Consider the following 57,671-nt stretch of genomic DNA (forward strand, 5'->3'; position numbering starts at 1 on the left):
TCTTTACAATACAGGAACACGAATTGTTGCGTACGACCGATGCAGCTCTGTGAATCCGCAACAAGCCTGCGCTGTAAATATTGATAACCCTACCTTAACAGCAACCGATCCATGCAGTGGTGCAAAGTTTTCTTTAAATGACGGCACACCCGTAAAAGCTCCTGCAAAACGGCCACTAAAACAATACCTGGTAAGCATTATAAACAATTTTGAAATTGCGGTAACTAATTAGAATGGAAGTAGATAAGATCAAAGAAAGTATTAAGAAAGCAGCTAAAGAGCTGTTCCGAAAATACGGTTACCATAAAACAAGCGTCAATGAAATAGCTAAAAAAGCCAAGATTGCAAAAGCTACTATCTATAAATATTTCGAATCCAAAGAATTGGTATTACATGCAATTTTAATGGATTATATTCGCCACAGTGTTCAGGATATTATTCATAACCCCACAGAAGATCTGGACCAGGAAGCATATCTCACCAGTATTATCCTAAAAACAAGCCGTCTTTCGTATACGGTTTGCAATGAATTTATCGGCTGGGAGTTTATTCGTGAATCGACAAATGCACAAGAATTTTTAAAAACTCTTTCAGATGAACTGGAAGAACTACTTGTCCAGTCATTTAATGAAACCCAACTATTTCAGGCAGATCATTATCCAGACCGCCTGCGGTTTTTAATTAAAGCCAGTAAAAGTATTGTGTTTTCATTTGCTTTCACTTCAGTAACCGATTCAGACGTTCGAAAAAATTTCATTTCTTTTCAAAAAGAAATTCTTCCCTATCTGGTAAAAGCAGCTATCAAGTAAAGAGAATGTTAATTGTTTGTTAATTTTTATACCAATTTGGTTTTTGGTATAAATTCGGTTATATTTAACGAAATGACAGACAAAACAACACTCATGAGCAGAGAAATTCTCTTTTTTTCGGATTTAATTGATGAACGTTTTGATTGTACAGAAGAAGCTAAAACCGGTTTCTTTTCTTACATTCTGAGCTTCTTTTATTAATTCAATTCCATCCCCAGGCAGTATCCGCAATTTGCGGAAACCCATCCCCGCATTCGCAACTCTTTCTTTTTCCCGCTAAAAAGAATATTCAATTTAGACTAATTTCTTATTTAAGTGTAATTTTGGCGCTTATTAAAATTAGTTGCAGTAAAGCCAGTCTAAGCTGAACCTACTAACGAATTATAAAATCTTAATGAAGAAGCTAACTGCTGATAAAAAGTTTTTGCAAAACATCAGGGTAATCGATATTGCCGAAGAAGGAAAAGGAATTGGAAAATCTGAAGAACTGGTCATTTTCATTGACAAGGCAATTCCGGGTGATATTGTAGATATTGAACTGATGCGCAAGAAAAAGAAATTTTTCGAGGCACGCATTCAGAACATGGTTCAACCCTCAGAACACCGCATAGAACCTTTTTGCCAGCATTTTGGAGATTGCGGCGGCTGTAAATGGCAGCACATGACCTATGATTCGCAACTTTATTACAAACAAAAAAGCGTTACCGATGCATTAGAGCGTATTGGCAAGGTGAATACAAGTGGAATTGAGCCCATTTTGCCATCTCAGGCTTCAAGATATTATCGCAACAAGCTGGAATATACTTTTTCTGATAAGCGCTGGCTTACCGATGAAGATATGCGGAACAATGAAGAAATGGAAATGAATGCGCTTGGATACCATATTCCCGGCCGGTTCGATAAAATTCTGGATATTCAGCATTGCCATTTACAAGCCGATCCCTCTAATGAGATCCGTAATGAAATTCGCCGCTTTGCATTGGAGCAGCAAATTTCTTTTTATAATCTTCGCAATCACGAAGGAGCTCTTAGAAACCTCATCATCCGCAATACAACTATTGGCGAACTGATGGTGATTGTAGTTTTCGCTTACGCGGATGAAGACCAGGTAAAGTTAATGATGACGTTTGTTCAGGAGCGTTTTCCCGGAATTACATCCTTATTATACATTCTTAATGAGAAGAAGAATGACACCATTTTCGATCAGGAAATTCATGTGTTTGCAGGCCGCGATCATATCTTTGAGAACATGCCTGCCGGCAAATCGGAGAATGGCGATCTGAAATTCAAAATAGGTCCGAAATCATTTTACCAGACCAATTCTGATCAGGCTCATGAATTGTATAAAATTACCCGTGAATTTGCTGATTTTAAAGGCGATGAACTGGTTTATGACTTGTATACCGGAGCCGGAACCATTGCCAATTTTGTGGCTTCGGATGTAAAACATGTAATTGGCGTTGAATATGTGCCAACAGCCATTGAAGATGCTAAACTAAATTCAGAAATTAACAACATTAGCAATACCAGCTTTTTTGCCGGCGATATGAAAGATATTTTAAACGCCGAATTTGTTCTGGAACATGGTAAACCCGATGTGGTAATTTCAGATCCTCCGCGTGCGGGAATGCATGCAGACGTGGTAAAAAGATTACTGGAAATAGAAGCGCCTAAAATTGTGTATGTAAGTTGCAATGCCGCAACTCAGGCCAGAGATATTACTTTATTAACTGAAAAATATGAAGTAAGCCGCATTCGTCCGGTAGACATGTTTCCGCATACACAACATGTTGAAAATGTTGTTCTTTTAACCTTAAAACAAGCTTAAACAGTATGGAAATTAAAGATCTGTTAGACCAGGAGAACAGTAATAAGGAAAATCCAAAACAGGAAAATCCTCTACAAAGCTTAGAGGCTGATCTGAAAATGTACAGCGATTCTATTAAAGAGGTTTCATTAGAAATTATGGTGGAGGGATTATCGTCTTATCCGCTATTTGTAGCTCACCAGCATGAGGTTAAACTTGGAGAACCCATTCTGGATAGAAATGAATTAAATACCGGATGGAGTATTCACGCTTCAACCATTGAAGAATTTGTTGAGAAAGGAATTATACATCCTGATAAGAAAGAAAAGTTTATCAAGCAATACAAAAACGCCCGTGATTTTATGTGCCTTTTTGTAATAGTTCCCGAAGGTGCGAATTTTGTATTTTATCCCTACCAATAGCCTATAGCTTTTTATTATCCCGTAATCCTGATTTTAGATCAGGATTACGGGATAATAAAATCTGCTAATTATTTCGCTTGCGGATATTCGCCATTTTTGAAACTTCCTTCGATTTTATCACCGCATTACCGTCGTAAGTAATATTCGATAATCCGCTGGCATCCACTTCCAGTGTTTTTTCGGCAGAAATAAAGATATTGGAAACGCCGCTGGTTTTTGCTCTGAGATTCTGGGTTATTAATTCATACGCTTTTAAATTTGAAGCTCCGCTGCTTTCAATATCCACCAAATCAGCTTTACCCGATAAATTAAGATTTACTGCTCCGCTGATTTCAATATTCAGGTCTTTAACATCCAGCGACAGTTTGCTGTTATTGGCTCCTGAAAGCTTGATTTGAAATTTATCTGAAACTATAGGCTGCTCTGAATTAACCTTTGTTGCGCCACTTCCGCTTACGCTGATCAGTTGTTTATAAGTTATATACACTTTAAGCTTTACATTATTAAAATCATCATATCTCTTTTCATTATTATTTTCTGTCCGGATAATGAGCACATTATTAACAACCTCAACCTTTAAGCGTTCATTGTATCTCTTATTATTCACTTCGATATCTACCTTTTCCTGATCACCTTTTGTAATGTATACATCTGCAATACCGGAAACCTTTAAAGATTTAAAGCCCGAGACCGGTCTGCTTTCCTTAATTAATTCCTCCTGTGCCATTGCCAGGTTTGTACCCAGTAATAAGAAAAGCACTAAATTTAATTTCATCAAATTTTTCATATCCAAAATGTTGTTTTCAGAATATATGACGTGGGCAGGCGGAGGTTAGTTGCATTGGCAGCATAAATATATTTATGCAAGCTTCTGCATTAAATATAAAGTTTACAGAAAGCAATTTTTAAAACGTTTGAAATATGTAATTTCAGGCGAAAATTTACCTGATCTATGGCCAACAGAAAACTGCTCATTCTTAATCAAATACAAATTCAGCAAAAGATAGACCGGATGGCTTACCAAATCCTTGAAGATAATTTGCAGGAAAAAGAACTGATCATGGCCGGAATTGTAAATCGCGGGTATACCATTGCTCTACGTCTGAAAAAAATCCTTGAAAAAATTTCAGATATCAAAATCACGTTAATGAAAATTGAGCTGGATAAAGACAGCACTCATTTAAAAGCTGAAACCGATCTGGAAATTTCAGAGACAGAAAACAAAGTGATTATTTTGGTTGATGATGTTTTAAACAGCGGGCGCACACTGGCATATGGCTTGGGAATTTTTCTGGATGTTCCTTTAAAAAAGTTACGTACGCTGGTTTTGATCGACCGAAACCACCGTATCTTTCCGGTTTCCCCGGATTTTACCGGACTTGAATTGGCTACAGTTTTAAAAGAACATGTAGAAGTAGTTTTGGATGAAAAGGGAGAAGAAGATGCTGTTTATCTCTCCTGATTTTCATTAACATGGCTCAGATAACCGGCAAGCTTTTCGGCGGTAAGATCTATCCCGCTTATAATAAATGCGGCTTTATTATAATAAATTTCACGTTCTGATAATTTACCAGAAATAAAATCTATCAGCTCCTGCCCTTTTAAATCTTTAATTAGCGGACGTTCAGTTTTTGAATTTTCCAGTCTGTCTGCAAGCGTTTTTGCTGATAATGACAAATAAATCACTTTGCCGTTTTGATTCATCCATTCCATATTATCGAAATAACATGGAGCACCGCCCCCGGTGGCAATAACACAATTATCAGGATACCAGCTTTTCTGCAAAATATCCCGCTCTATTTCACGGAAAGATTCCTCTCCATAAAGTTGAAAATAATCCGCTACTTTCAATCCTGTTTTTTGCTCCACAAGTTTGTCACTGTCAAAAAACTCCAGGCCCAGTTGCCGGGCTAATTTTCTACCCAAACTGCTTTTGCCGCTACCCATAAATCCTACTAAAAAAATCTTCATATAAGTCCCTCTCTTTTCATCATTATATAATCTGTTTCAGGCGGATTAATCCCTTCTGCTCTAAAAATGCTTGAAATTTGTGCCCGGTGATATGTAGAATGATTCAACATATGAAAAAATATATCGGCAACCCTGTTTGAGAACCTCTCACCTTTTGAATTTGTGTAATGAATGTTAAGCTGCTGATCTGCTTCTTTAAATACTGCGCAAATCAAAATGAAATTTTTCAAATGTATTTTCTCAAACAAACGGCGTTCGTGAATTTGCCAGGTTCCATACTCCTCGGGCTGAGCAATAATGCGTTTCATCCAAATATGCTGCGCATTTAAAACATGACTGAACAATTTCTCTGCCTGAGGCATAGAGCGAGCCGATTGATTAAACACCTCTATCACTTTATAATCAGCAAGCTGCGTATACCTGATAATATCTGCCAACATATTTACTAAGCTAATTTTACCCGGGGATCAATAAATGCATATAAAATATCAACCAGGATATTTATAATGACAAAAATGAAGGCTACAAATAATATGGAGCCCATTACTACCGGGAAGTCTGATAATTCCAAAGCATCTACGGTAGCTTTCCCCAATCCATTATAGCCGAATATGTATTCTACAAAAAAAGAACCTGCCAGCAATGATGCAAACCAACCGCTAATGGCCGTAATCACCGGATTTAAAGCATTTTTCAGCGCATGCTTGTAAATTATCCGCCGGTTGCTTAAGCCTTTAGCCCTGGCTGTGCGAATGTAATCCTGACTAAGTACATCCAGCATAGCGCTTCGAGTGAGCTGTACAATAATTGCCAAAGGTCTTAATCCGAGGGTAATCATAGGCAAAATCAAATTTTTCCAGGTAATCACTTCTCCACGAAAAGGATCATAATTATACAAACTGCCTGACATATTCAGGCCGGTAAAATCTCCTAATACAAAACCAAATAACCAGGCTATTATTATACCGGCAAAAAAAGAAGGAGCCGAAATTCCTAAAATAGCGAATGCATTTGCCGAACGATCTATCCAGGTATCCTTATTTACAGCTGAAATAACTCCCAGAAATATACCAAGCAGGGTAGCAAAAATCATAGAAGTGATAGCCAGAATAAAGGTATTCGGAACCGTCTCTGCTAAAATATTGCTCACATCTCTTTTGGTTTGATATGATCTTCTCAAATATGGTTTTTTAAGTACGATTACCTTATTTTTTCCTGCAGGAATAATTTTTAAAAAATTATATTTTGCCTGTGAAACCGAATCATTATCGTGAATAGAAATTACCGAAAGGTCGTTTATATAATAGGCGAACTGAACCGGGATAGGTTTGTCCAACCCAAATTCTTTTCTAACGGCTTCTAAAGATTGTACATCTGAACGCTGACCCTGGGTCATCCGGGCAGGATCTCCGGGCAGGATATTGAAAAGAAAGAAAACTACCACCACAATACCTGCCAGCACGGCTAAACCATAAAGAATTTTCCGGAATGTATATCTCAGCATTATTGATTCTTATTGAAATATTGGCCTGCCAGATCCTGATAAGATGGCATTCTGTTGAAATGCCACTTATTAATTACTATGCCGTCCTTTAACAATAAAATCCCGGGATTTGCCCGCACCATACTTTTTAGAGGAACGCCGTCGGCATAAAAAATCTCCATCACCAGATTATTTTCCTTACTGAACCTTTCCGCATCTTCTGCAGAATTGGATGTTAACAACACCGACCGGATGTTATAATTTTCGGCAGCATTCATAGCAATGGCATTGAGTTGGCCCATTGCTTCAATATTCGTTTTGTCAAGATTATATGCTACAAAAACAAGGTTGTAATATGGATTTTCAACTATTTCTGCGGTATAATCTGTTCCCTGAGAATCTGTGATTTTCAAATCCTTAATGGGAATATCGTATCCTTTTTTTATGAGCTTATTTTCCGGCTGACCCACTACTTCCCAATTCGAATCTTTCCAGATACCGCTTTTAAGGTATTCTTTATCAGTCATGGTCTTTTCCTCGCCGGTCTTTTTATTTTTAAGCTGGTAGATAATTTCGAAAAGATCAGGTTCTGCACCTGCAGGAGCAATCATATTTTTTGGAATATTACTGCCGATTTTATATGGCAGAAAATCTAAAACCGGAAGGAAATTGTAGGTGTAAAGGCCAAAGCCCAGAGCCAGAAAAGTAATCGCTGCAAAAATCAGTTTTCGATTCTTTTCGGATTGAATTACCGGTTGAATCATATCGCGGTTCATGTAGATAAAAACAATTAGAACCAGCAACACCAAATCCTTGCTAAAAGATTGCCATGGAGTAAGCGGTATGGCATCACCAAAGCATCCGCAGGAAGTAACAACTTCAAAAAATGCAGAATAAAAGGTTAGGAATGTAAAGAAGATGATTAATATCAATAAGCCTAAGGAAACCTTACGGGCCCAGAATCCAAGAAAAAGCAATGCGCCAAATACCATTTCAAGAGTACACAATACAATGGCAATTGCCGGCGCTAAATCATTTAAAAAAGTAACATGAAAAACTTCAAAGTATTCTTGCAGTTTGTAACCAAAACCAAGCGGATCATTGGCTTTGATTAATCCTGAAAAGATAAACAGCAAGCCAACCAGAGTGGTACTAAAATTCAGTATTATTTTCTTCATTATTACAATTTTCAAAGGCAAATCAATCTTACTAAAAATTGATAAAACCTTATGATTCACGAAAATACTATTTGATTCCCAATTTTATAAGGGCGAAAACAGAATAATTAAGCATATCCTGATAGTTGGCTTTCACCCCTTCAGAAGCTAATGTTTGTCCGGCATTATCTTCTATCTGCTTAACGCGAAGCAGTTTCATCAGAATTAAATCAGTTAAAGAACTGATACGCATATCACGCCAGGCTTCACCATAATCGTGATTTTTAGCGAACATTAATTCCTGCGTAAGATTTATTTTTTGATCAAATAAATATTCAATTTCTTCAACCGGAATTTCTAAACGGGGATCTTCTGACAGCACCAGCTGCATCATGGCAATGATACAATAATTTACAATGCCGATATATTCAGAGGCGATATCCTCTCCTACTTTTGAAATTTTTTTCTCTTCAAGCGTGCGGATACGCTGAGCTTTAATAAATATCTGATCGGTAATTGAAGTTATTCTGAGTATTCGCCAGGCCGTTCCGTAATCTTTTGTTTTTTTTAAAAACAGGTCTCTGCAAACTCTGATCACTGCCTCGTATTCTGCTGCTGTATTGTTAGCCAAAATGCTTATTTATTTGTTTGAAAGATGAATTAATTGGTACTTTGTCGCTCAAATGAGCGATAAAAATACAGTTTTTCAGCAAAAGTTAACGCTAAATCTTCGGGGCAGCTTGTTAGATCTGTCAAGCCCTAAAGTGATGGGCATATTAAACATTACTCCCGACTCATTTTACGACGGCGGCCGTAACAATAATGCGCTTAATGCATTAAAGCAAACTGAAAAGATGTTAACGGAAGGCGCTGACCTGATTGATGTGGGTGCCTATTCGTCCAGACCAAACGCAGAACATATTTCAGCTGAAACAGAACAGGCACGGCTCAAGCCGGTAATAAAAGAATTAGTGAAAGAGTTTCCGGAAGCCTTTTTCTCAATAGACACTTTCAGAAATACTGTTGCCGAAGCCGCAATTAATGAAGGTGCGCACATTATAAATGATATTTCAGCCGGAGAAATGGACCCGGAAATGTTTAACACTGTAGCCCGGTTAAAATGTCCATACATATTAATGCATATGCGGGGTACGCCCCAAAACATGCAGCATCAAACTGATTATGATGATATTTTCAGTACGGTCTTTAAATATTTCTCTGATAAGATAAGTCTTTTAAAAAGTCACGGTGTTTACGACCTCGTATTAGATCCGGGTTTCGGATTCGCCAAAAAACCTGTACATAGTTATGAGCTTTTGGCAAAACTGGATCAGTTCGGAATACTGGGATTACCGGTTCTTGCAGGAGTGTCCAGAAAATCAATGATTTATTCTGTTTTAGAAACTGACGCCCGGGGTGCATTAAACGGAACAACCGTTGCAAATACCATCGCGTTATTAAAAGGGGCTGCTATCTTAAGGGTGCATGATGTTAAAGAGGCTGCAGAGGCAGTGAAAATTGTTGGCAAACTAAATGCTTATTAACCCTGATTCTGGATTCCTCTATGAATGCATAACCCTTTTTCGAAATCAAATTTGTAATTTTCAGCCGTATGGAAGGTTTTGATTTCAGTTTTCTTAATTTACGTTTCCTCGATGTACTGGATATTTTGTTTGTAGCAATTATTATCTATTACATATATAATCTGATCAGGGGTACTATCGCTTTAAATATTTTATTGGGATTAGTCATTATTTATGTGGTTTACCTGGTGGTAAAACAGGCGCACATGCGTCTGCTAACCGAAATTCTGGGCGGCTTTGTAAGCGTGGGATTTATAGCTCTTATAGTCGTTTTTCAGCACGAGATCAGGCGTTTTCTCTTATTAATCGGTCGCAATGCCTCCCTGCAAAAAAATAAGGCCTGGTGGTCATTTATTTTCGGGCGTAAAGACATTGAGAAAAATAATCTAAGCCGGATAAAACCAATTGTGGATGCCTGCAAAAGCATGCAAAAAAGCCGTACAGGCGCCCTGCTTGTTTTTGCCAAATATTTTGATGAGCAATATTATCAGAATAGCGGCGAGCTTATCGAATCTAAAATCTCCAAACGCCTGCTTGAAAGTATTTTTCAAAAGAACAGCCCGCTTCATGATGGCGCAGTGGTAATTTCGGGTAATAAGATCCGGGTTGCCAGCTGTATTTTACCTTTAACAGAAAATGATCAGCTCCCGCCGCAGTTCGGTTTACGCCACAGGGCAGGAATCGGAATCTCAGAAATGAGCGATGCGGTTGCAGTAATTGTTTCTGAAGAAACGGGCGAAATATCATATGCCAAACAAGGTCGCGTAAAAATGAATGTCAGTTTTATGGAGCTGGAAAAATTGCTGAACAAAGATTTTTAGATCACTCAAGATCTATGCTGATTACATTTAATCAAGTGTTAACAGACATCCTTCACAACGCTTTTTCAAATACTTCCATCTCAGGAAAATTTTACTGTAACTTCTATGAATAATAATCGTTAAAAACTAAAAAATTAACCAAGGGAATAATATTAAACTTCCTAACGGTAATTTTTAATGATTATACTCGTTTAAAGAAAATTTCATGTTATTAAATTTCCTTTTTCAATCTACTTCAGGCAGCAACTTATTAAACATCAATACACTTATTATTTTCGGAAGCTGGATACTAATCCTTGGATTGCTGCTGATTATTTTGAATAAAAGTTTAAAAAATAAAAAGCTGGTATCACGTAAAAAGGAATTGTATGAAATTATAAGTACTAAAAATCAACTTCTTTCAATAATTGGTCATGATCTGCGTGCACCCTTAAGCGCTAATCATAATTTAATACAATTACTTCGCACCAATGCCTTAACTGACGAAGAACGAGATTTGTTATTAAGCAACCTGAGTCTATCTACCGCATCAACTGTAGAAACCATCAATAATATTTATGAATGGGGAAAATCTCAGTTAAGCTCCGGGCAAACCGAACCACGCAAATTAAATTTAAATTTATTAGCCAAGTCCAATTTTGAACTTCTTGCCGAGATTGCTTCTCAAAAGAACATCACTTTAATTAATAACATACCTGCAGATCTGGTCATTACAGGAGATCTGAATCAGGTAAGTTTTATAATCAGAAATTTACTGGGAAATGCTATTAAATTTTCATTTCCAGGCACCTTTGTAGAAATTTCAGGGGAGGAGAATGGAGAAGAATTCATCCAGGTTTCTGTAAAAGATCACGGGGTAGGCATTGCCGATGAAACGATTCAAAAAATATTATTCTCCGAAGAAGTTTTTAGTACTACAGGTACGGCTAATGAAAAAGGTTCTGGTTTAGGATTACGCCTTTCTAAAGAATTTATTGAGCAGAATGGCGGCAAACTCAGCATTAAAAACAATACAGATCAAGGTGCCGAATTTTTCTTTAGCTTAAGAAGAAGTTTAAACCTCGACAAATTGAGTATTGGTTACTAACAGAAAATACTGACATAAAAAAACCCGCAGAAGCGGGTTTTTTTATGTCAGTATTAAATTAACAAAACTGATCAAAAGCCTGGATCAGATTGTCGGCAATCATTTGAGCCGGACGGCCTTCTATCTGGTGACGCTCAATCATATGAACTAATTTTCCATCCTTAAATAAAGCAATAGCTGGTGAGGATGGCGGAAATGGCATCATGTGAGCACGAGCCTGATCAACCGCTTCTTTTTCCATTCCTGCAAAAACAGTTACAAATTTATCCGGGCGTTTAGTTTGCTGCGTAGCAATTTTAGCCGCCGGACGGGCATTTGCTGCCGCACAACCGCATACTGAATTAACCATTACTAATACAGTTCCTTCAGATTTCACAGCCTCGTCAACTTCAGCAGCGGTCTTCAAATCCTGATATCCTGCGCTGATAAGATCCTCACGCATAGGTGCAACTAAATATTCTGGGTACATATCTTTTTAAATTTTGTCAAAAATAAGCTTCCTGCAAGGATTACACAAACACCCCTTGTAATTGATTAAAGCTTTTTACTTAAGCGTTACAAAAATAGACTAGCCCTTATTTGCCAATCACACCGCAATGAGGTAATTTTTACAATTCATTAAATCAAACACAACAATTTCTATATTAATATCATTAATTCTACAATTTATGGCACCTGTTATTATTATAATTAATAATTAATATAATAATATTACAATAGACTGCAATCTCAATTCTTTTGGGATGATTGTATTTTCTATTTTTAACTATAAAATAAAATTACTAATAAAACATAGAGGTGATTTATAGTTAAGATAAAGTGTCTAAATTGGGATATGTGGTTATATGTAGTCGCTAAAGTGCTAAGCTCAATCAAGAAATGCAGAATTATTCTGTAAAGCTTGGTCACGTTATTTAAAAATAAATAAATAAATAAATACATGAGAACACCACAGGTAAATAGTGAAGCAATCGCAAACCGCTTCGCACAATTTAGAAAACAATTTATTGCAAAGTCACAAGATGAAGCAGGTAAAATATTAGGCGTATCTCAACCTACAATTTACAGGTTTGAGGCGGCAAAGGCCGGGATCACAGTCGAAGTGATTCGGATTCTAATCAAGTCGTATCATTTAAACATTGATTGGCTTACAGAGGGCAAAGGTCAGATGCAAGATAAAGAGGAAACTAAAAGCACTCTTGTAACCGATGTAAACCAAATTAAGGTAGATATTGAATCTCACGAATGTAAGATTAAAATAATGCAAAAGAACATTACATCAATAGGTAAGCAGGTCGATTCGATTCAAATCAGGCAGAATGAGCGACTTGAAGCGTTAGAGCAACGATTGCGTGAATTGGTATAGAGAAACCGCTGTAAATGGCAGGGAATTAAAAAGTATTATAGCCAATAACAATAAGCCGATAAGTAAGTTATTAATTTGCGAGTCCTTTCAGTTATTTTCAAAATTCTTCGTAAGTGATTGTTGCTTTAAAGTAAAGGAACTTTGAAAATAGAATATATATGCATGCCCTAGGTATCACTATAAACTCTGATTGACAGATTAGAGTAAAAAACCACTCCCCTTATATGACTTATCCATAACACCTTTGAAAATGGTCGAAGTATTAGCTAATTTTGAAGGGAAATACAGATAGTCTTCAAAAAAGTGGGCAAATTGCGTTTTTTAACTCACCTAACTAACTGTAAAATAATCACTTAAATAATTATTCTATGTCATCAGTAGAGACAACCTACGTTCCTTACAAAGTTAAGGACATCTCATTAGCAGAATGGGGTCGCAAAGAAATTGGTTTAGCTGAAGCAGAAATGCCCGGCTTAATGGCACTTCGCGAAGAATTTGGAGCTTCCAAACCTTTGGCAGGAGCACGCATTGCCGGTTGCTTACACATGACCATCCAAACTGCGGTGTTAATCGAAACATTGGTTGAATTAGGAGCCGAAGTTACCTGGTCTTCTTGTAATATCTTTTCCACACAGGATCATGCTGCTGCTGCTATTGCTGCTGCCGGAATTTCTGTTTATGCCTGGAAAGGATTAAATGAGCAGGATTTTGACTGGTGTATCGAACAAACTTTGCACTTCGGCCCGGATCGTAAACCATTAAACATGATTCTGGATGATGGTGGTGATTTAACAAATATGGTTTTTGACAAATTCCCTGAACTTATTTCTGAGATTAAAGGATTGTCTGAAGAAACCACTACAGGAGTGCATCGTTTACATGAACGTATGAAAAACGGAACATTACACGTTCCTGCAATTAACGTTAACGATTCGGTTACCAAATCTAAATTTGATAACAAATATGGCTGCCGCGAATCTCTGGTAGATGCTATCCGTCGTGCTACCGATGTGATGATGGCAGGTAAAGTAGGTGTAGTTTGCGGATATGGTGATGTTGGTAAAGGTTCCGCAGATTCATTGCGTAATGCAGGCGTTCGTGTAATTGTAACTGAAATTGATCCGATCTGTGCTTTACAAGCCGCTATGGAAGGTTTTGAAGTAAAACAATTCGCTACTGCAGTTAAAGAAGCCGACATTGTAGTTACCGCAACCGGAAACCGTGATATCGTACGTGCTGAGCATTTTAAAGCTTTAAAAGACAAAGCAATTGTTTGTAATATCGGTCACTTTGACAATGAAATTGACATGGCCTGGTTAAATTCTAACCATGGCGATTCTAAGATAGAAATTAAACCGCAGGTAGATAAATACAGCATTGACGGTAAAGATATCATCATTCTGGCAGAAGGCCGTTTAGTGAATCTTGGTTGTGCAACCGGTCACCCTTCATTTGTAATGTCTAATTCATTTACAAATCAAACCCTGGCTCAATTAGAGTTATGGACCAATACAGATGCTTACGAAAACAAGGTTTATACCTTACCAAAGCATCTGGACGAAAAAGTTGCACGATTACACCTTGCAAAAATCGGTGTAGAATTAGATGTATTGAGTAATGATCAGGCTGAATATATTGGCGTAACACCTCAGGGTCCTTTTAAACCCGACAGTTACAGATATTAATTTCTGGAAATTAAATTCTTTGTTATTACTAAAGCCCCGCCTACAGCGGGTTTTTTTTATTGCGAATTTTCAGATTCCTCATTCTGATGTCACATAAAAAATCTGACTTAACCAATTAATGTTTAAACATGTACTTTTGATTCAAATTTAAAATTTATGACCGTCATCGAAAAATTGAAATGGAGATATGCGACAAAGAAATTTGACAGCACTAAAAAAATCCCTTCAGAAATACTTAACGAACTCTTAGAATCAACTGAACTTGCTCCTTCCTCCTACGGATTGCAGCCTTTTAAAATATTGGTTATCGAAGACCAAGCTATTCGTGAAAAATTAAAGTCGGCAGCTTATGGACAAACCCAAATTACAGATGCTTCACAGCTGATCGTCTTCGCGAGAATCAAAAATTTTGGCATTGAGCAGGTTGAAGAATATGCAGATAACATTGCTGATACCCGCAACATTGACCCTAAAGTGATTGAAGGCTTTGTAGATGTAATGAAAGGCACTGTAAATTCTCTTTCCGAAGAGCAGTTAGCTGTTTGGAATTCCAAGCAATGTTACCTTGCATTAGGATTTTTATTGTTTGCGGCAGCTCAGCAGAAAATAGATGCCTGCCCTATGGAAGGCTTTGACGCTGCCAAATTCGACGAAATTTTAGATCTTGATGCACAAAACTTATCCAGTGTTGTAATCGCAACTATTGGCTACCGCTCAGAGGATGATGATTATCAAAATTTAAGTAAAGTAAGAAAGTCAAAAGAAGAATTATTTATTACAATTTAATTCGAATCTTTATCTGCTAACAAAACCCCGGCTTTTGCCGGGGTTTTGTTATTTTTGAGCATGACGAATCTTTCCGTTAACATTAATAAAATCGCCACGCTGAGAAATTCACGTGGCGGAAATAATCCGGATTTAATTAAAGTTGCTCTTGACGCAGAATGTTTCGGCGCTCAGGGAATCACAGTGCATCCGCGACCCGATGAGCGTCATATTCGTTATCATGATGTGTATGATTTAAAAAAGGTGATACATACTGAATTTAATATTGAAGGAAATCCGGCAGAAAAAAAATTCATCGATCTGGTTTTAGCCAACAAGCCCGCACAGGTAACTTTAGTTCCCGATACAGAAGGACAGCTAACATCCAATCATGGATGGGATACGATAAAACATCAGTCTTTTTTAAAAGAGATGATTACGGAATTTAAAAATGCCGGAATCCGCGTTTCAATATTTGTAGATCCGGTAAAAGAAATGGTTGAAGCTGCGGCCGGCACCGGGACAGATCGGATAGAACTCTATACTGAAGCCTATGCTTCGGGCTTTCATCAAAATAAAGACGAAGCAATAAAACCATATATCGAAGCAGCAGAAATTGCCAATCGTTTAGGACTTGGAATAAATGCAGGGCATGATCTCGACCTCGAAAACCTAATGTATTTTGCAGAGCACATTCCAAGTTTGTTGGAAGTAAGCATCGGGCACGCACTTATTTGCGATTCATTATATTTCGGTCTGGAAAACACTATTCAAATGTATTTAAGGCAATTAAGTCCAAGATAAACCGCCATCCAAGAGAAGGACATTGTATCTTCGGCAACTAAAAAATCCTATTTCCGGTTTCGATAAATTCTTATGATTCAAACGTTAAACATTCATGATTTTCTGAAACTGGGTGAATCGGTGCCGGTTATTGATGTAAGAACTCCGCTTGAATACGATCATGCACACATGGTTGGAGCTTATAATCTGCCTATTTTCTCTAATGAAGAAAGAGTAAAAGTAGGTACTACGTATAAGCAAATCGGTCGTGAAGAAGCAATATTATTAGGCTTCGATCTCACGGGCCCCAAATGGTCTGATTTTATAAAACAGGCATTAACAATTGCTCCCGATAAAAAAATCGGAGTGCATTGCTGGCGTGGCGGCATGCGTAGCGGTGCTATGGCATGGGCTTTAAACTTGTACGGATTTGAAGTTTACCTTTTAGAAGGGGGTTATAAAAAATATCGCAATTGGGTATTATCTCAGTTTTCTGAAAACTATCCGATCGTCATCCTTGGCGGGATGACAGGTTCGGGCAAAACACAGGTATTACATGAACTGAAAAAACAGAATCAGCAGGTTATAGATCTGGAAGATCTAGCGCAGCATCAGGGTTCTTCATTTGGCTCTATGGGCCGGTTAATTCAGCCAAGTCAGGAACATTTTGAAAATATGCTGGCTGCGGAGCTTCATAAAATTGATAAATCGAGACCGCTCTGGCTGGAAGATGAAAGCCTTACCATTGGAAAACGGTTTATCCCCAATCCAATTTTCCACCAGATGCGAATAGCGCCCGTATTAAAAATGCTGCTTCCGGTTAGCGAAAGAATTGATTTCCTGGTACAGGAATATGGAAAATTGGATAAAGATTTCCTTATTGATTGTACGGTACGCATAGGGAAACGCTTAGGCCCTGAACAAACCCGGGATGCAGTTCTGGCAATTCAGGAAAACCGGATGGCCGATTTTATCAAAATAGTTTTAGTTTATTATGATAAAACCTATGCTAGCGGGCAGGGAAAAAGAATGATGGAAAGCATTTATGAAATTGAATGTCAGACTATAAATGCTGTTGAAAATGCATCAATCTTATTAAATTATATTAAAACCAATCACTTCAATAAAAGGTTGCAGCTATCTATTAAAAAAATCCAGTTTAAAACCAAAATCTCAAATTAATAAATGATGAATACCGAAGAAATAAAACTTACTCAATACTCTCACGGAGCAGGTTGCGGTTGCAAAATCAGTCCGGCTATTTTAGATAAAATTTTACATAGTCCAATTAAACACCAGGTTCATCCCAATTTATTAGTAGGGAATGATACTCGGGATGATGCGGCAGTTTTAGATTTGGGGAATGGAACGGCTTTGATTTCTACCACCGATTTCTTTATGCCGATAGTGGACGATGCCTACGATTTTGGCAGAATAGCATCTGCAAATGCCATCAGCGATGTTTACGCTATGGGCGGAAAACCTGTTTTAGCGATTGCTATTCTGGGTTGGCCAATTGATAAATTATCGCCCGAAGTGGCGCAAAAAGTTTTAGAAGGATCGCGTGCAGTTTGTGCCGAAGCCGGAATTACTCTGGCGGGGGGTCATAGCATTGATTGCCCTGAACCGGTATTCGGTCTGGCGGTAAACGGGATTGTAGATATTCAGCATCTAAAGCAAAATTCTACGGCTGTTGCCGGATGTAAACTATATCTCACCAAAGCTCTGGGCGTAGGTATTTTAACAACCGCACAGAAAAAAGGAATTTTAAAACCGGAACATGCGTTTTTAGCGCCCGAAAGTATGGCCATGTTAAATAAGATTGGCGAGACCTTAGGCAAACTGGATTACGTAAAAGCCATGACAGATGTAACCGGATTTGGTTTGCTGGGTCATTTATCAGAAATGTGCGAAGGCAGCAATTTGCAGGCTTCTATTGAATTCCACAAAGTTCCTAAGATTGATGTGATTGATGAATACCTGGATCAAAAATCTGTACCCGGCGGAACAAACCGTAACTGGAGCAGCTATGGTCATAAAATTGCCGGTGAAAATAACGGACTAACCCGCATGACCACCATCCTTGCAGATCCGCAAACAAGCGGCGGCTTACTGGTAGCGGTTGAAGAATCCAGATCTGAAGAATTTGAACAGGTATTAAGAGCAAATGGAATTCCGGAAAAAAATATTATATCATTCGGTTCACTGATGAAAAAAACAGGTGATTTCTGTATTGAAATAAATTAAGAGCTATTGCGGCAATCATCAATTTAACGAACCCATGAAGATTCTATGGCAGTATCTTAAACCACATAAACCACTTGTTTTTTTTTCGCTGTTGCTGGCCGCAGTTGCGCAGTTATTAAGTCTTATAGATCCCATTATTTTCGGAAAAATAATTGATGAATATGCAAGCAATCCTGATAAGCTTCCGCAAAATGAACTGATTAATGGGGTTCTGTTTTGGTTAGGTATTGCCACAGGAATTGCTATTCTGGCCAGGCTGGCCAAAGCTTTTCAGGAATATACAACGCGGTTGGCTGTTGCCAGATTTGGCATGCAAATATTTAACGATGGACTCAGACAAACACTTCGCCTGTCGTTTCAGGAATTTGAAGAAAGTCGCAGCGGTGAAACGCTTTCGGTCTTGCAAAAAGTAAAAACTGATACCGAGCGATTTGTAAATTCATTTATCAACGTGGTTTTTTCTTCCGTTGTAGGTATAGGATTTTTGATCTGGTACAGCGTTACCAAAAACTGGCTTCTTATTCCCGTTTTCGTTATTGGAATTCTGGTATTAGGTTCACTTACAGGTTTGCTTTCTAAAAAGATAAAAACGGTTCAGCGTTCTATCAACCGGGAAACTAATAAAATGTCGGGAGTCATTACAGAAAGTTTGCGGAATATAGAACTTGTAAAAAGTCTCGGGTTAACTTTCCCCGAAATACGCCGTCTGCGTGACCAAACTCAAAAGATATTTGATCTGGAAATGGTGAAGGTGAAAAAAGTTCGTACGCTCTCATTTTTACAGGGAACCACGCTTAATTTACTTCGTCAATCTATACTTTTCATATTGCTCTGGCTTATTTTCCGCGATGTTTTAACTACCGGCGAATTGATTAGCATGCAATTTATATCTGCCACCATATTTGTTCCCTTACAGGATTTAGGCAATATCATTTTGCAATACCGCGAAGTGGAAGCTTCTGTCAGTAATTTTGATATCTTAATGAAAAAACCCATTGAGCGAAGGCCTGAAAACCCGGTTGAGATTGGTGATCTTACAGATCTTCGATTTGAGAATGTGGTTTTTCATCATAAAACAGCCGCCTACAATGCTATTGATGGAATTTCATTTGGAGTTAAAACCGGTGAAACCATAGCCTTTGTGGGTCCATCCGGCTCAGGAAAATCAACGCTGGTAAAATTAATGGTAGGCCTCTATAAACCGGTTAGTGGCGCAATTTATTTCAACAATGAATTATCTACAGAAATCCGCTATAACCAGTTACGCAGACAAATTGGTTTTGTAACGCAGGACACGCAATTATTTGCCGGATCAATAAAGGAAAATCTGTTATTTGTAAAACCGGATGCAACCGATAAAGAAATCTCAGAAGCCTTACGAAAAGCGTCAACAGATCAGATGATGAGTCGTTCATCTCATGGCATCAATACCATTTTAGGCGAAAGCGGCATGAAATTATCAGGAGGTGAAAAACAGCGTATTTCTATAGCCCGGGCTTTATTGCGTAATCCGCGTCTGCTTATTTTTGATGAAGCTACTTCGGCACTAGATTCACTTACAGAAGAAGATATTACCAATACCATTCGTACATTATCCGCAAGCCGGGAACAAACTACAGTATTAATCGCACACCGGCTTTCTACAATCATGCATGCAGATGTTATTTATGTTCTGGAGAAAGGAAAAGTTTCTGAAATTGGAAGTCATGATGAATTGCTTCAAAATAAAGGACTGTATTATGCCATGTGGCGGCAACAGGTTGGAGAAAGAAGACAGGCTTAGTACCTTAATTCATACTTCCTCTTTAAGCTACCTTCACATCAAAACCATCCTTCCAAAAAATTACAAATTACTGAAGCTGAGAAGTATTCTAAACTTATATTTTACATACTTTTGCGGCACCAATTATTCTCATTTTTAATGAAGTTAGATTTAGATTTCCAGGAAAAATTCGAGCAGCGTCACATTGCTCCAAACCAGCAGGATACTGCCTCAATGCTAGAAACTGTCGGCGTTAGTTCAATGGATCAACTGATTGAACAAACTGTTCCGGCACAAATCCGGTTAAAAAACCCTTTGAATTTGCCACCCGCAAAAAGCGAGTTTGATTATTTAAATGATCTGAAAGTGGTGGCTTCATACAACAAAGTATTTAAATCATATATAGGTCAGGGATATTATGATGTTATTGTTCCGGGAGTAATTCAGCGCAATATTCTCGAAAATCCGGGTTGGTACACACAATATACTCCTTATCAGGCAGAAATAGCTCAGGGCCGCCTGCAGGCTTTGCTTAATTTTCAAACCATGATCGTTGATCTAACCGGGATGGAAATAGCGAATGCTTCTTTACTTGATGAAGGAACCGCAGCAGCCGAAGCCATGTTTATGCAATACAGTCTCCGCAAAAATGCGGATGCCAAAATCTTTTTTGTTTCTGAAGATGTATTTCCTCAAACCATTGATATTTTAAAAACACGTTCAGCTCCTTACGGGATAGAAATTCAGATTGGAGATCACCGTGAGGTTGAGTTAACTGATAAAATGTTCGGTGCCATTGTTCAATACCCTGCCGGGAACGGAGCAATTTATAACTATGCAGATTTCGCCCAAAAAGGTCACGAAAAAGGTATAAAACTGACCGTTGTGGTTGACCTCTTAAGCTTAACATTATTAACTCCTCCGGGAGAATGGGGTGCAGATATCGTTGTTGGAACTAGTCAGCGTTTTGGTGTTCCGATGGGTTTTGGCGGACCGCACGCTGCTTTTTTTGCTACCAAGGAAGAGTACAAGCGTTCAATGCCGGGAAGAATTATTGGTGTAACTATTGATAACGCGGGAAATTATGCTTTGCGGATGGCTTTACAAACCCGTGAACAGCATATCCGCAGAGATAAGGCTACTTCCAATATCTGTACAGCGCAGGCATTACTGGCTATTATGGCCGGAATGTATGCTGCATATCACGGACCAAAAGGATTGAAGAAAATTTCAGAAAGAATTCATGGTTTAACCGTTTTACTTGCTTCTGCCCTGAATGAACTAGGATACGATCAGAAAAATGAATTCTTCTTCGATACCATTCAGTTAGAACTTGGCGATCTTTTAAACTCAATTCATGCTGAAGCTGTAAATAATGAAGTAAACTTTAACTATAAAGGTTCACTAACCAGCATCTCACTTGATGAGACAACTTCTCTGGAAGATGTTCTGATCCTGGTTAAGATTTTCGCAAAAGTAAAAGGCAAAACCATTCATGATTTAAATATTGCTGAATTAAAGTCGGCAGTGGAATCTCAGTTCCCTTCAGAATTGGTTCGCACTTCCTCCTATTTAGATCATCCGGTATTTAATACGCACTATTCAGAACATGAAATGCTGCGCTATATAAAATCATTGGAAGCCAAAGATCTTTCTCTTTGCCATTCAATGATCGCTTTGGGTTCATGCACAATGAAACTGAATGCAACTACAGAAATGGTTCCGGTTACCTGGGCAGAATTCAGCAAAATGCATCCATTTGCACCTATCGATCAGGTGGGCGGATACATGCAGATTTTTAATGAACTGAACAACTGGTTAAGTGAAATTACAGGCTTCGCAGCCATGAGTTTACAACCCAATGCTGGTGCGCAGGGTGAATATGCCGGCTTAATGGTTATTCGTGCCTACCATATGGATCGCGGAGATCATCACCGCAACGTAGCACTTATTCCATCTTCTGCACATGGAACAAACCCGGCTTCTGCTGCAATGGCGGGTATGAAAATAGTGGTTGTTAAATGTGATGAGCGAGGGAACATTGACGTAAATGACTTAAAAATTAAGGCGGAAGAGCATAAAGATGATCTTTCATGCCTGATGGTTACTTACCCTTCTACTCACGGTGTTTTTGAGGAAAGCATAATTGAAATTTGCCAGATCATACATAATAATGGCGGACAAGTTTATATGGATGGTGCAAATATGAACGCTAAGGTTGGATTAACCAGTCCGGCAACCATTGGTGCAGATGTTTGTCACCTCAATCTTCATAAAACATTTTGTATTCCACACGGTGGCGGTGGCCCCGGAATGGGTCCAATTGGTGTTGCAAAACACCTGGTAAATTACCTTCCAGGACATAGTGTTGTTGATATTAACCATGAAAAATCGATTCACGCAGTTTCATCTGCGCCATGGGGATCAGCTTCTATTCTGATTATTTCTCATGCATATATTGCCATGATGGGTGGAGAGGGTTTAGCAAATGCAACCCGTTATGCCATCCTGAATGCTAATTACATCAAAGCTCGTTTAGAAAAATCATACCCGGTTTTGTATTCAGGTTCCGCCGGACGCTGCGCTCATGAAATGATTCTGGATTGCCGTTCTTTTAAATCTTTTGGAATTGAGGTAACTGATATTGCAAAACGTTTAATGGATTATGGATTCCACGCTCCAACCGTATCTTTTCCGGTAGCCGGAACACTGATGGTAGAGCCCACCGAATCTGAACCTAAACATGAGCTTGACCGCTTTTGCGATGCAATGATCGCCATCCGCTCAGAGATCGAAGAAGTTGAAAACGGAACTGCAGATAAAGTAAATAATCCATTAAAGAATGCTCCTCATACATCGGCTGTAGTTACGGCAAATGAATGGGAACATCCGTACTCACGTCAAACAGCCGCTTTCCCTCTGCCTTATGTAGCAGCATATAAATTCTGGCCTTCGGTTGGAAGGGTAAATGATACATTTGGCGACCGTACCTTAATCTGTTCATGCCCTCCTGTTGAGAGTTATGCAGAAGAAGCTGTATAGTATATAGAATTCATCCTTTTAAAATCCCTGAAGAAAATATTCAGGGATTTTTTTTGAACTTCAGATTTCTATATTCAGAGCACGACGAAAATTAAAAACCATTACAAATCGCGGCAGGATCTGATTATCAACATAATAAATAATGTAAATTACAATTTTAATTTGTATGACGATATTAACCACACAGGCATTTTCACAGGACAAATCCATCAGTGAAGTTAAAACTGCTTTAGAAGGGCAGATCTCAGCATGGAATAAGGGTAATCTCGAAGGAGCTATGAGCTTTTACTGGAATTCTGACAAGCTGTTATGGATTAGTAAGTCAGGAACTGACAAAGGATATCAGCCTGTATTTGAAAGTTTCCTGAGCGATTTTAAAGATCGCAGTCAAATGGGGAAATTCACTTATGAGCCCCTGCATATTGAATCGCTATCTGATGAAATTGTTTATTATGTATATCGCTGGAAAATTGAGTTGGGAGATAAAAAATTGATGGGCGGCATATCCTCTCAAATCTGGAGAAAACCGGATAACAAATGGGTAATTACTTCTGAACACGCAAGCTGATCAAATGATTAAATTTATACTTGTAACCGCTTTGTTGTTCGTTTCCTCAATAACTATGGCTCAAACAAATTCTTCTTCTGTAAAAGCATATGCGTTCCGGCTAACTCCTGGTCAGGATTTAAAAGCAGAATTAGAAAATTTTATCAAGCTGCATCAAATTAAAGCCGCAGCTATTTTAACTTGTGCGGGAAGTTTAACAGATGCTCATATTCGGTTTGCAAATCAACAGGAAGGCAAATCATTGAAAGGATATTTTGAAATTCTATCCCTGACAGGAACTCTGAGCACCCATGGCATGCATTTGCATATTTCTGTTTCAGATGAAAAAGGCAATACTATTGGCGGACATTTATTAACCGGCAATATAATATATACTACCGCAGAGATAGTGATTGCAGAATTGCCCGATTTGGATTTTAAAAGAGAGGTTGACGGAACATTTGGCTATAAAGAACTAAAAGTAGATCCAAAAGGTCAGTAAAGTTCATTTTATTATAATATCGGATTCATATATTACCTTTAACTTCTAACGTTAAATTCGACATCAAACTGGTAAATGTACACTTATCACAAAAAAACACTTTCCCTGGTGATTTTGCTGCTTTTATTAACCGTCGTTATGGCGGAAGCACAATCAGTAGACGTTAAGCTCCAGTTAAAATGGAATCATCAGTTTCAATTTGCGGGATATTACGCTGCTGACTTGAAAGGCTATTATAAAGAAGAAGGAATTACTGTCGAGATTCTGGAAGGATCAAAAAACATTTCGCCTGTAGAAATGATTCTGAATGGCAAAGCCGATTTTGGAATTTCTGATCCCGAAATATTATTCAAGAGTCCAAAACATAATCCGCTTGTAGCCACGTTCGCTACGCTGCAAAGTACACCATACGTTGTGTTATCACTTCCGGAAAGCAATATTCGGAGGCCCAGTGATCTGGTTGGTAAAAAAATACTGGCCTCCAATGACCAGGGCTGGAATATTTTTAAAGCAATCATGCTGAAAGAAGGACTTTCCATTGAAAAAACTCAAATATTTCCGCGGAATAAAGACTCAGAGGATATAATAGATGGCAAAGCGGATGCGGTTATAACTTACATTTCATCCCAGCCAACACGTTTAAGAAATATGGGTGTTAATCCGGCTATTATGAAGCCTTTGGATTATGGAGTTGATTTTTACGGAGATGTTATTTTTACCAGCAAACGATTTTCTGATGCTTCACCTGAAGTTGTTGAAGCCTTTAACCGGGCAAACAGACGGGGATGGGAATATGCCCTGAAGCATAAAGATAAAATGGCTGAGTACATTCTCACGCTTCCGGGTGTAAAAGAAAGGGCATTGACTAAACAAAATTTGAGAGAAGAAGCAGATGAACTGGAGAAGCTAATTTTACCCAAATTTGTAGAAATAGGGCACATGAATGCCGGAAGATGGCAAAACATGCTTTCTATTTACCAGGAACTTGGTTTAGCAGATAAATCACTCACATTAAAAGATTTTTTATTTGAAGCCGGCGAAAAGAAAAACAAAGCCTGGTTTGATATCCTGATTTACACCTTAGCTATTGGAAGTATCCTATTTATTATAGCCATGGTTTTAAACTGGGGTTTAAGACGACGTGTTCTGATACAAACCTCTGCTTTGCGTAAAGAAAATGAAGAGAGGCGTAAAGCAGAAGAACGGCTTGAACTGGCTATAGACGCAGCGGGTCTGGGATTATGGGAATTAAATCTGCAAGACAATAAAGCGCATTTAAATCATAAATGGATACTCAACCAGCTGGGTTATCGATGGGAAGATTCTTCTCAGGATTTAACCTATTGGGATTCATTAATCCATCCGGATGACAAAATTAAACTGGAGAAGATTGACGAAGAATTTATGGCTTCAAATTCTTCCTCCAACAGAACAGCCTACCGGATAAAAACCATGGATGGCGATTGGCGCTGGCTGCTTTCTTTCCGTAAAATATCTGAAAGGGATGAATCAGGAAAACCCATTAAGATAACAGGAATGCACCTGGATATAGACTCCATAAAGAAAAAAGAGCTGGAACTTCAGGAACTGACGAAAGAATTGCTGAAGAAAAATAGTGAACTGGAAAAATTCGCCTACATAACTTCACATAATTTGCGGGCACCTGTAGTAAACTTAAGAAGCTTAACCGAAATACTGGAGGAAAAGGACCTGCCGGTAGAATTTGAAAAAGAAATAAACGGTAAAATTCGTCAATCGGTAACCTTGCTTGATAATACGCTCAATGACCTGGTAGAAATCGTATCCAGCAAATCGGGACTTGATGCGGTAAGTGAAAATCTAAAGTTGCATCAGGAGGTTTCTGAAATAATTGCAAGTATAGAAAAACAGGTAAAAGATGCGGATGCACTAATCGAAACTGATTTTTCTGAGTCAGACAGCTTGAATTTTCCCAAAAGATATCTGACCAGCATATTAATTAACCTGTTCACCAACGCCATTAAATACCGCCACCCCAACCGGAGATTAATTATCCATTTAAAAACCCAGTTAAATACCGATTTTACAATTTTAACTTTTACCGATAATGGACAGGGAATTAATATGGATAAATTTAAAAATAAAGTGTTTGGCTTATACCAGCGGTTTCATTCAAACATAGAAGGCAAAGGATTGGGATTGTATATCGTCAAATCTCAGGTAGAAGCTATGGATGGCAAAATTGAAGTAGAAAGCATTGAGAATGAGGGGACCACATTTCGAATCTATTTTTATAACGGCACTTCCACTCTCTCTCAAAATTCTGTCAGTTCCCGGTAATAAATCATTCAATTATTATTTAGATGTTTAAACATCTAAATAATTTTATACTTTTGTTCTATAAATAATTCAAATTATGAAAAAACTCATCTCATCTTTATGCGTATCAGCAGGTGTTGCTTTGATGCTGGCATTCACAAACCCGGTAAAAACTGAAACATTTACCGTAGATACTCAGCGTTCTTCAATTGACTGGATTGGCCGTAAAGTTACCGGACAGCATGTTGGTAAGATTAATATTTCTTCCGGCGAATTGTTATTATCGGGTAATGCGGTTAAAGGCGGATCGTTTATTATGGATATGACATCTATCACTTCAGACAATGAAAGATTAACAGGACACCTTAAAACAGATGATTTCTTTTCAGTTCAAAAAAATGCAACTTCAAAATTTGTTATAACAAAAGTTAAATCAGCTGGTGCTGACCGTGTTGACGTAACCGGAGATTTAACTATAAAAGGAATTACAGAATCTATCACTTTCCCTGCTTCAGTTAAAAAACAAGGCAATGCAGTTGTAGCGGTTGCTAAAGGAATTAAAGTGAACCGTGCGAAGTATGATATCAGATACGGTTCAAAAAGTTTTTTTAACGACATTGGTGATAAAGCCATTGATGATGAATTTGAACTAGCAATTAATTTGGTAGCAAAAAAATAATAATATCACATTCAGACAGAGCCCGTGTTTATGTAAAACACGGGCTTTTTGATTTATATTGAAGTTCTTTAACTATTTTGTAACCTTATCGTAAAATTTCCATATACACGTATTTATACCGTTAATTTTAAGAAATGCTTTCAAAATATTTAACGGCTTTATTAACTAGCTTCCTAAGTATATTTCTGATTTCGAGTTCGTTTGCCCAAGGTCCTCCTGATGATGATCACATTAATTTGCAATTAAAATGGCGCCATCAATTTCAGTTTGCAGGTTATTATGCAGCGGTTAAAAAAGGATATTATAAAAAAGCAGGTCTCCGTGTGCACATCATTGAGGGAAATGAAAGAAGACCTCCTGTACCTGCTGTTCTGAACGGCAATGCAGAATATGGAATAACAGGGTCTGATTTAATCGACTCCTATATTGCAGGAAAGCCCGTTGTGGTTTTATCTGTCATTTACCAGCATTCTCCATATGTTATCCTCTCGCTGGCTGATAAAAATATCCGTACCCCTTCTGATCTGGCAGGCAAAACCATTATGGCATCCAATGATCAGGGCTGGCTAATCATCAAATCATTGTTTTTGCACGAGGGTATTTCTTTAGAATCTCTTAAAGTGACCAATCATTCATGGAACAACAATGACCTGATTAATGGAAGAACAGATGCAATTACTGCCTACAGTACTGTAGAACCTCATCAGTTCCGGAATAAGGGATATAAGGTAAATATACTCCGACCGGTTGATTATGGCATTGATTTGTATGGAGATTTAATTTTCACCACCCAAAATGAAATTGAAAAAAATCCGCAACGGGCCGAAAAATTTAAGAATGCCAGTAACCTGGGATGGAATTACGCCATGAGCCACGTAGACGAAATGGTGGATTATATTTTAACTCTTCCCGGAGTTAAAGAACGAGGCTTAACCCGCGAACTCCTACTTTCAGAAGCAGAGGAAAGCAGAAAGTACATTCTGCCTGATCTGGTTGACATTGGGCATACCAATCCGGGAAGATGGGAAAGAATATTAAATATTTATAAGAATCTGGGGATGGCTGATAAGAGAATTACCCTGGATAAATTTCTGTATGATCCTACCCGTACGACTAAAAAATGGTTAAAGGTTGCAACCTATTCCTCCCTGGGGGCATTATTCGTAATTTTCTTTATTGTTGTACACAATCATAATCTTCAGAAAAAAGTTAAACTCAAAACTTCAGAGCTTACAGAAGAGAATAAACAAAGGCAGGAGGCAGAACAATCTGCGCAAACCAATAAAATACTTTATGACACGGCCGTAGAGGGTGCAGGCTTAGGCGTTTTAACCTGGGAGATTCCAAGCAAAATAATTAATTATAATAATCAGTGGGCCGCATTGCTGGGATATGACCGCACGGAAATAACACATCACTCAAAAACCTGGTTCTCAAAAATTCACCCTGAGGACAGGGATGCAGTAAAATCAAAAATCAATGTATTTCTGAAAAGCGGGGATGACTTCGATAAATTTGAACATCGGCTGCAAACAAAATCAGGAAACTGGAAATGGATTCTGGCATTTATAAAAGTTCAGGAACGGAATGATACGGGCAAGCCCATAAAAATTTCTGGAGTTCATGTAGATATAGACGACATTAAGTCGCGGCAATTTCAACTTCAAAAACTAACATCAGAATTATTATCTACCAATATCGAACTTGAAAAATTTGCCTACATCACTTCCCATAATTTAAGAGCGCCGGCAGTAAATCTGTTAAGCTTATCAGAGCTGTATAATTATGACGACCCGGCAGATGAATTTAATACTGAGCTGGCCAGAAGAATTAATACATCCAGCATTCAGCTGAATAATACCTTGAATGATCTTATTGATGTTGTATCCAATAAGCCTGAAAATACGGAATTTAAACAGGAACTCAATCTAACAGAAGAATGTAATTCTGTATTAAATTCCATAGATTGCCTCATTAAATTAAACGAAGTTCAAATAGAATTAGATTTTGAAAAACTGCCGTTTGTGCTTTATTCAAGAAAAGTGCTGCACAGTATCATTCTTAATATGGTAACTAATTCAATTAAATACCGTTCTGAACAAAGACTGGCAAATATAAAAATCCGTAGTTATGAATCTGAAGGAATTAAGTTTATTGAATTTAAGGATAACGGACAGGGCATAGACCTGACTAAGTACGGATCTAAAATATTTGGCTTTTACCAGCGCTTTCATTTAAATATTGAGGGTAAGGGATTAGGTTTATTTGTAGTAAAAACTCAGGTTGAGTCTATGAACGGAAGTATAACTGTTACCAGCGAACCCGGCACAGGTTCTGTTTTTACCATTGCATTTAACAAATTAAAAACAGTATGATTAACCTTTTAGTCATTGATGACAACGAGATTAGTAATTTTCTTTTAAAACACATGATCAGAAAAAATGAGCAGGAAATTTCTGCCCAGTTTTATGACAATCCTGAAGAAGCATTAGTGTATCTTAAAAATTGTATCCGAAGCAATCAAAATCCAGACTTGATTTTATTAGACATCAACATGCCTTTAATGACCGGCTGGGATTTGCTCGACCATTTAAGACAGGATGGAATTGACCTTAATGAACGGATTCCGGTATATATGCTTTCATCTTCAGTTCATAAAAAAGATATGGAACTTACCCGAAATTATCCGGAAGTAATCAGTTTCATTTCTAAACCCCTAAGCCTGGAAATGCTGTCTGAAATTGTAGAAAAAACACTAAGTTCTAAACAGAGTGAATCTTGAAAGTATCGTCGGCTGCCGATACTTTAGCAATTGCGTTTTTCTTAGCATGATAAAACAGACAAGTCCAGTCTTCATCTGCGGCCTTGTTTCCAAATTCTATTCTAAGTTCCATTGATTTCCGTCCGTCGAAATCATATTTAGCAGCAAACTTTCTCAAAACCTGTTCGGGCTCGGGCCACACATCGCCCCCGAAGAAAATAATTTGATCGTCTTCCTCGATCAGAAATACCTGGTGAAATTCACAATGGCCGCCCGTTAATTCGTAACTGATTTCAGAATTAAACTGCCCGCTTCCTTCAACAAAATGCACGCTGTTACTTCGCTGAAGTACATCAAAAATTTCTGTTTTATACGATTTGGAAGGCTTGCTGTAGGCACTCTCCCACTCGCCCCGCTGAATTACATATTCGGCATTAGGGAAACTAAGCTCCAAATTTCCGTCCTTTTCAATAACCATCCCACCCGAATGATCAAAATGCAGGTGCGACATTAAAACCAAGGTTACATCTTCCGGCTTAAACCCAGCTTTCAGAATATTTTCGTGAAGAATTAATTTTCCATCCTCATTTTTAAAACCCAGTCCGGTATCCAGAACAATCAGATCATTTTTAGTTTTGATGATAAACGGCTGAACGTAAATAAACAAAGATGCAGGCCGGTCTTCAACCTGATGTTTTGCCGGGTCAAAAGGCATAAATTTCTTAGATACATCAACAGAATATGACCCTTCGAATAAGGCGGTAGCTTTCAACGTTTTTTATTGTTTATTGGGTTAAATAGTTATTTTTACGGTGTTTAGATGGGCAAATATATGCAAAAAAGATGGGTGGAAAGCGAAGTGGATTCAGTGGAGGCGATAGCCGGATTACAGGAAACTTTAAATATAAACCATGTTTTAGCTTCATTGCTCGTTAAGCGGGGCATTCATACTTTTGAAGAAGCCCGATTCTTTTTTCGCCCCGATTTGAGGCAATTGCATGATCCCTTTTTAATGGCCGATATGGAGAAAGCTATTCTCCGCATAGAAAAAGCCATTGCTGCCAAAGAAAAAATTCTCATTTACGGAGATTACGATGTCGACGGAACTACTTCTGTGGCACTGGTTTATAGTTTCTTCAAAAAACATCATTCAGAAATTGATTTTTACATTCCTGATCGCTACAGTGAAGGATACGGAATTTCTACGCAGGGCATTGATTTCGCAGCAGAACATAATTTCAGACTGATCATTGCACTTGATTGCGGAATTAAATCAGTGGATAAAATTGAATATGCCAACAGCCTCAATATTGATTTTATCATCTGCGACCATCACACGCCAGGAGATGAACTACCAAATGCGGCTGCAGTTTTAGATCCCAAAAGAGATGATTGTCCTTACCCGTATAAAGAGCTTTCCGGTTGCGGAATCGGTTTTAAACTCATCCAGGCCTGGTGCCAGACAAAGGATATCCCTTTTGAAAATATTCTTTGCTACCTGGATCTGGTAGCAGTAAGTATTGCATCAGATATAGTACCCATTACCGGAGAAAACCGCATTCTGGCCTGGCATGGGTTAAAAAGGTTAAATACTGAACCCTGCATGGGTCTCTCGGCTTTAATTGAGCTTGCCGGGAAAAAGGAAAGTTACACCATTACCGACGTTGTTTTTATGATCGGACCGCGAATTAACGCTGCCGGACGAATTGACGACGCCAAACATTCTGTGAATCTGCTTATTGCTGATGATCATGCCTATGCCTATGAAAAAGGGCAAATCATTAACCAAAAGAATACCGAGAGAAAAGTGCACGACAGTTCCATTACTGAGCAGGCGCTCGCGGTTATAGATAACGATACCGAATTAATGGGCCGCAAAACCACGGTTGTTTACAACGCAAACTGGCATAAAGGTGTTATTGGAATTGTAGCCTCACGCCTAACCGAAAAATACTACCGCCCCACTGTGGTTTTAACCGAATCAAACGGACATGTAGCCGGCTCTGCCCGATCTGTTCTGGGTTTTGATTTGTACGAAGCCTTACTGGAATGCAGTCATCTGCTTGAGCAGTTCGGCGGGCACAAATATGCAGCCGGCCTGACCATGAAAGCCGAAAACATTCCTGCATTTCAGCAAAAGTTTGAGGAGGTTGTGGCCGCCTCTATTCCACCCGAATTACTCATCCAGCAAATACGCATTGACGCCGAACTGGATTTGAAAGATATCGACTCTAAATTTTATAGAATCCTGAATCAGTTTGCGCCCTTTGGACCCCAAAACATGGCGCCCGTTTTTGTATCCCGTAAGGTTAAACTTTTGGGCAAAGCCGCAGAAGTTGGTAACAAGCATTTAAAAATGTGCATTTACCAGGATAACTCCTCCCGGTTTGATTGCATTGGCTTTGGGCTGGCAGAGTTTTTACCCCAGCTGAATGCAGGCATACCTTTTGACGTGTGCTACAACATCGAAGAAAATAATTATAAGGATAAACGTTCGGTACAGTTAAATATTAAAGGAATCAGGATTCACGCATTTGAAAATTAACAAGCAGCAGGATTTTAAATAACTAAAAACAGCATGCATGTGAAACTGATTTTAAAAAAATAACCTGCTGTTGCGATGCCCAAATCATACAAGATTATCAACAAAGTATATACGCCCGATTAATGATTTTAAAAGCAGAAAACCTCGTTAAAAAGTACAAACAGCGAACGGTTGTAGATCATGTTTCTTTCCATGTATCGCAGGGCGAGATTGTTGGATTACTTGGCCCCAACGGAGCGGGTAAAACAACTTCCTTTTACATGATTGTGGGTTTGATAAAACCGAATGAAGGTCATGTATATCTTGAAGATGAAGATATTACCTCTGATCCGATGTATCGCCGGGCTCAAAAAGGAATTGGTTACCTGGCGCAGGAAGCTTCTGTTTTCAGGAAATTATCTGTGGAAGATAATATTCTGGCGGTTTTGGAAATGACCAAACTCAGCAAAGAAGAACAACGCGATAAACTTGAGCAGTTGATAGATGAGTTCAGCCTGCACAAAGTTCGTAAAAACCGTGGCGATTTGCTTTCGGGAGGAGAACGCCGCCGGACTGAAATTGCAAGGGCACTGGCTGCCGATCCAAATTTCATCCTTTTGGATGAGCCTTTTGCTGGTGTAGATCCCATCGCGGTAGAAGAGATTCAATTTATCGTTTCTCGCCTCAAACTCAGAAATATCGGCATCCTGATTACAGATCATAATGTACAGGAAACTCTCTCTATTACAGACAGAGCCTACCTTTTAGCAGAAGGAAAAATAATGCTCACCGGCACTCCCGAAGAAATAGCTAATAACGAAATGGCCAAAAAATTCTACCTTGGTCAAAATTTTGAACTTCGAAAGAAGAAGGCATAACTTAAAATTAGTACTATCAAATGACTTTAGTAAATTCCATTTTTACCTGGATCATGAAAAAAAGGATGCATCAGATTGATCTGTTCATCAAATACCCTCATGACGTGCAGGAAGAATGGTTCCAAAGCCTGATATCCACCGCCCAGCACACTGTATGGGGCAAAGAACATGGATATGACTCTATTTATAATCAGCAGCAATTTAAAGAACGTGTTCCATTACAGAACTACGACACGCTGAAACCCTATATCGAGCGGATGATGAAAGGCGAGCAAAATGTGCTCTGGCCTTCAGAAATTAAGTGGTACGCCAAATCATCAGGCACCACAAGCGACCGCAGTAAATTCATCCCTGTAAGCGAAGAATCGCTGGAAGAATGCCATTTTAAAGGAGGCAAAGACCTTCTTTCGATGTATTGCCACAATCGTCCGAATACAAAAATATTTACCGGCAAGTGTTTGGTTTTAGGTGGAAGTCACCAGATTAACCAGTTAAACACCGACTCCAGCTATGGCGATCTTTCGGCCGTTCTGATTAAAAACCTGCCTTTCTGGGCTGAGTTTTACCGTACGCCGGATATGTCTATCGCCCTGATGGATAATTTTGAAGAGAAGGTAGAAAAAATGGCCCGTGCTACTATCGACGTTAACGTTACCAATATTTCCGGCGTTCCAACCTGGAATATTGTATTGGCAAAACGTATTCTGGAAATTACCGGAAAAAATAATTTACTGGAAGTTTGGCCCAACCTGGAGCTTTATTTTCATGGAGCAGTAAACTTTAAGCCCTACCGAGAGCAGTTTAAAAAGCTCATTCCTTCTGAGGATATGTATTATCTGGAAACCTATAATGCCTCTGAAGGATTTTTTGGGATACAGGATCAGCCCGATTCAGAAGAAATGCTGTTGATGCTTGATTACGGTATTTTTTATGAGTTTCTACCGATGGAAGATTTCGGTAAAGAAAACCCAAAAACCCTGGGACTGGATGAAGTGGAACTGAATAAAAACTATGCAATCATCATTTCTACCAATGCCGGTTTATGGCGTTACATGATTGGCGACACCATTAAATTTACTTCTTTAAATCCTTACAGAATACAAATTAGCGGGCGTACCAAGCATTTTATCAATGCTTTTGGCGAAGAGCTGATTATTGATAATGCGGAAAAAGCATTGCAAAAAGCCTGCAATGAAACCAATGCAATTATCCGCGATTATACCGCCGGACCCATTTATTTCGAGGGAAATAATGCCGGCGGACACGAATGGATCATTGAATTTGAGCAGCAGCCTACCGATATAGAGCGTTTTACAGATATCATGGACCAAACTCTACGGGAAGTAAATTCTGATTACGATGCCAAGCGGTACAAAGATATGGCGCTGAGTCGTCCGCTGCTGCATGTGGCCCCCGAAAGAACGTTTTACAACTGGATGAAAAGCCGCGGCAAGCTCGGAGGTCAGCATAAAGTGCCACGTTTAGCTAATGACCGGACCTATGTTGAAGAGATTCTTAAATTGATGAAGGACTAAGCAAACAGAGCATTCAGTTGCTCTTTTGCTTTAATTATTTCTTTTTTCGCTGTTCTGATTTTCACGATTTTAACTCAGGATGAATCTGATTCTTCAATCGTTGATTTTCCAGAACGTAATATCAGGCGGGCCCGCTAAAAACAACCGCGAATCAGATATAAATTGCAGTAAGTGCGGGGTTTTCATGTGATCGCCTTTATAATATTCCTCATTTGACCAGTGCTCATAAAGTAAGATATTAGAAGGATCTGCTGGGTCAACGTGAATATTAATTTTTACAAAATTGGGTTCGGTTTTTACCTTCGAAATTAAGTTCTTCAGTGCCGAAAGCGCTAAACTATCTTTTCCTGCCTGCGCTTTATACTTAACAAATACAATTAAGTCGGTTTTATTCTGAGAATAAGCAGTGCTTAGAGTCAAGACTGTTAAAGTTAGACTTAAAGTTAAAATCAATTGAATGCGTTTCATTATACTAATTTTAAGGTTAAAAGTATAAAACAGAGCTCTCTAAATCATATCTCTCAGTCTGGTAATTTTGTTGCCCGCAAACGTGAAAATAGATTTCCCCTGTAGAGTAAGTTCCTCCCCCCTGGTTAATCCATTGGGAAAGTCCTTTGCCAGAATGGCGTGGTAATCAACTTCAATTTCTATTTCATGCTCCAGATGCTTCACAGATTTAATCCGCTGCGTACGCTCGCTGAAATAGGTTTTAGCTATCTCGGCCTGCTGTTTAAAAGCCGCTAAACCAGATAAAGACATCGTGATTTCACCAGCTTCCATGTTTTCAAATACAATATCATCGTCAAAGTCGCAAATCATGGCATCCACTTCCAGACGATTATACGCATCGAGGTAGTTTCTGATCATTTGCTCTCGTTCGGTCATAAAATTCATCTGTACTTTTTCTGATTAATAATACATTTAGAGAGGTTTTAACCTCCTATAAATTGGTTAAACCCGCAACAATCCGCGAAAGGCCCGCCCTGCATAATAAGATTGCGCACCATTATGATAAACAAATACATGACCGTATCGAAAATCTGCAAACAGTGCACCCCCGGCTTTCCGAATGTTGGAAGGCGTTTTTAGCCAGCTCGAAGTTTTATTATCAAATGGCCCGTGTTTTTGCAAAGCCCGGTATTCCTCCTCTGTTAAAAGTTCTATGCCCATTTCAGCAGCCATATCTACAGCAGAGGTTGCTGGTTTATGCTCTTTACGGGATTCCAGCCCCTGGCGGTCATAGCAAATACTTCTGCGGCCGTCGGGACTTTCTGGCGAGCAATCATAAAAAATATATTCACCGTTCTGTGTATCCAGATCGATAACATCCGGTTCACCGCCGGTTCTTTCCATCTCATTAAGAGACCACATTTTTTCGGAATCTTTTTCCAGTTTAGCTTGTACCTCAGACCAATCCAGATCCGGATGGCGGTTCCTGTTTTTTTCAAAACGTATTTTTAAAGTACTGATAAGCTCTTTACCTTGTTCTGCAGTCAGTTCTTTTTTAATTTCAGATATCATCTCCTTATGGTATTAACCGGATGTGGGGCATTTTGATAGAATGGTTTACATCTATCAGGTATCTACCCCAGCACATTTCCAAACTCAACACCCTGATGATCGGAGCAGCTTTAAAAGTCGGAATTTTATACCTCTGCTCCTAATACTCGTTTTATTTTTTGTGAGGAAGAATTAAAAATTAAAGAAAACAGGTTGTTGTTGATATTATTTTTTAATCATTCAAGTATGATAGCGGCCTTCAAAGATTTAAGGATGGGCGCTTTTGGTTGGATGCAGTTGTAGTTGGGATTAAATATATCCAAAGTGAATAGAGGTAGCATGCAGAAGAATAGTAAATGTCAGTATTCTGGTCTAGTAAGTCATTCCGAATTGATTTATCGTTTGTTTTTCATTCCCTGAAAGGGAGAAACTCAGTTGAGTCCAGGCAGTTCCTTCAAAGCCTTTTAGCACAATTCCTTCCTTAGTTTTTGTAATGGTGAACAGGAAGTCTGCAAGATTGGAATCTTTAGCAGAAGATGGGTGGTCTGGTTTTGTCATTCCGTATTCGTCAATCGCTTGCGGTTTATCATTTACACTGTTGAAACTTAAATTAATCCAGGCGCTACCTTTAAGGCTCTCCATTTTAATCCCGCTTTCGGTTTTTACTATCCTGATTTTAAAGTCTTTGAAATCTGTGGATTTCTGTTCCTGAGCAAATAATTCAAAACTTAATGTCAGAAAGAACAGAACAATTGATAATATCGTGAAGAGCGTTTTAAATTCAGATTTTCTTTTCATGTCTTTGAATCTATGATTGTTCACAAGCTAAAATACAACATTTAAGGAACTATAAATCACAGAATATTACTTCATCAATTAAGGATATTTTATAATGGGGCGTAACGCGAAGATTAGATATAAATACAAAAAGGATAAGCAACGGCTTATCCTTTGATTAAATACATTTTAGGAATAATTATAATAAAGTAAGAAACTATGAATGCCCCTTATTTCAATTACGAACTATGAAGATACATTAATTTCCCCAGCGCCACTCACCTGCAATTTCCAAAGGTTCTTTCAGATTGTTTTTAATAAGGAAATCACGGGTTTGTGTATCTGTTAAACGCTTCGCAGAAATCTCCTTTGCATCGGCCACGCCGTAAATCAGCATGGTATTAAAGCGAACTGTGTTTTTCATTCCCTGCTCATCTACCAGGTCAAATGAATCGCAATCGGCGTGGTAGCACCGGCCTGAGTTATTTGGCAACGTGCCGCCGGCAACGCCACCTGTTGGAATACCCTGCAGCATAAAAGGCTGGTGATCACTGTGCAGGCCAGCTCCGCTTGAAAAAATATTTTTAAATGTGGTATCTATTTTATTTGCTATACTTCCGATTTCCTGAAAAAGCTCTCTGGTATCTGCAGTACTGGAGCTGTATCCTTTCGGATCATTGCTCATATCGTAATTCAGCATATAGCGGATCTGATTAGCAGAACCATTTTTTAAAGCTTTTTCTACATACGCCTTTGATCCCAGCAGTCCTTCTTCTTCGCCCATAAACATCACAAATTCAAGGCTGCGTTTGGGTCTTAATTCCAGTGAAGAAAACGTGCGGGCCATATCCAGCACCGAAAAAGAACCGATGCCGTTGTCTATCGCACCTGTAGCCAAATCCCAGCTATCCAGGTGACCTCCAACTACAATCTTTTCTTTCTTAAGCTCCCTGCCCTTTAATTTGGCAATTACATTCCGGGCTTTAATCATTCCTGAAAAATTAGTCATATTGATTTGACTGAAAAGTTTTTGAGTTTTCAACTGATCTTTAAATTTCATACCGTCTTCGTAAGATATACAGATGGCCGGAATAGCGATTAATTTACCCGTAACAGAAGCGGTTCCGGTTAGCAAAACCCCACCCGGTACTGAATTGATAACCACAATGCCAATTGCACCGTACTTAGTAGCCAATGCCGTTTTTTCAGACCGGTGAAGGCGTTTGGTATTTGAATCAGATCCAGGCAAAACGCCCAGATAAACTAATGCAATTTTACCTTTTACAGCATCAGGCATGGCCAGGTAATCTTCTTCCACACCATTTTTCATGTCAACCAACTGGCCTTTTAAATCAAGCTTGACAGGAGAATGAGCCAGTGCTACAGACTTAACGGATTCCATTTTGTCATTGGGACCAATTTTCACATCTAAAGTTCCGCGGCTCCAGCTTTCTACTTCAAAGGGCTGGTAGCGCACTTTATATCCGTATGATTTTAACAACTTATAGGTATATTCCTCTGCTTTTTTCCCATTTTCTGAACCGGTTAACCGATGACCGATTGTTTCTGTCGCCTCCTTTAATGTGCTGTAGGCTTTAGAATTGGATTGAACTTCCTGGTTAATTTTTGAAAATATACTGTTCCATTCATTTTGCTGTGCATTTGCCAAAGCAACGTTGAATAAGAATACAATCGGGACAAGAATTAATTTGTTCATTTATACTTCAGTTAAAAAATGAAAAATAAGGATAATATGCAATACTGATTTTATAAAATATCTGTATAATTCCAAATCAGTAATTTCAAATTTATTCTAAACCGGTTTCTGCCTTTTTTGGAAATAATAATGAAGAAACCACGCTAAGTGTTAATATACCCAGAATAATAAAGAGCGAGTGCATGGTTGTAAATCCCCATGCCGAAAGCCAATGATGCGCCAGCATTTTTACACCAATAAATACAAGTAAAACTGCGAGTCCGACTTTTAGGTAATGAAATTTGTGAATGATATTTACCAGCAGGAAAAACATGGATCGAAGTCCAAGAATGGCAAAAATATTAGAAAAGAATACAATGTACGGATCTTTGGTAACCGCAAAAATAGCCGGAATTGAATCAACCGCGAATATCAGATCGGTAAATTCTACAATCATTAATACGACAAAAAGCGGCGTTATAAATCTTTTTCCTTCTATTTTGATAAAAAATTTATTCCCCGCAAAATGAGGATAAACAGAAAAGAACCGTGAAGCAAGGCGTACAATCTTGTGATTTTCGGTATCTATCTTCTCATCATCATTCCGGTTAAAGAACATCATTAGCCCGGTATAAACCAGAAAAGCGCCGAATATATATAAGATCCACTCGAATCTGGCTATTAAGGTTGCTCCCAGAAAGATGAACATAAAGCGCATCATTACAGCTCCGATAATTCCCCACACCAGCACGCGGTGATAATATTTTTCGGGAACGCTGAAAGCACTGAAAATGAGCACCATGACAAAGATATTATCTACCGACAAGGCGTATTCTATCACGTATCCCGTAAGGAATTCTAAAGCAAGGTTTTGTTTATAAATTCTTAAACTTTCTTCAAAATTTGACGGAATTAAGGTAATGTTATGCAGATGTCTTTTGGTTACTTCTGCCAGCTGTGTATAATTTTCTATTCCGTGAAGCTCCTGCCCTTTTGTAAGCAGCAGAACATAAAATACAATAGCAAAGGAAACCCAGATAAAACTCATGGTAGCGGCTTCTTTGAAACCTACTATATGATCCTTTTTATTAAATATCCCAAGATCTATAGAAAGCATGAGGATGATAAACAGGATAAAGCTTAAAAAGTAAATGTATTCGTTTGGCATTTTATTTTTTACGTTCAGTTGTAAATCGCACTAATTGCTCTAAAGCTCTACGCGATGAATGTTCAGGAAATGTATTTAAGAGATCAAAAGCTTCCTGCTGGTATTTTAACATTTGTTCGGTGGCATAGGCTAAACCTCCGCTGTTGCGTACAAATGAAATTACTTCAGAAACTTTATCGGGTTCTTCATTATGATTTTTTACCAGGTTGATAATATGCCTTTTGGTAGAAGATGACGATTTATTAAGTGCATAAATCAATGGCAGGGTAATTTTTTTCTCCTTGATATCGATACCCAAAGGTTTACCTACGTCATCTGTTCCAAAATCAAAAAGATCATCTTTAATCTGAAAAGCAATTCCGATTTTCTCGCCAAAAAAACGCATTTTCTCAACCGTTTCCGCATCTGCTCCTGCAGAAGCAGCACCACACGCACAGCAGGATGCAATTAATGAGGCCGTTTTCTGGCGGATCACATCGTAGTATATTTTTTCGTCAATATCCAGCCGACGGGCTTTTTCAATTTGCAGTAATTCGCCTTCGCTCATTTGCTGAACAGCTTCAGAAACGATCTTTAGCAATGAGAAATCATTGTTATTTATAGATAAAAGCAAGCCCTTGGAAAGCAAATAATCGCCTACTAAAACAGCAATTTTATTCTTCCATAAGGCATTAACGGAAAAAAATCCGCGACGCTCGTATGAATTATCTACAACATCATCATGTACTAATGTGGCAGTATGCAGTAATTCTACCAAAGCGGCTCCGCGGTGGGTGGCATCAGTAATTCCGCCGCATAAGCTGGCAGAAAAGAAAACGAACATGGGCCTTATCTGCTTTCCTTTACGTTTAACAATATAATGTGTTATACGATCGAGAAGCGGCACAGAACTTTGCATAGAAGCTTTGAACTTCCCTTCAAATACGTCCAGTTCATCGGCGATGGGTTTTTTAATCTCGTCGAGGCTTAGCATTAAATCTAAATGCGCTATTTGTTATATGAGTTAATAGTTGCAAACATATCGAAAAAGAGGGATTATAATGCATGATCACAACCTGAATTCACTGCTTTTCAATCATTATAAAATCAAACTGCAGAATCTGTAAAATTTTAATACTTTTGTAGCCCTTCGGAGAGGTGTCAGAGTGGCCGAACGAGCGAGCTTGGAAAGTTCGTGTACTCGCAAGGGTACCGTGGGTTCGAATCCCACCCTCTCCGCAATAATTTTTATAAAAAGCCTTTTACAAACTGTGAAAGGCTTTTTTGTTGAATTCAAATTATAAGAAAGCTAATTTCAATTGTTTTTACCCGGGTTAATTAGCGAGTAAATAACGGAATCTAAGAATTTACCGTTATAAAATGTATTCTCTTTAAAATAACCTTCTTTTACAAAAGAATGCTTAAGCAAAACTTTTTCTGAAGCTACATTATCCGGATCAATTACTGCTTCCAGAGAATGGAATTTAAGAACGTTAAAAGCATAATCAATCACTAATTTAACGGCTTCAACCATTATTCCCTTTCCCTGAAAATCGGGATGCAGAATATAGCCTATCTCTGTTCTGTAATTTTCAGGCTGCATCCTAAGCAAACAGATCATACCCGTTATTTTTTCATTTCCCTTCAGCACTATTCCCCAATTAATATACTCATTGTCCATAATGCCTTTGGTGATTAGTTCAATATGATTAAGGGCGTCCTGCCGGTTTTTTGCTAAGGGTCTCGGAATAAATCTCATCGTTTCCGAATCCGAGCGCATTTCGAACACCTGATTAACATCCTCAGGCGTTATTTGCCTTAGATAAATCCGATCTGATTCAAGGTTTGGAAAGGGGCTGAAATTGATAAGAAGCATAGCGGTACAAAGTTGATAGCGAACCATAGAATAACACTCGCCACAAGATATGTTCTGATTGATTATTTCAGACTTATCAAATATACAAAGGAAGTTTAGCGGGGGAATATATTGGTATTAAACATATTACTATAGCCAAAACGATACTTCAGACTGAGAGAAGTGAAAGCATATAGATCCGGCCGGTTATTAAAATCCTTATCATAGCCTTCCAGACGGTCATTCGGAATCAGATTCATTTGTGAATTTATTCCGATAGCCATCGGGCTTAATTTTTTACTTTTAAAAAATAAATCAATTCCCACATTAAAGGGTATTGTTACCATCCGTTCTGAATCGCTTCCTTCAAAATCATAGAAAACATTATCTTCCGGAGAATAAAAAGAACGTCTGACATTTTTCTGGTTGTTGGAAATTAGCCCTACACCTACACCCGCGTATAAGCCGCGAATTTTTTTCAAAAAGTCATCATTACTATAATCAACAAACTGGCCCAGACCAACCTTTGTATTTATATTCAACTGCTTAAAGTCATTTTCAAAATATCCTGAGAAATTTCGATAATTTTCCCCCGGAACAATAAATTCTCTGCCATTGATTAATTTTCCGGACTGAAATTCTGCGCCAATACTTATAAAATCTTTTATGTAATAATCAGCGTTGGCATGAAAAACCAGCTGCGGATTTAATGAATTAGAGACATCCGCATAACTCTGAGTAACTCCCACACCGGCACTTAGGCTATATTTATAGCCCTGAGATTTTGAGGAAAAGCTACAAATAAATACAAGTATAAAGAGATGTAATAATTTTTTCAATCGAGTAGTTTTTTAGGTTATCTATTTACTATAAAACATCATGCCACCCTTAGTATTTCTTTAAAATTAACCTATTTTTCCTTGAATAAATTAATTGGGGAGGCATTAATTTTAAAAATCTTTTCAGGAGGTTAATTCGCCTCTCAGATTACTTTCAATTAAGACTTTAATCTCTTCAACAGGAAGATTTGAAGCAAGCAAAAACATTAATTTGGTTACCGCAGCTTCAAATGTCATGTCGTAGCCACTTATCACTCCCATATCTTTTAGCTTTTTACTGGTTTCATACCTTCCGAGCTCTACAGAACCAACTTTACATTGAGATATATCAACAATAATAATATCGCGGTTTATAGCATCCTGCAAAAGATCAAGAAACCAGGTTTTAGTGCTTGTATTGCCTGATCCAAACGTTTCCATGATAATAGCTTTGCAATCGGCAGCTAAGGCCGACTTTACAACCTGCTGACCAATACCGGGGTAAACCTTTAATATTCCAATATTACTGTCTAATTTTTTATGCACCTTAAGTTTAGATCCGCTTAACTGGCGTATGTTTTTAGTATCAAATTTAAGATAGACCCCTGCTTTTGCCAGTAAGGGATAATTTGGCGAACGGAAAGCATTGAAATTACTGGAATTGTATTTGAACGTACGATTTCCCCGATAAAGCTGGTAATCAAAATAAATACAAACCTCAGGGACAATTGCCTTACCGCCCGTTGTTGCAGCGGCTATTTCAAGAGCTGTAATCAGATTTTCTTTTGCATCAGTGCGGATTTGATTGATAGGCAGCTGAGAGCCGGTAAAAACCACAGGTTTTGATAAATTCTCCAGCATGAAACTGAGTACAGATGCCGTAAATGACATGGTATCTGAACCGTGCAGCACTACAAAGCCATCATATTTTTCATAATTACTCTCAATCAGATCTGCCAGACCGATCCAGATCTCCGGATCCATATTGGATGAATCAATCAGCGGATCAAAACTATGTACTGTGAGTTTATAATTGAGCCGTTTTAATTCAGGAACATTTTCTGTGATCTGATCAAAATTAAAAGGCATTAATGCTCCTGTTTCAGGATCATTGATCATTCCGATAGTACCACCGGTATAAATAACAAAGATGTTGATCATTCAGAATGACGATATATTAACATATTAATACAATATTGAAAGGTTGTAAATTTTTGCTGCAAAACAAAAAATCCAGATCATTAATCAGCCAAATCTAAATGCCGAAAACCTTGAAAGAATTATCGCTGGTAATACGGGCCACTTCATCCAGAGAAACGTGCTTTAAATCTGCTAATTTCTGAGCTATATAAATCAGGTAACTGCTCTCATTTGGCTTGCCCCGAAAAGGAACAGGACTTAAATATGGAGAATCAGTTTCTAAAACCAGGTCTTTCAGATCAATCTCAGAAATCACCTTGTCCAAACCGGAATTTTTATATGTAAGAACTCCCCCAATTCCTAAATAAAAACCCAGACCGATAACTCTTTTCGCCTGCTGCAGGTTGCCGGTAAAACAATGAAATATTCCCCTCAATTTTTCATCTTTCTCCTGTTCCAGAATCTCAAATATTTCATCAAATGCTTCCCGGCAATGAATTACAATAGGCATATTTAACTCTTTGGCCCATTTTATTTGAATTAAAAAAGCTTCCTGCTGAATTTTTAGGGTTGTTTTATCCCAATATAAATCAATTCCAATTTCACCAACAGCATACAATTTTTGTAAATCCATTGCCTTCCGGATGGCTTGTAATTCTTCTATATAAGCAGCTACTTCCTCAGTAGCTTCTGCTTTAACTTCGCAGGGATGCAAACCCAGCATCGGGAAACAATTTTGAGGATATAAAGCCGCCAGATTATTTACTAAAGAAATGGTAGACACATTGACGTTGGGCAGAAAAAATCGGCTTACCGAATTTTCAAGCCCTCTTTCTATCAGATGGTTTAGCTTCTGCGTATCGGTTTCGTAATATAAATGAGTATGTGTATCAGTTAAGATCATGGGGCAAAACTAAACAAAAAAGCCTTTCAGAATTAACTGAAAGGCTTTAAGAAAGTATTATTTCTGAAAATATTAGTTTGCAGGAACCGGAGCTGGCTGCGGGCTAACAGAACCTGGTTTTGCAGGAATAATATTTACCATCTCAATATCGAAAATTAAAGGAGTAAATGGCGGAATACCCTGACTTCCCTGCTCGCCATAGGCAAGTTTAGAAGGCAAAATAATAGTTGCTTTTGTTCCTTTTGAAAATAACATCAAACCTTCTTCAAATCCCGGGATAGAACCGTTCATTCCAACAGGCATTTTTAATGGCTCGTATGGGCGCTGTGCATTGAAAGTACCTGCTTTTTTGGCAATTTCAGGATAGCTTGTATCAAATACTTTTCCGCTTAAAAATTTTCCGGTGTAATTCACAAGAACAGTATCACCTGCAACCGGCTTTGGACCGCTGCCTTCTTTAGTAACTGTATAATTTAAACCGGAAGCTGTAACTGTTGGCTTTAAGTTTTCTTTTGATATGTATGCATTAAATTTTGCACCTTCAGCGCCTTTTGCTTTGTCTTGTTCAGCCTTTAAATAAGTATCTATCTGACCGCGGAAAATACTATCAGTTAATTTTCCTTTCGGGATGATTTTATCAACTTTTATAACATAAAGCAAGTATTTACCTTTAGTATTTGTTGGCTTTGGACGACCCATTTTAGCTACCATAGAATCGATATTGATTTTAAAAGTAGCGCTGTCTCCTTCACTTAACATGCCTAATGCAGCAAATAAATCACCGGTAAACAATGATTTTTCCTTTACTAATAAAGACGGACGATCATAATCATATGAACTGTACAAAACTGAATCTTCTTCGGTTTTTTCAATCGCATTAAATGCAACAAAATCTCCTTCTTTGATGGTTTCTCCACTTTTATCTTCGTGGATTTTGTACATCATATCCCCTTCACCTTTTTTAAATTGCTTACAGCTGGATAAGCCCAATACTGCAACCCCTAAAATGATTACGATTTTTTTCATTTGTTTAAATTTGATTTTTGCGATAATCCCCGGCAGAATATCTGCTTGTTTTGGCGGTTATATCGCTTGATTTTGGTTCTAATATAATTTAATTACTGAATTAAAAGTGTTTTATATTCAGGCAGAATGGACTTAATCTCTTCTACTACAGCTTCAATTTTCTTATCAGAAAATCCTCCTGCTGCATTTCTGTGTCCGCCGCCGTTAAAATATTTCTTACAAATTTCGTTAGCCGGAAAATCACCTGTTGAACGCAAAGACAGTTTTACACGGTCTGGACGCTCAATAACCAAAGCCGCCAAACGAATTCCGTTTATAGATAAAGCATAATTTACAATTCCCTCCGTATCGCCGGTTGTGATCTGAAATTTCTGTAGATCATCTTTAGTCACCGTAATTAATGCTGAATTGTATTCTGTAAAAACTTCCAGCCGGTTGATAAGGCAATGACCCAGAAACCTCAGGCGGCTTTCTGAGAAATTATCGTAAACTAACTGATGAATACGGGAATTTTCGGCTCCGCAGTTAATTAAATCAGCAACTATGTGATGAACTTCGGCTGTGGTAGTTGGAAACCGGAATGAGCCTGAATCGGTCATGATACCGGTATATAAACACGTGGCCACATCTTTATTAATAAAATGACGCTCATCCATGATGTTTACAATGAAATCATAAACCAGCTGAGCTGTGGCACAGGCGTTAATTGTCCAGTGACGATAATCATCAAAACCCTCAGGCTCCAGATGATGATCAATCATTACCTTTAAAGCCTTGGATTCTCCAACATATTTTCCAAGCTCATTAATCCGCGAAAGCGCATTAAAATCAAGGCAAAATATTAATTCTGCATTTGCTACTAAGGATTCTGATTCAGTTTTTTTATCAGTGTAGATAAGAACTTCCGGATTATTTGGAAGCCATTGCAAAAAAGTAGGGTAATCTGTTGGCGTAATAACCCGTACATGATGCCCTTTTTGAACTAAATAATTATACAAACCAAGGGATGATCCCATTGCATCCCCATCAGGTTTGTGATGGGTTGTGATGACGATTTGTTTTGGTTGTGCTAATAATTCTTTCAGCGAAGCTATTTCTGACATCTATAATAAAAAAGAAATGCAAAGCTATTAAAATAACTGATTTGACAAGGTTGATTTTTTTAAATCCTTTAGCATACGGGTAATTAACTGTAGTTTTGCAGCAATTTTTGAAAAAACAAACATGGCAACAAACAGAACTTTTACAATGATTAAGCCCGATGCTGTAGCCAATGGCCACACCGGAGCAATTTTAGATGATATTATTAAAGGCGGATTTAAGATCGTTGCTTTAAAATATACAAGCTTAAGCGATGCTAAAGCAGGAGAATTTTATGCAGTTCATGCAGAACGTCCTTTCTACAAGGATTTGGTTAGCTTTATGTCTTCCGGACCAATTGTAGCTGCTATTCTTGAAAAAGAAAATGCGATTGAAGATTTCCGTACCCTGATCGGAGCAACTGATCCGGCTAAAGCTGACGTTGGAACTATCCGTAACAAATATGCAAAGTCTATTGATGCCAATGCAGTTCATGGTTCAGATTCTGACGAGAATGCGCAAATTGAAGGAAATTTCTTCTTCTCTGCTTTCGAGCGTTTCTAAAACTCACAAGTCCCCCTCCAATAATAGGGGGACTTTGTAATTTAAATCCCCATGGAAATTTTTCAGGCCCGGTATATTATTTTCTTTTTGGTGGTGCTTATTGTTCCTGCGGGTTTTTCTTATCTGGCAGGTATTGAGAGAAATGCAGATTACTTATTTTTTGTGCGGGCTTTTGGAATTGCTTTTTTCCTTACCGTATTTTATTACCTCTATATGAAGAACAGCAAAAGTTCTAAAAAGGCGGATTAAAGCAATATTACCTCTTCTATTATACTGCTTCCAGCCCGTTCATTTAATTTTTCAATAATATTTGAACGCATCATCAGTAATTCATTTTTTATCACAGCAGATTCTATTCTGATAAACAACTTACGGTCTCGAATAAAAATATCTTTCGTTCGGTTAGCTATGGCAGAGCCCATCATTTCGGGCCAGGCTACAATAAGGGAGGTTTCATCAAACTTTCGCTTGATCTTATAAACCTTAAGCATTTGCTCAATGGCATCTTTAATCGACTTATCATTAGTTCTGGCCATAGCATTATTTTTATTCTAAATTACCTACTTCTCCTTTATCAATATCAAAAATTCTGACCTGCACCTCAATTTCCTTAAAAATAGCTGTAATACGTTTTCTGCTTGTATCCGTTATAAATATCTGGCCGAAATCCTGATCAGAAACCATTTTCATTAATTTGTATGTTCTGTTATCATCCAGCTTATCGAAAATATCATCGAGCAGCAATAAGGGCTCGAACCCTTTCTGGCGATGAAGAAAAGTATATTGAGCCAGCTTTAAAGCTATCAGAAAAGATTTTTGCTGACCCTGAGAACCAAATTTTTTAAGTGGCATCCCATGAATAGTAAAAGTAAGATCATCTTTATGAATACCGGTCGTAGTTCTCTCCAGTATACGGTCACGCTCAAGAGATTTTTTAAGCAGCTCTGCAAAATCTTCCTTTAACAAAGGCGATTCATAAACCAGCTCAACTCTTTCTGCATCATCACTTAAGTAGCGGTAATGCTGATTAAATATTTCGGTAAAAGTCTGCATGAAAACTTTTCTTTTTTCAAAGATCCGGTTACCCGATAAAACCAGCTGTTCATCATAAATTTCCAGTAATGCGGGATCATATTTACCTGTAAGCGCAATTTGCCGAAGCAGTGCATTCCTAGTTAAAAGATTGCGGTTATACAGAAGGACTTCATCCAGATAAGCATTGTCTGTCTGCGAAATTACATTATCTACAAATCGCCGTCGCTCTTCGCTCCCTTCGATAATAATACTTATATCATTGGGTGAAATCATGACCAGCGGAAATAGGCCAATATGATCTGCAAGACGCTGATATTCTTTTTTATTACGCTTAAACTGCTTTTTCTGAGCTCTTTTTAAGCCGCAGGATACAATTTCATCTTGTTCATTTTTATTAAACGCACCCTGAATGATGAAAAATTCTTCTCCCTGCTTAATTTGCTGCCCGTCTATCGGGTTAAAATAACTTTTACAAAGCGACAGGTAATGAATTGCATCCAAAAGATTGGTTTTACCCGCTCCATTATTGCCCGTAAATGCATTTACAGAGGGCGAAAAAAGAAGTTCTGCCTCAGAATAATTCTTAAAATTGATGAGAGATAATTTTTGGAGCCACATGTTAGGATGACAAATTTAATCTTTTTGAAGCCGTTTAGCCCTTTATTAAAAAAAATCAGGGGAAATTATTTAAAGGTTGATACTTAGCACTAAAAATGTATTTTTGCAATCTTCAATTTTTTAAAACAAAATGTCAAACGATCATAAAGAAAACCTTCAAAAATCTGATAAGCCTGTTTCAGGCACAGGAAATTTCATTCAGGAAAACACAAAAAGTTTAGCAGTTATCGGCGGAGCAATTCTGGCTATGGTGCTTTTATACTTTGGATATCAGAAGTTTTATTTAGCTCCAAGAGCTGAAAAAGCTGCAAATGAAATGTTCAGAGCAGAATCATATGCTGCCAGTGATTCATTAACTGATAAAGCTTTGAAAGGTGATGGTTCTTACCCGGGCTTTGAAACTATTGCTGATGAATATTCAAATACAAAATCTGCCAACATTGCCAATGCTTATTTAGGTGGTTTGTATTTAAAAAAGGGCGAGTTTCAGAAAGCAGCAGATGCGCTGGGTAAATATAGCAGCACCGGAAGTCCGGTAATTGATCCGCTTGTTTTGGGTATGCTTGGCGATTCGTACAGTGAATTAAAAGATTACAGCAAAGCAATAACGTATTATAAAAAAGCAGCTGATAAGAGCAAAAACTCTTTCACTTCTCCATTATTCTTAAAGAAATTAGGTTTGGTGTACGAAGAGGAGAAAAATTTCAAAGCTGCCGCTGATGCATACAAAACAATTAAAACAGATTTCCCCGAAAGTTTTGAGGCTTCTGTAATTGATTCGTATATCGCCCGTGCAGAAGCACAGCAATAATTTTTCAAAACATATATCTATTCAAATGGTTGTCGATGAATTTGGCAACCATTTATTATTTTAGGCCATGGCAACAAATCTTAAAAACTTATCTAGTTTTTCTCATTTAGAGATTCCATCTGCAAAATCTTACAAGTTCGGTATAGTAGTTTCGCAATGGAATTTTGAAGTAACTGGTGCATTGTATAATGGAGCTTTAGAAACACTTTATAAATACGGAGCTCTTGAGCATAATATTCAAACTCTTCAGGTACCGGGCAGCTTTGAATTAACCTCCGGCGCCGATCTCTTATTAGGCTTTAAACAGGTTAATGCAGTTATCTGTCTTGGCTGCGTTATACAGGGAGAAACCCGCCATTTTGATTTTATTTGCAACGCCGTAGCCAATGGAATATCAAATGTTTCAATTAAACACAACAAACCGGTTATATTTGGCGTATTAACCACAGATAATTTACAACAAGCTCTGGATAGAGCTGGCGGAATTCATGGTAATAAAGGCGAAGAAGCTGCTGTTACAGCCATTACAATGGCTCAGATTCAGCATAATCTGGTGAGTTAAAACAATTTGATTTCCGGCAAAAAAAATATAGTTTTATAAAAACTGCATCTTATATGAAAAGATTAGTAATTGGTATACTAGCATTATTTATAGTTACAACAGTGTTAGAATCCTGTTCTTCTAAACTTTGTCCTGCTTACGGCTCTTATCCTAAATCCCGGAGAAACTAATCAGCAAAACATTTTCCCGTCATTTTTCTTTATTGTAAACTGTAATTTCAGGATGTGTTTGCATATTGCATACATGCCTGATTTTAAGTTAAATAATATTCAATGAAACAGATCTGCTATACGCTTGCTCTTGTTTTTTTGGCAGCGTCTACCCTATTTGGCCAGTCAAAAACTGAAGTTGTAAATGCCGTTTGGAACAGTGCGGGAGGCAAAAAAGTTTGGGAGCAATCCCGGTATATTATGTTTGAATTTGCTCCCGAAAGAGATGGAAAAACGGTTACCAGCCGAACTCATTTATGGGATCGCTACACCGGAGATTATCGCTTTGAAACTAAAACATCCGACAATAAAAGTCTTCTGGTTTTATTTAATGTGCAGAATCAAAAAGGGCAATCTTTTATAGATGGTGCAGCGGTTCCTGACTCTCTCAATGCAGTTAATCTTAAAAAAGCCTATGCTTCTTTTGTTAATGATTCTTACTGGCTACTGGTCCCTGTTAAACTGGAAGATCCGGGAGTTAATTTAGAACTTAAAGATGCTGAAGAAGTTGATGGAAAGAAATATAACGTTCTGCACCTTGATTTTGACAAGGTTGGGCTAACGCCGGGAGATCAGTACTGGCTGTACATCGATCCGGCTACTGGAACAATTAATCGCTGGAAATTTTTATTGCAGGGCCAGAAAGAACCCGGCATTTTCACATGGACTAATTATAAAGACCTGGGTGGCGGTCTTAAACTTGCTACCCGCAAACAAAATATTAATCAAAACAGTGCCATCAACTTCCCTATTGCAACAGTATTAGTTAGTGTGGACCCGGAAAAATTTAAAAAGCAATGAAGTGGATTTCTTTAGAATCAAATGAACAATTACAAACGATTAAATCATCAGCTGATGCTTCTGTCATATTTAAGCACAGTACCAGATGTTCTATCAGCATGATGGCTAAACGGAAATTTGAATTGGATTGGGAAGCTATTCCCGAAAATATCAATTTATATTTCCTGGACCTTATAAAACATCGTGAAATATCTAACGCTATCGCCGATATTTTTCAGGTACAGCATCAATCTCCCCAGCTTCTGTTAATAAAAAACGGAGAATGCATTTATGAGACTTCTCATGGAGAAATTTCTGCAGAAGAAACCGCAGAACAACTTACGGCTTAGAAAATAAAAAACCAGAAGCAAAGAACAAGGATTAGATAATCTTAAATTCTTATTCTTTGCTTCTTACATTTTTACTCATTTCCGCCAAAATTAAAAACCAGGTTTTGTATTAAATCCGGGTGAACACTTTTGGCAACAGGGCAATTTTCAGCAGATCTTTTAAGTATCAATTTATCTTTTTCAGAATAATCACCTTGCGGCAAATTAAACGTTATCTGAATTTCCCCAACACGTCGAGGATCTGAAGCCATAATTTTTGTGATCGAGCAGGTTGTTCCATCCATGTTAATATTATGCTCTTGGGCAGCTATTCCCATAATGGTTAACATGCAGCTTCCCAAAGCAGAAGTTAACAAGTCGGAAGGAGAAAATGCTTCTCCTTTACCCTTATTATCTAAAGGGGCATCGGTTATAACTTTATTGCCGGATAGTACATGAGTTGCCTCAGTTCTCAGTTCGCCAAGGTATGTGGTTTGTATGGTTGCCATCTTCATTAATTTGTGAGTTTCAAAAATGAATAAAAATTGCTGACTTACTGACTAATCTGCATTTTTTTACGGTTCCTAAATACACTTAAGTGTCAAAATCTGAATACTGGTTTCTCCCCTCCCAAATCTTCCTTAAAATAATTACTTTTGCTGTATGATCGATTTGCCGGTTATTCCCGTAAACCAAATGCAACGTAAGCCCAACTGGCTTCGTGTTAAACTTCCGGTAGGAAAAGAATATGCCCATGTAAGGGGCTTAGTTGATACTCATAAGCTGCATACTATCTGCGAAAGCGGTAATTGCCCGAATATGGGCGAATGCTGGGGCGCCGGTACAGCAACCTTTATGATTTTGGGTAATATTTGTACCCGTTCCTGTTCTTTTTGTGCCGTAGCAACTGGCAGGCCGCTCGCTGTTGATTTAGATGAGCCGGAAAGAGTAGCTAATTCAGTGAAATTAATGCAGGTTAAACATTGCGTAATTACTTCGGTTGACCGTGATGATTTGAAAGATGGTGGATCTACTATCTGGGCAGAAACGATTAATGCTATTCGTCGTGAAAGTCCTGAAACAACATTGGAAACATTAATTCCTGATTTCAGAGGAATTTGGGCTAACCTGGCAACAGTATTAGCTGTACGGCCGGAAGTGGTTTCACATAATCTGGAAACAGTTCGCCGCTTAACGCGTGAAGTACGGATTCAGGCAAAGTATGATCGCAGTCTGGAATGCCTGCGCCATATATCAGAAGCAGGTTTAAGAACCAAATCAGGTATTATGCTTGGTCTGGGAGAAACGGAAGAAGATGTTTTAGAAGCTATGCAAGACCTGCTGAATGTTGGTGTGCACATTCTTACTTTAGGTCAGTATTTACAGCCTTCCCGAACGCATCACCCTGTCATCGACTGGATCACTCCGGAACAATTTGAAAGGTACAAACAAATTGGCCTTGAGATGGGTTTCAGATATGTAGAAAGCGGTCCTCTGGTACGGTCTTCCTATCATGCTGAAAAACACTTATTTGATTTTTAAATGCAAGCTTCAACTTTACACCAATTGAATAAAAAAAAAATAACCCTTTCCGAGACCGAACTTATACATGCTCTCAGGCAAAAGGATAAAATTGGAGCTGAAGCTTTATACGACATGTATTCCTCCTCATTATATGGGGTAATTTACAGAATTGTACAGCATGAAGAAATAGCTGAAGATTTACTTCAGGAAACATTTGTGAAGATATGGAACTCTTTCCACTCCTTTGATTCGGCGAAAGGAAGGCTTTTTACGTGGATGGTTAATTTAGCCCGGAATCTTTCTATAGATAAAATTCGTTCTAAAGATTTTAGAAATAATTCTAAAAACCAAGACATTGAAAACACCGTAAATTTCATCGATGAACAGAAAAGCACTGCCATCAATCCGGATATACTGGGCGTGAAAGACCTTGTGGATAAATTAAAACCGGACCAGAAAAGCATTTTAGATCTTGTTTATTTCAGAGGTTTTACTCACGTAGAAGCAGCTGAAGAGCTGGGTATTCCTCTTGGAACAGTAAAAACCAGACTACGAATGGCTATTATAACTCTGAGAAAATTTTTTAATTAAAAAGTGGAAGACATACAATCATATATTGAAAGTGGCATTTTAGAGCTTTACGTTATGGGCGATTTAAGCCCTGAAGAAAAGCTTAAGGTGGAACAAATGGCTGTTCAGCATCCGGAAATCCGGACTGAGATTGCCAGCATTGAATCCGGACTGGAACATTACGCTTCGGCCTATGCAGTCAGTCCCTCTGCAAATTTACGCGAACGCGTTCTTAATCAACTTGAAAAATCTGAAACTGTAACCAATTTAAATACGACTACAGTAACTTCAATTAATTCGGCAAAATCAAATACATTTTATAAATATGCTTTTGCAGCTTCTGTAGCATTGCTGTTATTGAGTACTATTGCCTTGTTTGTTTTATATACCCGTTTACAGGAATCCAATCAGCAATTAGCCATTCTTGAAACCAATAATCAGCAATTTTCTAACCGTGTAAATTTCATGATTGATCAACTGGATCAAACTCAGCAGACATTAAACATACTGCGTAGTCCGGAAGTGAAATTAATAAAACTTGCAGGTACCAAGCAGGCGCCTCAGGCGAGCATGATGGTGGCATTTAATCCTGTTAAAGAAGAAGTAATGATTGATATGTCGGCGATGAAAATGCCCGAAAATGATACCACTCACCAATACCAGTTATGGGCAATGGTTGACGGCAAGCCGGTAGATCTTGGGGTTTTTGATATGAAGACTGATGACTCGGGAATGAAAAAAATGAAAACTGTTACTAATGCACAGGCTTTTGCAGTTACTTTAGAACCCCGCGGTGGAAGTGTTAACCCAACCATGGATCAAATGATGGTGATAGGATCAATCTAAATTCTAACTGTTGTTTGCCAACGAGTTTATAACCGAGGGGATTTTCGAAATAATATATCTGGGCGGGATGCAATACATTCCGTCTTTTTTATGTGCTATATCGCCGCAAAGTGCATGGATATAACAAGCAGCAATTGCTGCTTCATCTGCCGCATATCCCTGAGCCGCCAAAGCAGTAATAATTCCGGTTAATACATCTCCCATTCCGCCGCTGGCCATCGCCGGATTTCCGTTCGGATTGATGTGTATATTTTTATCCGGAGTAATAACAAACGTATATTGATTCTTCAGTAGAATCACAATCTGTAATTCTGAAGCTTTTTCTCTTGCCAGCTGAAGCCTGTCCCACCAGTTATCATTGGTACCAAATAGCCGGTCAAATTCTTTTACATGAGGTGTGATGATTGTATTTAACGGAAGCAGCTTTATCAGTTCTGTATTTTTTGATAAAATAGTTAAAGCATCGGCATCTAAAATCAACTGAAGTGATTCCAAATTTAAGGCTTCTTTCAAAAGACTGATTTCCTCTAATCCAATTCCCAATCCCGGACCTATCGCTATAGTCTTAAATTTGCCGGACCTGATTTGAGAAATATTATCATCTCCTCTAACTAAAGCCATCACTTCAGGACAATAGCAATTTAATGCTGTTAATCCCTGCAGCGGAATGCAGGCTGTAGTCAATCCGGAACCGGCATGCAAGCAAGCATCAGCACATAAAAGTGCGGCTCCCATTGTTGCTTCACTCCCGGCTATGATTAATGAATGTCCGTAAGTTCCTTTGTGTGAAAAATTTCGCCGTGCTTTCAGAATATGATGAATATCAGAATCTTCGGTCAACCTCCATTCACTTTCAAGCGATTGAATAAAATTATCGTCCAAACCAATATTCACAACCTTAAATCTCTTCAATGCTTCCGCGGATTCAGGGAAGAAAAAATTTATTTTAGGCCTCTGAAACGTAAGGACCAGATCTGCATGAATGCAAACATTTTTTGTATCGATTTTACCTTCAGCAAAAAATCCTGATGGAACATCTATCGAAACAATTTTTTTATTCTGAGAATTAATATGGCGAACAAACTCTTTCAAAAAGCCATCTAATGGCTTATTTAATCCCGAACCTAAAAGCGCATCAATAATCAGATCTGAACTTTCTAAAATTAGATTATCATTTTCATGGATCTCCAAAACCGTGATACCGGTTAGTTTGAGTCTTTTCAGATTTTCGTCAAAATCAGCCGTAGACTTTTCAGAAAAACGAACTACCTGAACTGAAACTTTCTCATAGCCTGCTTCTTTCAACAATCTGGCTACTGCCAGTCCGTCTCCTCCATTATTCCCGGTTCCGCAATAGATACAGATTGAAATATTAATATCCGGAAATTCAGATTTAAAAGCTCCAACAAAGGCACAGCTTGCAGATTCCATCAAATCTAATGATGAAACAGGTTTATTCTGAATGGTGTATTGATCTGTTAAGCGAATTTGTTCACAGGTAAGAAGGTTTAGCATTCTTAAAAATAGAGATTTTCGAGCTTCTTAACTACCCATTTCTTTCTTTAAAAAAATACCGGTATGTGATTTTTTCACTTTTGTTAATCCTTCCGGAGTGCCGGCGAACAAAATTTCTCCTCCTCCTTTACCTCCTTCTGGCCCCAGATCAATCACCCAGTCGGCAACTTTTATCACATCCAGATTATGCTCTATTACCAAAATGGTATTTCCATGATCAACCAAACGGTTGAGTACGCCAAGTAAAACGCTGATATCTTCAAAATGCAAACCTGTGGTAGGCTCATCCAGAATATAAAAGGTATTTCCGGTATCCTTTTTTGATAATTCAGTAGCGAGTTTTACCCGTTGTGCTTCGCCTCCTGATAATGTTGTGGAAGATTGACCCAATTTAATATAACCCAATCCCACATCATTCAGCGTTTTAATTTTGCGATAGATAGCCGGTATCGGTTCAAAAAACGGAACTGCTTCTTCAATGCTCATATCCAGAACATCGCTTATGGATTTTCCGCGGTAGCGAACTTCCAAAGTTTCCCGGTTATACCGTTTGCCGTTGCATTCTTCACATGGAACCTGAACATCCGGCAGGAAATTCATCTCAATCACTTTCATTCCCGCTCCCTGACAAGTTTCGCATCTGCCGCCTTTTACGTTAAATGAAAAACGACCGGGTTTATATCCCCTGATGCGGGCTTCGGGAAGCATCACATATAAATTTCTGATATCAGAAAAAACACCGGTATAGGTTGAGGGGTTAGATCGCGGTGTGCGACCGATTGGGCTCTGATCAATTTCAATCACCTTATCGATATGTTCCAGACCTTCGATCTTTTTATAGGGCATCGGCTTTTTCTTTGCCCTGAAAAAATGATGATTCAATACCGGATACAACGTTTCTGCAATCAATGTAGACTTGCCGCTTCCTGAAACCCCGCTTACGCAGATGAATTTACCGAGCGGAAATTCTACTGATACATTTTTTAGATTATTGCCTGTAGCATTTTTGATAATTAATGATTTCCCGTTACCTTCTCTACGGGCTTGCGGGACGGAAATTTCTTTCCTTCCGCTGATGTAATCATTTGTTAATGTGTTTGCTTTCGCGAATTGCTTTGGAGTTCCCTGCCCAACAACTTCACCTCCATGAATTCCCGCTGCTGGTCCCATATCGATAACATGATCTGCTTCCATGATCATATCTTTATCATGTTCTACAACCAACACGGTATTTCCTATATCCCGAAGATTTTTTAAAGCTGAAATTAACCGGGCATTGTCCCGCTGATGAAGCCCGATACTGGGCTCATCCAAAATGTACAAAACATTTACCAGCTGCGATCCTATTTGGGTAGCCAGCCGGATCCGCTGTGCTTCTCCTCCTGATAAAGTACGTGCAGTTCTGTCCAGGGTGAGATAATTTAATCCCACATCCAATAAAAATCCAATCCGGGATCTGATCTCTTTCAGAATTTCTTTTGCAATGGTATTTTGACGATCACTTAATTTTGATTCAATATCTTCAAACCATGATGAAAGAGTTGAAATATCCATACTCGCCAATTCAAAAATACTTTTCTCACCAACCTTTATATGCAGCGATTCCTTTTTTAAACGGGCTCCATGACATGTTGGACAGGTTTTCAAAACCCTGAAATTTTCAAGGTCTTCGCCAATTGCATCCCCTCTTTTTTCGGTTTGCTCTTCCAGCATCTTAATTATTCCGTCGAATGAGATCTGGTAATTCTGAACATTCCATTTATTGTATTCAACAGGAACAGTAATAATTTCCGGAGCGCCGTTGAGAATAATTTCAATTATTTCAGCAGGGATTTTTTCAATAGGCGCCGA

General features: G+C 38.2%; 60 protein-coding genes and 1 tRNA gene (2 of these 61 cut by a window edge). 35 read left to right on the forward strand and 26 right to left on the reverse strand.

Annotation, left to right across the window (positions count from 1 at the left end; translation table 11 throughout):
• The 4 genes from G521_RS0101185 to G521_RS0101205 all read left to right on the forward strand — a co-directional run.
• Positions 1 to 232: the 3' portion of a Rieske (2Fe-2S) protein gene (locus G521_RS0101185; protein WP_036677971.1), read on the forward strand. 182 nt of this gene lie to the left of the window's left edge; only the last 232 of its 414 coding nucleotides appear in the window; its start codon lies off the left edge, out of view; its stop codon occupies positions 230 to 232.
• Between the two features lies 1 nt (position 233).
• On the forward strand, positions 234 to 809 hold the full coding sequence (locus tag G521_RS0101190; RefSeq protein WP_026896876.1) for a TetR/AcrR family transcriptional regulator: 576 nt from the start codon (positions 234 to 236) through the stop codon (positions 807 to 809).
• A gap of 394 nt (positions 810 to 1,203) precedes the next feature.
• Entirely contained in the window at positions 1,204 to 2,637 is a 1,434-nt protein-coding gene (gene rlmD / locus G521_RS0101200; protein WP_026896877.1) for a 23S rRNA (uracil(1939)-C(5))-methyltransferase RlmD, read from the forward strand.
• Positions 2,638 to 2,642: 5 nt separating this feature from the next.
• Positions 2,643 to 3,038, forward strand: coding sequence for a hypothetical protein (locus G521_RS0101205; protein ID WP_026896878.1), 396 nt, complete (start codon positions 2,643 to 2,645; stop codon positions 3,036 to 3,038).
• A gap of 64 nt (positions 3,039 to 3,102) precedes the next feature.
• Here G521_RS0101205 and G521_RS0101210 read toward each other — a convergent pair whose 3' ends face one another.
• Positions 3,103 to 3,813 (reverse strand): head GIN domain-containing protein, encoded by a 711-nt coding sequence (locus tag G521_RS0101210; protein WP_162141777.1) that lies wholly within the window; start codon positions 3,811 to 3,813, stop codon positions 3,103 to 3,105.
• A gap of 177 nt (positions 3,814 to 3,990) precedes the next feature.
• Here G521_RS0101210 and G521_RS0101215 point away from each other — a divergent pair, with 177 nt between their 5' ends.
• Positions 3,991 to 4,500: a phosphoribosyltransferase family protein gene (locus G521_RS0101215; protein WP_026896880.1), complete on the forward strand. Its 510-nt coding sequence runs from the start codon at positions 3,991 to 3,993 to the stop codon at positions 4,498 to 4,500.
• Here the strand turns inward: G521_RS0101215 and G521_RS0101220 are convergent.
• From G521_RS0101220 to G521_RS0101240, 5 genes are all read right to left on the reverse strand, one after another.
• Positions 4,488 to 5,009: a shikimate kinase gene (locus G521_RS0101220; protein WP_026896881.1), complete on the reverse strand. Its 522-nt coding sequence runs from the start codon at positions 5,007 to 5,009 to the stop codon at positions 4,488 to 4,490. The genes G521_RS0101215 and G521_RS0101220 overlap by 13 nt on opposite strands.
• A complete protein-coding gene (locus G521_RS0101225) occupies positions 5,006 to 5,449 on the reverse strand; it encodes a DinB family protein (RefSeq protein WP_051189355.1) in 444 nt (147 codons plus the stop codon). The genes G521_RS0101220 and G521_RS0101225 overlap by 4 nt, the downstream gene beginning before the upstream one ends.
• 5 nt (positions 5,450 to 5,454) lie before the next feature.
• Positions 5,455 to 6,513 (reverse strand): ABC transporter permease, encoded by a 1,059-nt coding sequence (locus G521_RS0101230; protein ID WP_026896883.1) that lies wholly within the window; start codon positions 6,511 to 6,513, stop codon positions 5,455 to 5,457.
• Positions 6,513 to 7,670, reverse strand: a complete 1,158-nt coding sequence (locus tag G521_RS0101235) for a BT_3928 family protein (protein WP_026896884.1) — start codon at positions 7,668 to 7,670, stop codon at positions 6,513 to 6,515. Before G521_RS0101235 ends, G521_RS0101230 begins: the two co-directional genes overlap by 1 nt.
• Positions 7,671 to 7,737: 67 nt before the next feature.
• Complete coding sequence (locus G521_RS0101240; protein ID WP_026896885.1) at positions 7,738 to 8,280, reverse strand: DUF1599 domain-containing protein; 543 nt, start codon at positions 8,278 to 8,280, stop codon at positions 7,738 to 7,740.
• 52 nt (positions 8,281 to 8,332) lie between these two features.
• Here G521_RS0101240 and folP point away from each other — a divergent pair, with 52 nt between their 5' ends.
• From folP to G521_RS0101255, 3 genes are all read left to right on the forward strand, one after another.
• A complete protein-coding gene (gene folP / locus G521_RS0101245; protein ID WP_026896886.1) occupies positions 8,333 to 9,193 on the forward strand; it encodes a dihydropteroate synthase in 861 nt (286 codons plus the stop codon).
• A 68-nt stretch (positions 9,194 to 9,261) separates the two neighbouring features.
• The gene (cdaA, locus tag G521_RS0101250) at positions 9,262 to 10,053 is read left to right on the forward strand and encodes a diadenylate cyclase CdaA (protein WP_026896887.1); all 792 of its coding nucleotides are present in this window, start codon (positions 9,262 to 9,264) and stop codon (positions 10,051 to 10,053) included.
• Between the two features lie 205 nt (positions 10,054 to 10,258).
• The gene (locus G521_RS0101255) at positions 10,259 to 11,140 is read left to right on the forward strand and encodes a sensor histidine kinase (protein ID WP_026896888.1); all 882 of its coding nucleotides are present in this window, start codon (positions 10,259 to 10,261) and stop codon (positions 11,138 to 11,140) included.
• A 58-nt stretch (positions 11,141 to 11,198) separates the two neighbouring features.
• Here the strand turns inward: G521_RS0101255 and G521_RS0101260 are convergent, their stop codons facing one another.
• Entirely contained in the window at positions 11,199 to 11,609 is a 411-nt protein-coding gene (locus G521_RS0101260) for a BrxA/BrxB family bacilliredoxin (RefSeq protein WP_026896889.1), read from the reverse strand.
• A gap of 471 nt (positions 11,610 to 12,080) precedes the next feature.
• On the opposite strand from G521_RS0101260, the gene G521_RS0101265 reads away from it, so the two are divergent.
• From G521_RS0101265 to G521_RS16230, 14 genes are all read left to right on the forward strand, one after another.
• A complete protein-coding gene (locus G521_RS0101265) occupies positions 12,081 to 12,506 on the forward strand; it encodes a helix-turn-helix domain-containing protein (RefSeq protein ID WP_026896890.1) in 426 nt (141 codons plus the stop codon).
• 368 nt (positions 12,507 to 12,874) lie between these two features.
• Positions 12,875 to 14,191 (forward strand): adenosylhomocysteinase, encoded by a 1,317-nt coding sequence (ahcY, locus tag G521_RS0101270; RefSeq protein ID WP_026896891.1) that lies wholly within the window; start codon positions 12,875 to 12,877, stop codon positions 14,189 to 14,191.
• 156 nt (positions 14,192 to 14,347) lie between these two features.
• Positions 14,348 to 14,977, forward strand: a complete 630-nt coding sequence (locus G521_RS0101275; RefSeq protein WP_026896892.1) for an NAD(P)H-dependent oxidoreductase — start codon at positions 14,348 to 14,350, stop codon at positions 14,975 to 14,977.
• 60 nt (positions 14,978 to 15,037) lie between these two features.
• The gene (locus tag G521_RS0101280; protein WP_026896893.1) at positions 15,038 to 15,760 is read left to right on the forward strand and encodes a pyridoxine 5'-phosphate synthase; all 723 of its coding nucleotides are present in this window, start codon (positions 15,038 to 15,040) and stop codon (positions 15,758 to 15,760) included.
• Positions 15,761 to 15,832: 72 nt separating this feature from the next.
• Positions 15,833 to 16,921 (forward strand): tRNA 2-selenouridine(34) synthase MnmH, encoded by a 1,089-nt coding sequence (gene mnmH, locus G521_RS16215; protein ID WP_081674995.1) that lies wholly within the window; start codon positions 15,833 to 15,835, stop codon positions 16,919 to 16,921.
• 6 nt (positions 16,922 to 16,927) lie between these two features.
• On the forward strand, positions 16,928 to 17,986 hold the full coding sequence (gene selD / locus G521_RS0101290) for a selenide, water dikinase SelD (RefSeq protein WP_026896894.1): 1,059 nt from the start codon (positions 16,928 to 16,930) through the stop codon (positions 17,984 to 17,986).
• 34 nt (positions 17,987 to 18,020) lie between these two features.
• A complete protein-coding gene (locus G521_RS0101295) occupies positions 18,021 to 19,769 on the forward strand; it encodes an ABC transporter ATP-binding protein (RefSeq protein WP_026896895.1) in 1,749 nt (582 codons plus the stop codon).
• Between the two features lie 138 nt (positions 19,770 to 19,907).
• Positions 19,908 to 22,790 (forward strand): aminomethyl-transferring glycine dehydrogenase, encoded by a 2,883-nt coding sequence (gcvP, locus tag G521_RS0101300; protein WP_026896896.1) that lies wholly within the window; start codon positions 19,908 to 19,910, stop codon positions 22,788 to 22,790.
• Positions 22,791 to 22,956: 166 nt separating this feature from the next.
• Positions 22,957 to 23,358 carry a YybH family protein gene (locus G521_RS16220; RefSeq protein WP_051189357.1) on the forward strand — a complete coding sequence of 134 codons (402 nt, stop codon included), beginning with the start codon at positions 22,957 to 22,959 and terminating at the stop codon, positions 23,356 to 23,358.
• 4 nt (positions 23,359 to 23,362) lie between these two features.
• Positions 23,363 to 23,839, forward strand: coding sequence for a PPC domain-containing DNA-binding protein (locus G521_RS0101310; RefSeq protein ID WP_026896897.1), 477 nt, complete (start codon positions 23,363 to 23,365; stop codon positions 23,837 to 23,839).
• A 75-nt stretch (positions 23,840 to 23,914) separates the two neighbouring features.
• On the forward strand, positions 23,915 to 26,158 hold the full coding sequence (locus G521_RS0101315; RefSeq protein WP_026896898.1) for an ABC transporter substrate-binding protein: 2,244 nt from the start codon (positions 23,915 to 23,917) through the stop codon (positions 26,156 to 26,158).
• A gap of 76 nt (positions 26,159 to 26,234) precedes the next feature.
• Positions 26,235 to 26,816 carry a YceI family protein gene (locus G521_RS0101320; protein ID WP_026896899.1) on the forward strand — a complete coding sequence of 194 codons (582 nt, stop codon included), beginning with the start codon at positions 26,235 to 26,237 and terminating at the stop codon, positions 26,814 to 26,816.
• 134 nt (positions 26,817 to 26,950) lie between these two features.
• Positions 26,951 to 29,191: an ABC transporter substrate-binding protein gene (locus tag G521_RS17605; RefSeq protein WP_051189358.1), complete on the forward strand. Its 2,241-nt coding sequence runs from the start codon at positions 26,951 to 26,953 to the stop codon at positions 29,189 to 29,191.
• Positions 29,188 to 29,598 carry a response regulator gene (locus G521_RS16230; RefSeq protein WP_051189361.1) on the forward strand — a complete coding sequence of 137 codons (411 nt, stop codon included), beginning with the start codon at positions 29,188 to 29,190 and terminating at the stop codon, positions 29,596 to 29,598. The genes G521_RS17605 and G521_RS16230 overlap by 4 nt, the downstream gene beginning before the upstream one ends.
• Here G521_RS16230 and G521_RS0101335 read toward each other — a convergent pair.
• Positions 29,579 to 30,349 carry an MBL fold metallo-hydrolase gene (locus G521_RS0101335; RefSeq protein WP_026896900.1) on the reverse strand — a complete coding sequence of 257 codons (771 nt, stop codon included), beginning with the start codon at positions 30,347 to 30,349 and terminating at the stop codon, positions 29,579 to 29,581. The genes G521_RS16230 and G521_RS0101335 overlap by 20 nt on opposite strands.
• Before the next feature lie 60 nt (positions 30,350 to 30,409).
• Here G521_RS0101335 and recJ point away from each other — a divergent pair, with 60 nt between their 5' ends.
• The 3 genes from recJ to G521_RS0101350 all read left to right on the forward strand — a co-directional run bounded on the left by recJ (position 30,410) and on the right by G521_RS0101350 (position 34,514).
• Entirely contained in the window at positions 30,410 to 32,122 is a 1,713-nt protein-coding gene (gene recJ / locus G521_RS0101340) for a single-stranded-DNA-specific exonuclease RecJ (RefSeq protein WP_026896901.1), read from the forward strand.
• A 122-nt stretch (positions 32,123 to 32,244) separates the two neighbouring features.
• Complete coding sequence (lptB, locus tag G521_RS0101345; RefSeq protein ID WP_026896902.1) at positions 32,245 to 32,979, forward strand: LPS export ABC transporter ATP-binding protein; 735 nt, start codon at positions 32,245 to 32,247, stop codon at positions 32,977 to 32,979.
• Positions 32,980 to 32,999: 20 nt separating this feature from the next.
• On the forward strand, positions 33,000 to 34,514 hold the full coding sequence (locus G521_RS0101350; protein ID WP_026896903.1) for a GH3 auxin-responsive promoter family protein: 1,515 nt from the start codon (positions 33,000 to 33,002) through the stop codon (positions 34,512 to 34,514).
• 93 nt (positions 34,515 to 34,607) lie between these two features.
• On the opposite strand, the gene G521_RS0101355 is transcribed toward G521_RS0101350, so the two are convergent.
• The 7 genes from G521_RS0101355 to G521_RS0101385 form a co-directional block, all read right to left on the reverse strand.
• Positions 34,608 to 34,982 (reverse strand): putative quinol monooxygenase, encoded by a 375-nt coding sequence (locus G521_RS0101355; RefSeq protein ID WP_026896904.1) that lies wholly within the window; start codon positions 34,980 to 34,982, stop codon positions 34,608 to 34,610.
• A 39-nt stretch (positions 34,983 to 35,021) separates the two neighbouring features.
• Positions 35,022 to 35,399, reverse strand: coding sequence for a nuclear transport factor 2 family protein (locus G521_RS0101360; RefSeq protein WP_026896905.1), 378 nt, complete (start codon positions 35,397 to 35,399; stop codon positions 35,022 to 35,024).
• A 66-nt stretch (positions 35,400 to 35,465) separates the two neighbouring features.
• On the reverse strand, positions 35,466 to 36,035 hold the full coding sequence (locus G521_RS0101365; protein WP_036677980.1) for a DUF4256 domain-containing protein: 570 nt from the start codon (positions 36,033 to 36,035) through the stop codon (positions 35,466 to 35,468).
• 351 nt (positions 36,036 to 36,386) lie between these two features.
• Positions 36,387 to 36,812: a hypothetical protein gene (locus G521_RS0101370; RefSeq protein WP_026896907.1), complete on the reverse strand. Its 426-nt coding sequence runs from the start codon at positions 36,810 to 36,812 to the stop codon at positions 36,387 to 36,389.
• A gap of 238 nt (positions 36,813 to 37,050) precedes the next feature.
• Positions 37,051 to 38,508, reverse strand: a complete 1,458-nt coding sequence (locus tag G521_RS0101375; RefSeq protein ID WP_026896908.1) for a M28 family peptidase — start codon at positions 38,506 to 38,508, stop codon at positions 37,051 to 37,053.
• A gap of 91 nt (positions 38,509 to 38,599) precedes the next feature.
• Entirely contained in the window at positions 38,600 to 39,655 is a 1,056-nt protein-coding gene (locus tag G521_RS0101380; RefSeq protein ID WP_026896909.1) for a TerC family protein, read from the reverse strand.
• A 1-nt stretch (position 39,656) separates the two neighbouring features.
• Positions 39,657 to 40,628, reverse strand: coding sequence for a polyprenyl synthetase family protein (locus tag G521_RS0101385; protein ID WP_026896910.1), 972 nt, complete (start codon positions 40,626 to 40,628; stop codon positions 39,657 to 39,659).
• 158 nt (positions 40,629 to 40,786) lie between these two features.
• Here G521_RS0101385 and G521_RS0101390 point away from each other — a divergent pair.
• Positions 40,787 to 40,873 (forward strand) — tRNA-Ser (locus tag G521_RS0101390).
• Positions 40,874 to 40,949: 76 nt separating this feature from the next.
• Here G521_RS0101390 and G521_RS0101395 read toward each other — a convergent pair.
• The 6 genes from G521_RS0101395 to G521_RS0101420 all read right to left on the reverse strand — a co-directional run bounded on the left by G521_RS0101395 (position 40,950) and on the right by G521_RS0101420 (position 46,480).
• Entirely contained in the window at positions 40,950 to 41,537 is a 588-nt protein-coding gene (locus tag G521_RS0101395; RefSeq protein ID WP_245580815.1) for a GNAT family N-acetyltransferase, read from the reverse strand.
• A 68-nt stretch (positions 41,538 to 41,605) separates the two neighbouring features.
• Positions 41,606 to 42,328, reverse strand: coding sequence for a hypothetical protein (locus tag G521_RS0101400; RefSeq protein ID WP_026896912.1), 723 nt, complete (start codon positions 42,326 to 42,328; stop codon positions 41,606 to 41,608).
• 123 nt (positions 42,329 to 42,451) lie between these two features.
• The gene (locus G521_RS0101405) at positions 42,452 to 43,468 is read right to left on the reverse strand and encodes an asparaginase (protein ID WP_026896913.1); all 1,017 of its coding nucleotides are present in this window, start codon (positions 43,466 to 43,468) and stop codon (positions 42,452 to 42,454) included.
• 94 nt (positions 43,469 to 43,562) lie between these two features.
• Positions 43,563 to 44,351 (reverse strand): TatD family hydrolase, encoded by a 789-nt coding sequence (locus G521_RS0101410; protein WP_026896914.1) that lies wholly within the window; start codon positions 44,349 to 44,351, stop codon positions 43,563 to 43,565.
• Between the two features lie 72 nt (positions 44,352 to 44,423).
• Positions 44,424 to 45,377 (reverse strand): FKBP-type peptidyl-prolyl cis-trans isomerase, encoded by a 954-nt coding sequence (locus tag G521_RS0101415; protein WP_026896915.1) that lies wholly within the window; start codon positions 45,375 to 45,377, stop codon positions 44,424 to 44,426.
• A 92-nt stretch (positions 45,378 to 45,469) separates the two neighbouring features.
• Positions 45,470 to 46,480 (reverse strand): DHH family phosphoesterase, encoded by a 1,011-nt coding sequence (locus tag G521_RS0101420; protein ID WP_026896916.1) that lies wholly within the window; start codon positions 46,478 to 46,480, stop codon positions 45,470 to 45,472.
• 121 nt (positions 46,481 to 46,601) lie between these two features.
• Here G521_RS0101420 and G521_RS0101430 point away from each other — a divergent pair, with 121 nt between their 5' ends.
• Entirely contained in the window at positions 46,602 to 47,021 is a 420-nt protein-coding gene (locus G521_RS0101430) for a nucleoside-diphosphate kinase (protein ID WP_026896917.1), read from the forward strand.
• Positions 47,022 to 47,072: 51 nt separating this feature from the next.
• The gene (locus G521_RS0101435; RefSeq protein ID WP_026896918.1) at positions 47,073 to 47,270 is read left to right on the forward strand and encodes a hypothetical protein; all 198 of its coding nucleotides are present in this window, start codon (positions 47,073 to 47,075) and stop codon (positions 47,268 to 47,270) included.
• On the opposite strand, the gene G521_RS0101440 is transcribed toward G521_RS0101435, so the two are convergent.
• Both G521_RS0101440 and recF read right to left on the reverse strand, forming a co-directional pair.
• The gene (locus G521_RS0101440) at positions 47,267 to 47,557 is read right to left on the reverse strand and encodes a DUF721 domain-containing protein (RefSeq protein WP_026896919.1); all 291 of its coding nucleotides are present in this window, start codon (positions 47,555 to 47,557) and stop codon (positions 47,267 to 47,269) included. The two genes, G521_RS0101435 and G521_RS0101440, sit on opposite strands and share 4 nt — an antisense overlap.
• A 10-nt stretch (positions 47,558 to 47,567) precedes the next feature.
• Positions 47,568 to 48,674 carry a DNA replication/repair protein RecF gene (recF, locus tag G521_RS0101445; RefSeq protein ID WP_026896920.1) on the reverse strand — a complete coding sequence of 369 codons (1,107 nt, stop codon included), beginning with the start codon at positions 48,672 to 48,674 and terminating at the stop codon, positions 47,568 to 47,570.
• Between the two features lie 130 nt (positions 48,675 to 48,804).
• Between recF and G521_RS0101450 the strand changes: the two genes are divergently transcribed.
• The 4 genes from G521_RS0101450 to ytxJ all read left to right on the forward strand — a co-directional run bounded on the left by G521_RS0101450 (position 48,805) and on the right by ytxJ (position 51,386).
• A complete protein-coding gene (locus tag G521_RS0101450) occupies positions 48,805 to 49,485 on the forward strand; it encodes a tetratricopeptide repeat protein (RefSeq protein ID WP_026896921.1) in 681 nt (226 codons plus the stop codon).
• Positions 49,486 to 49,552: 67 nt separating this feature from the next.
• The gene (gene ribH / locus G521_RS0101455) at positions 49,553 to 50,047 is read left to right on the forward strand and encodes a 6,7-dimethyl-8-ribityllumazine synthase (RefSeq protein WP_026896922.1); all 495 of its coding nucleotides are present in this window, start codon (positions 49,553 to 49,555) and stop codon (positions 50,045 to 50,047) included.
• A 272-nt stretch (positions 50,048 to 50,319) separates the two neighbouring features.
• A complete protein-coding gene (locus tag G521_RS0101460; RefSeq protein WP_026896923.1) occupies positions 50,320 to 51,057 on the forward strand; it encodes a DUF6503 family protein in 738 nt (245 codons plus the stop codon).
• Positions 51,054 to 51,386 carry a bacillithiol system redox-active protein YtxJ gene (ytxJ, locus tag G521_RS0101465; protein ID WP_026896924.1) on the forward strand — a complete coding sequence of 111 codons (333 nt, stop codon included), beginning with the start codon at positions 51,054 to 51,056 and terminating at the stop codon, positions 51,384 to 51,386. Before G521_RS0101460 ends, ytxJ begins: the two co-directional genes overlap by 4 nt.
• Positions 51,387 to 51,457: 71 nt before the next feature.
• On the opposite strand, the gene G521_RS0101470 is transcribed toward ytxJ, so the two are convergent.
• On the reverse strand, positions 51,458 to 51,874 hold the full coding sequence (locus tag G521_RS0101470; protein WP_026896925.1) for an OsmC family protein: 417 nt from the start codon (positions 51,872 to 51,874) through the stop codon (positions 51,458 to 51,460).
• Between the two features lie 154 nt (positions 51,875 to 52,028).
• Here G521_RS0101470 and lipA point away from each other — a divergent pair, with 154 nt between their 5' ends.
• From lipA to G521_RS0101485, 3 genes are read left to right on the forward strand one after another with little or no spacing between them, the layout of a single operon-like run.
• On the forward strand, positions 52,029 to 52,907 hold the full coding sequence (gene lipA / locus G521_RS0101475) for a lipoyl synthase (RefSeq protein WP_026896926.1): 879 nt from the start codon (positions 52,029 to 52,031) through the stop codon (positions 52,905 to 52,907).
• Positions 52,908 to 52,931: 24 nt separating this feature from the next.
• Positions 52,932 to 53,480, forward strand: coding sequence for an RNA polymerase sigma factor (locus tag G521_RS0101480; RefSeq protein WP_026896927.1), 549 nt, complete (start codon positions 52,932 to 52,934; stop codon positions 53,478 to 53,480).
• Between the two features lie 3 nt (positions 53,481 to 53,483).
• Positions 53,484 to 54,305 carry an anti-sigma factor gene (locus tag G521_RS0101485; protein WP_036677989.1) on the forward strand — a complete coding sequence of 274 codons (822 nt, stop codon included), beginning with the start codon at positions 53,484 to 53,486 and terminating at the stop codon, positions 54,303 to 54,305.
• A gap of 3 nt (positions 54,306 to 54,308) precedes the next feature.
• Here G521_RS0101485 and G521_RS0101490 read toward each other — a convergent pair whose 3' ends face one another.
• Positions 54,309 to 55,820 (reverse strand): NAD(P)H-hydrate dehydratase, encoded by a 1,512-nt coding sequence (locus tag G521_RS0101490; RefSeq protein WP_026896929.1) that lies wholly within the window; start codon positions 55,818 to 55,820, stop codon positions 54,309 to 54,311.
• Positions 55,821 to 55,847: 27 nt separating this feature from the next.
• On the reverse strand, positions 55,848 to 57,671 hold the 3' portion of the coding sequence (uvrA, locus tag G521_RS0101495) for an excinuclease ABC subunit UvrA (protein WP_026896930.1). Its footprint extends 1,020 nt past the window's final position; the window shows 1,824 of its 2,844 coding nt (coding positions 1,021–2,844); the start codon falls outside the window, past its right edge; it ends in the stop codon at positions 55,848 to 55,850.

Source organism: Daejeonella oryzae DSM 19973, from assembly GCF_000422945.1.
GTDB classification, from domain to species: Bacteria; Bacteroidota; Bacteroidia; order Sphingobacteriales; family Sphingobacteriaceae; genus Daejeonella; species Daejeonella oryzae.

Excerpts from the sequence above, each read along its gene's own strand:
- G521_RS0101190 (WP_026896876.1), top strand. The coding sequence starts at position 234 with ATGGAAGTAGATAAGATCAAAGAAAGTATTAAGAAAGCAGCTAAAGAG.
- rlmD (WP_026896877.1), top strand. The coding sequence starts at position 1,204 with ATGAAGAAGCTAACTGCTGATAAAAAGTTTTTGCAAAACATCAGGGTA.
- G521_RS0101205 (WP_026896878.1), top strand. The coding sequence starts at position 2,643 with ATGGAAATTAAAGATCTGTTAGACCAGGAGAACAGTAATAAGGAAAAT.
- G521_RS0101210 (WP_162141777.1), bottom strand. The coding sequence starts at position 3,813 with ATGAAATTAAATTTAGTGCTTTTCTTATTACTGGGTACAAACCTGGCA.
- G521_RS0101215 (WP_026896880.1), top strand. The coding sequence starts at position 3,991 with ATGGCCAACAGAAAACTGCTCATTCTTAATCAAATACAAATTCAGCAA.
- G521_RS0101220 (WP_026896881.1), bottom strand. The coding sequence starts at position 5,009 with ATGAAGATTTTTTTAGTAGGATTTATGGGTAGCGGCAAAAGCAGTTTG.
- G521_RS0101225 (WP_051189355.1), bottom strand. The coding sequence starts at position 5,449 with ATGTTGGCAGATATTATCAGGTATACGCAGCTTGCTGATTATAAAGTG.
- G521_RS0101230 (WP_026896883.1), bottom strand. The coding sequence starts at position 6,513 with ATGCTGAGATATACATTCCGGAAAATTCTTTATGGTTTAGCCGTGCTG.
- G521_RS0101235 (WP_026896884.1), bottom strand. The coding sequence starts at position 7,670 with ATGAAGAAAATAATACTGAATTTTAGTACCACTCTGGTTGGCTTGCTG.
- folP (WP_026896886.1), top strand. The coding sequence starts at position 8,333 with ATGAGCGATAAAAATACAGTTTTTCAGCAAAAGTTAACGCTAAATCTT.
- cdaA (WP_026896887.1), top strand. The coding sequence starts at position 9,262 with ATGGAAGGTTTTGATTTCAGTTTTCTTAATTTACGTTTCCTCGATGTA.
- G521_RS0101255 (WP_026896888.1), top strand. The coding sequence starts at position 10,259 with ATGTTATTAAATTTCCTTTTTCAATCTACTTCAGGCAGCAACTTATTA.
- G521_RS0101260 (WP_026896889.1), bottom strand. The coding sequence starts at position 11,609 with ATGTACCCAGAATATTTAGTTGCACCTATGCGTGAGGATCTTATCAGC.
- G521_RS0101265 (WP_026896890.1), top strand. The coding sequence starts at position 12,081 with ATGAGAACACCACAGGTAAATAGTGAAGCAATCGCAAACCGCTTCGCA.
- ahcY (WP_026896891.1), top strand. The coding sequence starts at position 12,875 with ATGTCATCAGTAGAGACAACCTACGTTCCTTACAAAGTTAAGGACATC.
- G521_RS0101275 (WP_026896892.1), top strand. The coding sequence starts at position 14,348 with ATGACCGTCATCGAAAAATTGAAATGGAGATATGCGACAAAGAAATTT.
- G521_RS0101280 (WP_026896893.1), top strand. The coding sequence starts at position 15,038 with ATGACGAATCTTTCCGTTAACATTAATAAAATCGCCACGCTGAGAAAT.
- mnmH (WP_081674995.1), top strand. The coding sequence starts at position 15,833 with ATGATTCAAACGTTAAACATTCATGATTTTCTGAAACTGGGTGAATCG.
- selD (WP_026896894.1), top strand. The coding sequence starts at position 16,928 with ATGAATACCGAAGAAATAAAACTTACTCAATACTCTCACGGAGCAGGT.
- G521_RS0101295 (WP_026896895.1), top strand. The coding sequence starts at position 18,021 with ATGAAGATTCTATGGCAGTATCTTAAACCACATAAACCACTTGTTTTT.
- gcvP (WP_026896896.1), top strand. The coding sequence starts at position 19,908 with ATGAAGTTAGATTTAGATTTCCAGGAAAAATTCGAGCAGCGTCACATT.
- G521_RS16220 (WP_051189357.1), top strand. The coding sequence starts at position 22,957 with ATGACGATATTAACCACACAGGCATTTTCACAGGACAAATCCATCAGT.
- G521_RS0101310 (WP_026896897.1), top strand. The coding sequence starts at position 23,363 with ATGATTAAATTTATACTTGTAACCGCTTTGTTGTTCGTTTCCTCAATA.
- G521_RS0101315 (WP_026896898.1), top strand. The coding sequence starts at position 23,915 with ATGTACACTTATCACAAAAAAACACTTTCCCTGGTGATTTTGCTGCTT.
- G521_RS0101320 (WP_026896899.1), top strand. The coding sequence starts at position 26,235 with ATGAAAAAACTCATCTCATCTTTATGCGTATCAGCAGGTGTTGCTTTG.
- G521_RS17605 (WP_051189358.1), top strand. The coding sequence starts at position 26,951 with ATGCTTTCAAAATATTTAACGGCTTTATTAACTAGCTTCCTAAGTATA.
- G521_RS16230 (WP_051189361.1), top strand. The coding sequence starts at position 29,188 with ATGATTAACCTTTTAGTCATTGATGACAACGAGATTAGTAATTTTCTT.
- recJ (WP_026896901.1), top strand. The coding sequence starts at position 30,410 with ATGCAAAAAAGATGGGTGGAAAGCGAAGTGGATTCAGTGGAGGCGATA.
- lptB (WP_026896902.1), top strand. The coding sequence starts at position 32,245 with ATGATTTTAAAAGCAGAAAACCTCGTTAAAAAGTACAAACAGCGAACG.
- G521_RS0101350 (WP_026896903.1), top strand. The coding sequence starts at position 33,000 with ATGACTTTAGTAAATTCCATTTTTACCTGGATCATGAAAAAAAGGATG.
- G521_RS0101355 (WP_026896904.1), bottom strand. The coding sequence starts at position 34,982 with ATGAAACGCATTCAATTGATTTTAACTTTAAGTCTAACTTTAACAGTC.
- G521_RS0101360 (WP_026896905.1), bottom strand. The coding sequence starts at position 35,399 with ATGACCGAACGAGAGCAAATGATCAGAAACTACCTCGATGCGTATAAT.
- G521_RS0101365 (WP_036677980.1), bottom strand. The coding sequence starts at position 36,035 with ATGATATCTGAAATTAAAAAAGAACTGACTGCAGAACAAGGTAAAGAG.
- G521_RS0101370 (WP_026896907.1), bottom strand. The coding sequence starts at position 36,812 with ATGAAAAGAAAATCTGAATTTAAAACGCTCTTCACGATATTATCAATT.
- G521_RS0101375 (WP_026896908.1), bottom strand. The coding sequence starts at position 38,508 with ATGAACAAATTAATTCTTGTCCCGATTGTATTCTTATTCAACGTTGCT.
- G521_RS0101380 (WP_026896909.1), bottom strand. The coding sequence starts at position 39,655 with ATGCCAAACGAATACATTTACTTTTTAAGCTTTATCCTGTTTATCATC.
- G521_RS0101385 (WP_026896910.1), bottom strand. The coding sequence starts at position 40,628 with ATGCTAAGCCTCGACGAGATTAAAAAACCCATCGCCGATGAACTGGAC.
- G521_RS0101395 (WP_245580815.1), bottom strand. The coding sequence starts at position 41,537 with ATGGTTCGCTATCAACTTTGTACCGCTATGCTTCTTATCAATTTCAGC.
- G521_RS0101405 (WP_026896913.1), bottom strand. The coding sequence starts at position 43,468 with ATGATCAACATCTTTGTTATTTATACCGGTGGTACTATCGGAATGATC.
- G521_RS0101410 (WP_026896914.1), bottom strand. The coding sequence starts at position 44,351 with ATGATCTTAACTGATACACATACTCATTTATATTACGAAACCGATACG.
- G521_RS0101415 (WP_026896915.1), bottom strand. The coding sequence starts at position 45,377 with ATGAAAAAAATCGTAATCATTTTAGGGGTTGCAGTATTGGGCTTATCC.
- G521_RS0101420 (WP_026896916.1), bottom strand. The coding sequence starts at position 46,480 with ATGTCAGAAATAGCTTCGCTGAAAGAATTATTAGCACAACCAAAACAA.
- G521_RS0101430 (WP_026896917.1), top strand. The coding sequence starts at position 46,602 with ATGGCAACAAACAGAACTTTTACAATGATTAAGCCCGATGCTGTAGCC.
- G521_RS0101435 (WP_026896918.1), top strand. The coding sequence starts at position 47,073 with ATGGAAATTTTTCAGGCCCGGTATATTATTTTCTTTTTGGTGGTGCTT.
- G521_RS0101440 (WP_026896919.1), bottom strand. The coding sequence starts at position 47,557 with ATGGCCAGAACTAATGATAAGTCGATTAAAGATGCCATTGAGCAAATG.
- recF (WP_026896920.1), bottom strand. The coding sequence starts at position 48,674 with ATGTGGCTCCAAAAATTATCTCTCATCAATTTTAAGAATTATTCTGAG.
- G521_RS0101450 (WP_026896921.1), top strand. The coding sequence starts at position 48,805 with ATGTCAAACGATCATAAAGAAAACCTTCAAAAATCTGATAAGCCTGTT.
- ribH (WP_026896922.1), top strand. The coding sequence starts at position 49,553 with ATGGCAACAAATCTTAAAAACTTATCTAGTTTTTCTCATTTAGAGATT.
- G521_RS0101460 (WP_026896923.1), top strand. The coding sequence starts at position 50,320 with ATGAAACAGATCTGCTATACGCTTGCTCTTGTTTTTTTGGCAGCGTCT.
- ytxJ (WP_026896924.1), top strand. The coding sequence starts at position 51,054 with ATGAAGTGGATTTCTTTAGAATCAAATGAACAATTACAAACGATTAAA.
- G521_RS0101470 (WP_026896925.1), bottom strand. The coding sequence starts at position 51,874 with ATGGCAACCATACAAACCACATACCTTGGCGAACTGAGAACTGAGGCA.
- lipA (WP_026896926.1), top strand. The coding sequence starts at position 52,029 with ATGATCGATTTGCCGGTTATTCCCGTAAACCAAATGCAACGTAAGCCC.
- G521_RS0101490 (WP_026896929.1), bottom strand. The coding sequence starts at position 55,820 with ATGCTAAACCTTCTTACCTGTGAACAAATTCGCTTAACAGATCAATAC.